Origin of the sequence: Exiguobacterium sp. s145 (genome assembly GCF_018618835.1) — a bacterium.
In the GTDB taxonomy this organism is placed as follows: Bacteria; Bacillota; Bacilli; order Exiguobacteriales; family Exiguobacteriaceae; genus Exiguobacterium_A; species Exiguobacterium_A artemiae.
Genome location: NZ_JACSMV010000004.1, coordinates 1 through 57,671, shown reverse-complemented (window position 1 = coordinate 57,671; position 57,671 = coordinate 1). Strand labels below are relative to the sequence as shown.

The following is a 57,671-nucleotide window of genomic DNA, read 5'->3' as shown; positions in this document are numbered from 1 at the left end:
TCGACACGGCGTGGGTACCGGGAGCGTTCGAGATTCCACTCGTCGCGGAAAAGCTTGCGAAAAGCGGGAACTATGACGCTGTCATCACACTCGGGGCCGTCATCCGCGGCGCGACATCACATTATGATTATGTTTGCAACGAAGTCGCGAAAGGGGTCGCCGGCGCCTCACGGGAAACAGGCGTGCCGATTATCTTTGGTGTTCTGACGACGGATTCGATCGAGCAGGCTGTCGAACGGGCGGGAACAAAAGCCGGTAACAAAGGATATGAAGCGGCGGTTTCTGCGATTGAAATGGCCAACTTACTGCGCACCATTTAATGAGATAACTGAGTCTTGAGACCTGTTTCTTCACGGAACAGGTCTCTTTTTTCTTGATGGCGCAGGACTTCGCTGACATCATCCCTAATCAAAAGAGAAAGACTGTTCGCAAAGGGAGGGAACAATCCATGGGTGGTGTGAATAAATCGTATTATCTGCCTGGAATCGTCGGATTCATTGCGGGATATTATATTTGGCTCCTTGTTTTTAATCAGCAATCAGAATGGGTGTCTTGGGGAAGTAACTTATTCTCGATTTTCGGCTGTCTGTTCGCGACCATCCTGTTGGTTCGGGCGCAACGAGATCCGAATCAGCAGGAAGGGCGGTTTTTTCTGTACCTGGCCTGCGGGATTGGCAGTTATCTGATTGCGGAAATCATCTGGTTGACCTATGAAAACATCCTGCAAGTCGACGTACCGTTTCCCGGTGTATCAGATATTTTTTATGTTTTGCAGTCTGTTTTCTTTTTAATCGCCTTCATTCATTTAATTCACCGGCACGTTACGAAAAATCGGTTGCTCAGCTTTATTTTTGATATTGCCATCGTCATGACGGTGGCGGTCACGTACAGTTGGTATTTCCTGATCCGGCCGTTGTTTGATACACCGTTCGCATCGAACGCCGAGGTGATGTTAGCCTTTGCTTATCCGTTGTGCGACATCGTTTTGTTATTTTGTATGATCAGTATTTATTATCTGTTCGAGAAAAAAGAGTGGTACGAACGGCGGCGCTTGTTTCAGTTTCTATTTGCCGGACTGTTACTTCAGGTTGGAGCGGACACGTTATTTGTCTATATGACGACCGTCAGTGGAGACAATGCGATCCGGTTGATTGACCCGTTATTCATCCTTGGATTACTGATGGTCGGTGTCTCGGGGCATATCGTTAGTCCGGTAGATTCAAAAGAAGACAGACAGTCGAAACAACGGATAAAAGTGCAGGTCGGAAAGTTATTTTTACCGTATTTACTGGTTATTCTGCTGTTTTTGACGATGGCTTTCTATGCGCGTCGGGACGAAGCCTTAAACGGGTTGATGATTGGTTGTGCTGTCACGATTCTTCTGATTTTAGTCCGCCAGATTCTGATGATTTTAAGTCACCAGGAACTGATTCAGGAAATTCATGAAAAGGCGGATGAGCTGGAAGTCAGTGAAGAACGCTACAAGTCGTTGTTCACGTACCATCCGGATGCCGTCTATTCCCTTGATCTGAAAGGACGGATTGAGAGCGCGAATCCGTCTTTTGAAAAATTAACGGAGCAGCATGCGGAAGAGTTAGTCGGTAAAACGTATCGTCAGTTCACGACATGGCAACAGACGTCGACAGACAAGGCGACAGCACAGCAATTTGAAACTATTTTCCAAAAATCCGGCGGTCCGGATGTGTTGCTGAACGTAACCAACATTCCGATTCGCGTCCGGGACCGGTTCGTCGGAATGTACGGGATTGGTCAGGATATCACGACAATTAGGGAAAATGAATTAAAGATTCGCCGGCTTGCCTATTATGATCATTTGACCGGTGCCATCAACCGGACTTACTTTGAAGAAGTGTTGCACCATTTAATCGAAACGGAACAAGCCGATGAGACGATCGTCCTCTGTTTCATTGATCTCGACGACTTTAAACTCGTCAATGATTCGTTTGGTCACCATGTCGGGGATCAGTTACTGATTCAAGTGGCAAAACGCCTCCAAGAAGCCGTCGAACCGGACGATCTCGTTGCCCGGCAAGGAGGAGACGAGTTTACTGTCATCCTGCGGAATGTCACGTCGGATGATCAGGCGAGATGCCGTACGGCCCGTCTGCTGGATGATTTAAAACGAACGTATGCGATTGAAGGAATCGAATTGATTTCCAATCCAAGTATTGGAGCGGTCAGCTGCCGGCGGACGTCGGAAAAACATGTCGTGACGTTATTGAAGCAGGCCGATCTTGCGATGTATCAGGCGAAAACGGGTGGCGGCAAATCTATTATCTTCTTTGAAGATATTGCCGAAAAAGCGTCCTACCGCTTGCGACTCGAGTCGGAGCTGCCGATTGCTATCGAAACCAATCAGTTGATTTTACATTATCAGCCGCAAGTCGATACGGTCACGTACAAGATGGTCGGCGTTGAAGGACTGATCCGCTGGAATCATCCGGAACTCGGAATGATTACACCAAACGATTTTATTCCGATGGCGGAAGAAGCCGGAATGATTATCCGGCTCGGGGAATGGGTCTTGCGCGAAGGATTTTTACAGGCAAAACAGTGGCAGGATGACGGTCTGAACTTAAAAGTCGGACTCAATGTTTCGATGCAACAGTTTCATCATCCGACGTTCGTCCTGACGTTGATTCGGCTGGTCGAAGAAACAAAAGTCGATCCGACCCGGATTGATCTTGAAATCACGGAAGTCTCAGCCGTTGAAGACATCGAAGAGACCGTCTTGACGATGAATCGTCTGAAGGACCTCGGCTTCACGATTTCGATTGATGATTTCGGAACCGGTTACTCGTCCTTATCGCGGTTGGCGGATTTCCCGATCGACACATTAAAGATTCCGCGTGAGTTCGTCGAAAAAATCCAGCCGGCAACGACCGGTTACTCGATGATTTCGTCCATCATTCACTTAGCGAAGTCGCTTCATCTTGAAGTCATCGCCGAAGGTGTCGAAACACTTGAACAGGTCAACGTCCTGAACCGGTTGGAATGCTCGCGGATGCAAGGGTATTACTTTGGCCGGCCGATGCCGGCAGAACAAATCCCGGCTCTTTACTAAAAAAGAAGACGATCCTTTCCGGTAAAACAGGAAGGGATCGTCTTTTGGTCTTTTAGCATTATAAGCGCAAAGAAAGGGACGAACCTTTTCCAAGGACATCACGTTTCGTACTCAGGACGTCACTCGTCAACCAGTCGACGTAGGAGAGCGGTTGTTCGAGGATGAATCCGAAGTTTCCGCTCCGTGTTTCATCCGGAGCATAGGTTGCAGCGAGCGACTCAAGATAGATATCATCCTCGATCGTCTTCTCGATCTTGGTATCGAGTTTAAAGTGAGCGACGGGATTAAATGTGACCGGCTCATTACCCGTATTCGTAATCGTTACCCGTGTCTTGACGAGATCAAAGGATTCGTCATGGGTGAAGCCGTGAAAGAAGTCAATCATCCCGTAACTCGGACGGGCATGGAATACTTTGACTTCTTCGACTTTCATCCTGATCGGTCCGATCGTACGTGTTACATCCGGACGGACAAACTGTTTTAATGTCAATTCACCTTTGTCATCGGCAATTGATGCGTCGACTTTCGTCAGTTTCCGGTCATCCGGTAATTGCGGATTCGGGACGTAAGCGGCTGTTTTTTCAATCGATACCTGCTCCTGTTTTGGAAGGGACACCGGTTGTTTTGCCTCTTGGACCGGATTCCCGCAACCGGAAAGAATCGTTCCGAGCGTCAGGAGAACAACTAATTGTTTCATGAAAGACTCCTTATTTCTTTGACTTCAGCAAGTCGAATATGATTTTGGCGTGATCCGTATTATCGACTTGTCCGGCGAATCGTTCCTTCGCGGGACCGAAGGCATAGACCGGAACATCCTCCCCGGTATGTCCGCCTGTCGTCCAGCCGGTATGTGACCGTTCATTAAAGATCGCTTCGATGGCATTATCGATATCAAGCAGTTTCTGCGACTCCGCTGCACGAATGACGGATCCGATTTCGTCTTCCGTCAAGGCAAGTTTCTTTTGGTCGATATACGTCGTCAACGTCTGACGGACATCCGCTCCGTTGATAATTTTTTCCGCCATGAAGTCCGGTGTCTTTTTCGCCGCTTTGATAGGCTCGGCGAACCAGTTATAAATTCCGTCCGCGCCGATTGAATAACCGCCGGTCGAATGATCGGCCGTCGCGACGACGAGTGTATGCTTGTCTTTTTTCGCGAAAGCAATTGCCGCTTTAAAGGCGCGTTCGAAGTCTTCCATTTCGCTCATCGCTCCGACGATGTCATTGTCATGACCGGCCCAGTCGATCTGACTGCCTTCGACCATCAGGAAAAAGCCTTTTTTGTTGGAATCAAGACGTTTGATGGCGGAGTTCGTCATCTTCTCAAGGGACGGAACCGTGTTTTCACGGTCGATGCGCTTCGGCAGTCCGCCGTCTGCAAACAGACCGAGGACCTGCTTGTTTTGATCTGTCTGCAGTTGATCCAGATTCGTGACGTAACTGTAGCCGTCTTTTTTAAACGACTTCGTCAAGTCGACGTCCGGTCGGACGAAGTTGGATTTTCCGCCACCGAGGAGGACATCAATCTTATGATTACCGTTGACCCGTTCCTTAAAGTAATCGTCGGCAATTGCATTCATATTTTTCCGGTTCTCATCGTGTGCGCCGAACGAAGCCGGCGTTGCGTGCGTGATTTCCGATGTTGCGACGAGACCCGTGGATTTTCCGCGTTCTTTCGCTGCTTCGAGAACCGTCTTAACTTCCGATTTATCATTGTCGACCGCAATCGCCGCATTGTATGTTTTGACGCCGGATGACATCGCCGTCGCGGCAGAAGCGGAGTCCGTGACGTTTTGTTGCGGATCTTCCGGATACGTCATCTGTTGTCCGACGAGATACTGATCGAACGCCGTTTTTTCGGCCAGTGGCGTCGAAGGGTCATTCTTTAAGTAACGATGGGCTGATGTATACGAGACGCCCATCCCGTCTCCGATCAGGAAGATGACGTTCCGGATTTCCGGTGATTTCGCGTGCTTCGTTTTTGCTTCGGCATCGTTCATCGAGACCATCGTGCTTAAGGAAAGGGTCGATAAAGCTAGGACAGGAATGATTCGTTTCAAGGTCATGAATGGTTCCTCCTTCAGGAAAATGAGTACGGTTCAGATCTACAGGACTAACTCTAGCGTTGGAGTGTAAAACGCACATTTGACCGATGTAAAGTTTTGTTAAGAATCATCAAAGAAACTTTACGTTTGGCAAAGGGACGTTCAGTTTGATGAGTAAAAAAGAGTCAGAACGGTAATAGTATAAGAAATGGTTTTGAAACATTTTCCAGTGATAAGTCGTAAATAAAGATAATCAATTTCAAGGAGGAATGACGATGAAGAAGACAAGGTGGATGACAGTCGGTCTCCTCACGGCGACAATTGGGCTGGCAGGATGTAATGACCAGACGATAGAAGATGGTCAAGGAGAGACTGGATCGAAACAGCTTTCGAATACGGAGTTGCTGAAAAAAGCATCCAGTGCCCAAGAGAACATCAAGTCGTTTCATATGGACAGTGACATGACGTCTGAAATTGGCGGAATGCCGATGAGTCAGAAGGTTTCGGCAGACATTATCCAAAAACCAATAACGATGTATCAGAAAATGACGATGAAAAATGCTGAAGATGGCACTGACGTAGACACAGAATTGTATTTAGTCGATGACAAAATGTATATATCACAAGCCGGGCAATGGTTAGTTCAAGATACAGCAGAACTAGGGGATATGTTGAAAAACATGGAGACATCAGCCTCAACTGAACAAAGCCTGAAGTTGCTCAAAAAATATAAAGATAATTGGACGATGAAAAAAGAGGGCGATGTCTATCAAATTGATGTTGATCTAAAGGGCGATCAACTAAAAGCGTTCATGAAGGATTCGCTCGAACAGTCGGGACAACTTGCGCAGATGAAAGATGTCATGGATCAAGTCGATTATAAAAAGATGGAATACTCGATGACGTATGATGCGAAAACGTATTATCCAAAAACATTGGATATGGAAATGGCGTTCGAGATTCAAGAAGGAACAGAGTTTACAATGAAAAACGAATCAACGTTCTCGAAATTCAATGATATTAAATCAATTGAGTTGCCGAAAGAAGCTAAAAATGCACAGGAATTGCCGAACGGTAATCAATAAAAAATCTGATTTACCTAAAGAAGCAATCGTCTCCCGGATTACTCCGGACGGATGATTGCTTTTTAATGAGCAGTAAAAAAATATAAGAATATAAGAGAACAATCGTCTGCACAAAAAATTAATCATTGACAGTTATCTGTAAATTCTGAAAAAATAGAAAAGTACATAATAGATTGAAGGAGGGGATTAGAATGGGAACATCGTTCAGTGATTGGATTGGTGCGGTATCGGATTTCGTCTGGGGTCCGCCGTTGCTCATCTTTTTGGTCGGTACGGGGATTTACTTGACGATACGACTCGGATTCATTCAGATCACCAAACTTCCGTATGCCTTGAAACTGGCATTCTCGAAACATCAGGACGATACGTCGGAAGGGGACATCAGCCATTTTCAAGCTTTAATGACGGCACTCGCAGCGACGGTCGGTACGGGGAATATCGTCGGAGTTGCGACAGCCGTCGTCCTCGGGGGACCGGGCGCGATCGTCTGGATGTGGTTATCCGGATTGTTCGGGATGGCGACGAAATATGCCGAGGCGATTCTTGCCGTCAAGTACCGGGTCGTTGATGAGAAAGGACAGATGGCCGGGGGGCCGATGTACTATCTCGAGCGGGGATTAAAACAAAAATGGCTCGGCGTGTTGTTTGCCGCGTTCGCGTCGCTCGCCGCCTTCGGAATCGGAAACGGTGTTCAGACCAACTCGGTTGCGCTGGCGATGAAATCAACGTTCGACGTGCCGTTGTATGTAACGGGGATTGTCCTGATGGTGGCGACGGGGGTCGTCATTCTCGGTGGGGTCAAATCAATCGGGAGAGTCGTCAGTTACTTTGTACCGTTCATGATTTTCTTTTATGTCGGAAGCGGACTCCTCATCATGGTCATGAACTTTGATCTGATTCCTGGAGCACTCGCGACGATCTTCAGCAGTACGTTCTCGAACGAAGCGATTACGGGTGGTGCCATTGGTGCCGCGATTCGTTACGGGGTCGCCCGCGGAGTCTTCTCGAATGAAGCGGGTCTCGGTTCTGCACCTATTGCCGCCGCTGCTGCGAAAACGGATTTTCCGGGACGGCAGGCACTCGTCTCGATGACACAGGTTTTCCTTGATACACTTGTCGTCTGTTCGATGACCGGATTGACGCTCGTCATGGGTGGTCAACTTGATAAAAAGCTCGAAGGGGTCGAATTGACGACCGCCAGCTTTGAAGTGTTCCTTGGACCGGCCGGGAAGTATATCGTGACAATTGGTCTTGTCATGTTCGCCTTCTCGACCGTCCTCGGATGGTCCTACTACGGAGAAAAATCGATCTATTACCTGTTTGGTCAAAAGTCGATTTTACCGTACCGGGTTCTGTTTGTTCTCGTCGCGGGACTTGGGGCGATGACGACGAACTTAAATATGGTCTGGGCGATTTCCGATGTTTTCAACGGACTGATGGCCATTCCGAACTTGATCGGTTTGATTGGTCTGTCCGGTGTCGTCATTGCGGAAACAAGGCTGTTCCGCGAACAGCTGAAACGGGAGGAAGCTAACCGGCGCGTATCCTAAAGATCACTGCATGTAAGAAAAACCCTGCATTCTCATTGAGAGTGCGGGGTTTTGTGTAGTCAGACCGTCCGGTACAGCATGACGGATTCGTATGGCCGTAAGATAAGCTGTCCGGATTTCTCTGAAACCTCCGGATAGTTCTGAATCAATACCTGATAGTCGAGCCACTCGTCCGGTAACGTGAACGGACGGTCCGTGCCGTAAAAGTTCGACAGGACGAGAAGTTGTTCGTCGTCGGTCGCCCGTTCGTACGCCCAAAGCGAGAGATCGTCCGGTGTCAGAAGCCGGTAACTTCCGTTCGTCAAGACGTCATACTGTTTGCGCAGGTGAATCAGCTGCTTGTAATGATAGAAGACCGAGTCCGGGTCGGCGAGAGCCGCTTCGACATTGATCGAGGTATGGTTTTCAGGAACCGGAATCCACGGTGTCGCCGTCGAGAAACCGGCGTGCGGTGAAGTGTCCCACTGCATCGGTGTCCGGGCATTATCGCGGGATTTCTGACGGATGGCTGCCAAAATGTCTGCTTCCGTCTCCCTAAGCGCCGCTTTTTCGGTATACGCGTTCAGTGTCTCGACATCCCGGTAATCGGTCAGATCCGTGAAGTCCGGATTCGGTGTACCGATTTCCTCGCCCTGATAGATGTACGGTGTTCCTTGCAAACCGTGCAACGTCGTCGCGAGCATCTTCGCACTTTCGACCCGGTAAACCGTATCGTCCCCAAACCGGCTGACGGCACGGGGCTGATCATGATTACACCAGAAAATCGCATTCCAGGCATTTCCCTGCATTCCGACCTGCCAGTCGGAGATAATCCGTTTCAGTTCCAGGAAATCGAACGGCGCCGCCGTCCATTTCTCCCCGTTCGGATAATCGACTTTCAGATGATGGAAGTTGAACGTCATCTTCAGCTCCTGCTCATTCAGATTCGAATAACGGAGGCAATGATCGAGTGTCGTCGACGACATCTCGCCGACGGTCATTAAATCATGACCGGCAAAGACGCGTTGATTCATCTCCTGCAGATAGTCATGGACACGTGGACCGTCCGTGTAGTGTTTCCGTCCGTCACCGGTCGGGTCATTGGCGAAACTGTCGTCTTTTGAAATCAAGTTGATGACATCGAGCCGGAAACCGCGGACACCTTTATCACGCCAGAAGCACATCATCTGATAGACAGCTTCCCGGAGTGCCGGGTTTTCCCAGTTGAGATCGGCCTGAGTTTCGTCAAACAGATGCAGGTAATACTTGCCGGCCACCTCGTCAAACGACCAGGCAGGTCCGCCGAATTTCGATACCCAATCCGTCGGTTCGTCCCGCCAGATGAAGTAGTCGTGGTAGGGGCTGTCCGGATGTCGTCCTTGCCGGAACCACTCGTGATCGGTCGAACAGTGATTGACGACGATATCCATCATGACGGATAACTGGCGTTTACCGGCTTCCGCAATCAATTGATCGAAGTCTGTCATCGTGCCGTAAGACGGATCAATCGCATAATAGTCACTGACGTCATAGCCGTTGTCGCGCTGTGGTGACGCGTAGACCGGCGTCAGCCAAAGATAATCGACGCCGAGCTCCGCCAAGTAATCGAGTTTTGCGGTCACGCCGCGTAAAGTGCCGGTCGGTTTGCCTTCCGGACTGTAAAAACTTTTTGGATAGATTTGATAGACGGCGGATTTACGCCAGTCGGTTGTCGTAAGGGTCATATCAGGTCACACCTTTCTAAAACTTAAGCTGCCTCTTTGAGTGCCGCTTTGCGGGCACGTTTGGTCGAGACATAATGGAACAGGAACGTACAGACGATCGGAACGATGATCGCGATAACCATTCCGATGATGAACGACAGAATCGATCCCGGAACAATCGAGATGAACGCCGGAAGACCACCGACACCGATCGCCGGTGCGAGTACACTGCTGACTGCGATGAACGAGGAAGCAATCGCGGATCCGACAAGTGCCGCATAAAACGGATACTTGAACCGGAGATTGACCCCGAACATGGCAGGTTCCGTAATCCCGAAGTAAGCCGAGATGGCAGAAGTTGATGCCATGTTTTTATCGTTGACGTTTTTCGCAAGGAACAACATCGCAAGTGTCGCTGATCCTTGGGCGATATTCGAAATCGCAATCATCGGCCAGATGAATGTTGTCCCGCTTTGACCGATCAATTGCAGATCGACCGCGATGAACATATGGTGCATCCCCGTAATGACGAGTGGGGCGTAAAGCGCACCAAACAATAGAGCGCCGAGCAATGGAACAGCTTCAAATGTATTAACGACGCCGATCGTAATCCAGTCCCCGATTTGGCGCGTGACAGGACCGATGACGGCAAGGGCAAGAAAACCTGTTAACGTAATCGTCGTAATCGGAACGACAAGGAGTTGAATCGCATTTGGAACACGATTTTTCAACCAACGTTCGATTGTACTTAAGACGTAAGCGGCAGCGAGGACAGGTAAAATCTGTCCTTGATAGCCGACTTTTTCGATTTCGAATAAGCCGAGGATATTGAATGTCGGAATGTCGCCTTTGAGGGCACTTTGTCCATAATTCCAGGCATTGAGAAGATCCGGATGGACGAGCATCAGTCCCATGACAATCCCGAGGATTTCACTGCCACCAAAGCGTTTCGTAGCGGACCAGCCGACCAGGGCCGGCAGGAAGACGAAGGCTGTGTTCGCCATCATGTTGATGAGATCCCATAAGCCCTGCAGGTTCGGATACCGTTCGATCATCGTCTTGCCGCCAAACTCGATGCCGAACAGATTGTTGATTCCCATTAACAGTCCGGCGACGATGATGGCCGGGATGATTGGCATGAAGACATCAGAAAAGACTTTGATCAATTTTTGGAACGGATTCATCTTGGAGGCGCCGGACGATTTAACGTCGGCGATCGTCGTTGCCTGTAAGCCGGTCAATTGAATGAATTCAGCGTACACACGGTCGACGTCACCTGCGCCGATGACGATTTGATAGACACCCGCATTCAGGAAAGCGCCTTTGACGAGCGGGACTTCAAGCAATGCTTCCTGCTCGACGAGACTTTGATCTTTCAGTGTTAAACGAAGGCGGGTGACACAGTGGGCGGCCTGCTCGACGTTATCTTTGCCACCGATTCGTTCGATGATCTGTTCTGCAATTTGCCGATAGTTGGGTTTCATCTCACATTCTCCTTTGGGATTGAACTGAAGACTCATTTTGAAATGAAAACGTTTTCTTATATGCGCACACTCATCTTAACTTATCTATATAAGTTAAGTCAACAACTTATCTATATAAGTTTGGAGGCGCTTGAATTCAATTAAAAAAGACCGACTCGAAAGCCGGTCTTTTTTGATTGTATCGGTTTATATAGTAACAGTCAGATTGTCGGCAACAGTCTATTCAGGAAGATTGCAACGCCTCAAAGACGAAGTGGGACTGCTTCACATCCAAGTACTGACATTCATATTCGATCTGACCGTTATCCAGTTCGATCGCCTGAAGCGGTCGGACGGGAATCGGCTGTTGCTTCAAAATCAAAACGAGTTCAATCCCTTCATGAACAGGCAGATGTAGCGGGGAATAGAAGGAGACACTATGCATGGTCCCTTTGGAGACTGCGATATTTGTTCGACCGACGTGGATATCCTGTCCGTTCAACCGTTGAATCGTAATCGAAGCATCGATTGTCCGGGTGCTGATCGGAGAAGTCATCGCTTCCGTCGCTGCAATTTGCCGCCTACGCATCGCCTGTTCGAAATCTGCTTTTGGCAGGGGTTTACTGAACAGGTAGCCTTGAATAGTTGTACATTCGAGTCCCCGTAGGAAGTGAAGTTGTCCCATCGTCTCGACGCCTTCTGCGACGACATCCATTCCGAATTCCTTGGCCATGAAGAGGACACTCCGGACGACGGATTGCGTTTTTTTATCTTGGACCAACGTCGTCGCGAACTGCCGGTCAATCTTAATCGTGTCGATTGGATACTGTTGCAGGTAAGAAATCGACGAGTATCCTTTTCCGAAGTCATCGAGGGCGATCTTGATCCCCATTTGGCTGAGCATCTGAAGCGACTGTTGAATTTTACTGTTATCAAACAGGACATCGGTCTCGAGAATCTCGATTTCAAGCATGCTTGGGGAAACACCGAAGCGTTGGAGTGTCTCCTGGCAGGTCTCGGCAAAGTTTCCGTGAATCAGACGTTTGGGAGAAACATTGATCGAGACCGGAACGATCGGTAAGTCGGCAAGAATCCATTGGTTGATGTTCCGGCATGTTTCTTCGAGCACCCAGTCGGCGATCAGGATATGCATCTCGCTTTCCTCGGACAACGGGATGAAATCGTTTGGCGGAATCCGGCCCCAGTCCGGATGTTGCCAGCGGATCAATGCCTCGGCTCCGACGATCGTTCCGGACCAGGCGTTAACCTTCGGCTGGTACTCGAGGAACAGTTCATTCCGGCGGATAGCTGTCCGGATACTTTTTTGAAGCTGATGGCGCCGGTAAGTCTCGATATTGAACGTCGAGGAATAGACGCTGTATTCATTCACACGGGCCCGACCGAGAGCGATGCTCGCTGTTTTGACAAGGTCTTCCGCCGAATCCGCATCTTCCGGAAAACGGCTCACACCGATGCCGATTGACGGGTACCATTCATAGGAATCGATGACGATCTTTTGTTTGGACAGTTCAATCAATTGTTCACAAATCTTGTTGATCGAACATTCTTCGACGACGTTCGGGAACAGGACGATGTATTCGTCACCGTACAGATGTCCGAAGTAAGAAGCGCCAGGAAGTTGATGCAAGAGTTGAGTCGCCGTTTTTGACAACCACTTATCCCCGATTGCATAACCGAAATCATGATTGATGTCTTGAAGCGTGTTATAGCTGACCGTCAACACGCTGAATGTCGGATATGTCTTAATCCATTGTCCGATTTTCTCGAGAACCAGTGTCCGGTTCGGCAGCCCCGTCACGCGGTCATGCATGGCCAGCTGAAAGATTTTCTCTTCCTGCTGTTTTAACCGGGTGATGTCCTGAATGACACTTTGAAAGGCGGAAACGATACCTTTTGGGTTGCAGATCGGCGTCCGGTTTTCTAACACCCAGTACAATATTCCATCGTGTTGGATCCGGTACGAGAGTTCGATTTCATGGTTGGCGAGGATACGCTGATGACTCGCTTCGACTTTCGAACGGTCTTCTTCCAAAATCAAATCCGTTTCCCAGGTTCCTTCCGTGCCTTCATAGTGATGAAGGATGCCGGAAAAAATCTTCTCGAAGCCGCGTGTATGAAAAATGATTGTCTTTTCCGTGAAATCGTAACGGTAGATGGCACTGGTCGAGACTTGTTGGAACGTCAGCAACTTTTCCTTTTCATCATGAAGTTGTTTATCAAGCAATTTATGCTCGGACAAGTTATAGATGACGCATGTCAGCTCCGCCTGTTCGTTCGCGCCGGTCCGGCGGAAGGCGCACCGGCAAAAGACATCCTGAAATCCGTGTTGCGGATGGATGACACGGGTTTCGATATCGAGCGAAGGAAGAAGACGGTTGGCTTTCAGCAAATCGAGAAATTCCCGGAATTCCTGCTGATGTGCAGGATCGATCCGTTGAAACAGTTCCTGTTTGGACAACGTCTTAATCTGGTCCGGTGAAACACTAAACAGTTCGGCGAATGAATCGGACGCACGTAACAAACAGCCGTCTTCATTAAAAGCGGCAATGGCGATACCGGGAAGCGTTTCGACCAATTGTTGATCGAACTGAATCGCATCCATCTGTTGTTTCATGACGCGGCTTGTCGTCAAGTCACGAATGATTCCGTAGGCCCCGACAATCAAGTTGTTTGAAAAAATCGGGATGTTGACGATTTGCATCTCAAGATACTGTCCGTTGACATGACGAACGCGGATCGCATAGGTCTCACTGCTCCCGGACATGACTTTCTGAAAATGTTGCAGCGTCGTCTCTTGGTCCTCCGGATGAACAAAAAAACTGAAATGGTTCATTAAATCGCGTCCTGTATATCCGAGCAGCAAAGAGGTTTTATCGTTCAGACGTGTCACACGTCCGGTCGGGTCAAGGGTAAAAATCGCATCTGGATGGTTTTCCATGAAATGTTCGTCGATGACGGAGACATCCTGCCCACGTTTTAGTAAAGTATGTAATCCTTTCTTAAATGGCAAAGGTAAAACCTCCAGTTGAAAAATATATGAAACTGCCTAAAATTTGACTTCTTTTTTCTATAATATAACATTCAAATGAAAGAGTGAATGATTCCTTAAAAAAAGAGAGAACGGAATTTAAATCCGCTCTCCCATAGTTCTGTTTAAATGTGTGTTCGTTTTTTTGCTCAGCGGCGTGCGATATCGGTGAATTGGAACTTATCCAGCCGGTGACGCGACTGCGTCCGTTCGAAATGCTGTCCCTCGTAAAAATACGTGTCATTCGTAATGACGATGACGTGGGAGGTGCCTTCGAGGTCAAGATACTGCTGATCTTCTGCCGTCGCGGATTGGGCTTCGATTTTTCGTTTGGCATAGCTGATCTGCCGTCCGAGAGTCTGTTCGATGTATGCATAGATCGATGCGCCGGCAATTTCTTTCGTCAGACCGGGGACGAGGGATGTCACGAACAGGTTGATATCAAAGATGACCCGTTCCCCGTCAATCGTCCGAACCCGTTTGACCTGTGTTAGTGATGTGCCGGGTGTGACATGAAACAACTGTGCCATTTCCTCGGCCGCTTCGATCAGGTCGCAGGAGATGACCTCCGTCTTGACATCATGTCCAGTCATTTGCCGGTTGGCTTCCGAAAAGCTGACGATGCCGTTGAACTGAAAGGCAATCGCGTCCTGGCTGAGGACGAAGACGCCTTTGCCCTGGTGTTTGCGGACGAAGCCTTTGTCCTGTAAGGCATCAATCGCCTTTCGGACCGTCCCGCGACTGGCACCGAATTCCTGCATTAATTCCGTTTCGGAAGGGAGTTTTGTTTCGGTCGGTAACGTTCCGTCCTGGATCCGGTCGACCAATTGTTGATAAATCTGAAGATATTTGGGCATGATCGATTCCGTCCTTTTTCACAAGTATTGGGGATAGTGTAGCACGGAATTAACGTTTCCACCCAATCATCCGACGATATGAACTGAAAGCGGGCCAAGCGAGAATCGCGACGGCAAGCCAGTAGAGAAATTGATTTTCAGACGAGATGATACCGATGATGGCAGCGAGTAAAACAGTCGTATAGACAGAAAACACGATGATCAACAGCGGATGAATCTTCGGAAAAACCGTGAAACGACCAAGACGTTCGTTTTCGCTTCGGACATAAAGCAGACTGCCGAAGCTGACCACGACGACAAGCAAGACGAAGTTGAATACGAGCGCACTGGTTAACTGTTCTTCTTGGAACAACAAGGTAAACGGAGAAGCTATCGTCGTCAGGAAATCGAATGACGAATCCTGCTCTTCTGCAAGGCCGAAACCAAGCGTCGTGATGGCAACGACCGCAAAAAAGGTCAAGTAGTTTAAAAACAAGAAGAACAGACCGAGCAGCAACTGACCGATGACATCACCGGCAATCGTTCCCGCGAGTAAAAAGATGCTGAAGACGACGAGGTCGAACAGGAAATAGGACACGAAGTCGAGTGCCAGGCCGGACAAGCTGACATAGTCAAAAGGATGAATGCCGCCGAGTCCTTGTAAAATCAGCCAGCTGAAGAAGAAACCGATGATCGGCAGAATCAGCAGGACCGCGACACCAAGACCCCACTTGATCCAGTAGAGCGTTTTTTTATTGACCGGCAGCGCATGGAGCATTAAACTCCGGCCGCTTCCCCGTTCTTTGCCGAGGATTAAAATCGCGAAGACAGCCATCAAAATCGCACCGAACCCGGCAAAACTCGGACTAACGAGTACAGACTGGATGATTTCGGTTTCTGCGCCGCCGTATGTACCGAAGTTATCGATGACCGTATAACTGCCGAAGCCGTAACTGAAGACGGCGAGCAGGAAAAGGGATGCGAGTGGCCAGATGCCTTGCTTGATATGATAACGGATCAGTTGTTTATACATGTTGATCGCCTCCGAACGTTCCTAAAAAGTAATCTTCGAGTTGGACAGGTAATGCATCCTTTAGTAACGGATTCGTGTTATCGACGTAGGCAGCACCAGCTTCTGAGCGGACGATCAGCGTGACGACCCGACCGGTCTGCGATAAGACGTGGACGTCATGATGTTGGAAATCCGGGACCGTCTCGTAGGCGAGCTGCCATTTCTGCATGCTCGATTTTGCATCTTCGAGTGTTTGCGGTTCTTTGACGAGGTGTTGTTCGATCGTCATGATCCGGTCGGCCAGTGAATCGAGTTCCTCCAACTGGTGGGACGCGATCAGGACGGCGGTTTGACGTTCAGCAAGCAACGTCACGAGTTGTTTTAAGTAGTTTCGTTTATTGATCCGGTCCAGTCCGTCCGTCGGTTCATCAAGCAGCAGGACCGGTGCGTTCGTCGCGAACCCCAGCTGCAGTAAAAACAGTTGCGCCTGACCTTTCGAGAGCGATGTGACACGCCGTCCGCGATCGAGATTCAACGTGCGGCAATAGTTTTCAATAAAAGTCCGCTCAAAATTCGGATAAAACGCATTGTAAAAGCCAATCAATTCGCCTAGTGTCATCTGGCGATAGACCCCGAGTGAATCCGGGACTAAAAACAGATGCTGCCGGGCTGCCGGAACGTGATGGATCGACTGCTGGTTCCATTCGACTTTTCCGCGCGACGGTTCAAGTGCTCCGACGAGTGTCTTCATTAATGTCGTCTTTCCGGCACCGTTTCGTCCGATCAATGCCGTGATCGTTCCGGCCGGTAACGTGAACGAGGCGTTTTCATAAATCATTTTGGAATCAATCTGTTTGGTCAGGTGAGACACGGTCAACATGATGAATCCTCCCTTGTTTGAATAAGTAGTTGATACAGATCTGCATTGGATATCGATAATTCATCGGCTACAGCGCACAGTGTCTGCACATGCGGCTGAATCGCCGCCTGTTTGACCCGTTCAATCGGCAGGTCGGAAATGAACGACCCTTTGCCGCGCATCGTGACGATGAAGTTCTGACTTTCGAGTTCCTGATAGGCACGGGAAACGGTATTCGGATTGACGAGTAACGTGCTCGCCAGTTCGCGGACGGACGGCATCTGTTCGCCGGACCGAAGCAATCCACGGGCAATCGCACGGATGATTTGGGCGACCAGCTGCTCATAAATCGGCAACGAACTTTTAGGGTCAACCGTAAACATTCGATGACCTCCTTAAGTGTATTAATTCAATTAGTACACTAATTATAGGGAATTCTATCCAGTCCGTCAATAGGTGAGGAATTAAGAAGGAACACTTCTAAAAGGAAGAAATGTTTCTTCAGCGTAACGTATCTTTAAATATTTGCTATACTGACGACAGAAGAATCATCAGGAAGGATGACCGAAAATGTTAGAGCGATTAAGTGCGTTAGAGGACCGCTACGAAAAATTAAATGACCTGCTGGCGGATCCAGCCATCATTAAAGATACGAATCAATTGCGTGAGGTGTCGAAGGAGCAGTCGCAACTGGCACCGACTGTCGAAGTGTACCGTGTCTACCGCGACAAGATGGAGGCGTATCAGGAAGCGCGTCAGATGCTGACCGACCCGGAGATGCGCGATCTTGCCAAAGAAGAAGTCGCCGTGCTGGAACCGGAGATCAAGGAACTCGAGACGAAGCTGAAAGCACTGCTCCTGCCGAAAGATCCGAACGACGACAAAAACGTCATCGTCGAAATCCGCGGCGCGGCAGGCGGCGACGAAGCGGCGTTATTTGCCGGTGACCTCTTTAAGATGTACTCGAAGTTTGCCGAAAAACAGAACTGGAAAATCGAGATCATCGATGCCAGTTATACGGAGCTCGGCGGCTACAAGGAAATCATCTTCATCGTCAAAGGAACGGGAGCCTACTCGAAACTGAAATACGAGAATGGCGCGCACCGCGTCCAGCGTGTTCCGTCAACGGAGTCAGGCGGACGGATTCATACGTCAACGGCGACCGTCGCCGTCTTGCCGGAAGCGGAAGATGTCGAGGTCGAGATTCATGACAAGGATGTCCGTGTCGATACATTCACATCGAGCGGACCGGGCGGGCAATCGGTCAATACGACCCAGTCGGCGGTTCGCGTAACGCACGTCCCGACCGGCATCGTCGCCAGCTGTCAGGATGAGAAGTCACAAATCAAAAATAAAGAAAAAGCGATGAAGGTATTACGGGCCCGTGTTTACGACAAGATTCAACGCGAGCAGCAGGCCGAGTACGATGAAAAACGGAAATCGGCGGTCGGCACGGGTGACCGGTCGGAACGAATCCGGACGTATAACTTCGCCCAAAACCGTGTCACCGATCACCGGATCGGTCTGACGATTCAAAAACTCGACCGGATTCTCCAGGGCGAGATGGATGAAGTCATCGATACCCTTGTGATGGAGTATCAGGCCCGAGCATCGGAGGCGGCGAACTGATGCGGATCGCAAAACGTCTCAATCAAGCACAAACGATGCTCGTGACGGCAGGACGCGAGGCCTCGAGTGCCGAATGGTTACTTATGCACGTTTTACAGGTCGACCGGACCGGATTATTGATCCGCCTGTCGGACGAACTCGAGCCGGAACAGGACCTGTTGTTCAGTGAATATTTATTGGCGCATTTAAATGGTGTCCCGGTTCAGCATTTGATCGGATATCAACCGTTTTACGGACGAAATTTCCGTGTGTCACCGGCCGTTCTCATTCCGCGCCCGGAGACGGAGGAATTGATTGAATTCGTGACGGGACGCCTGCAGGGCGAAACGTTCCAACCGGGGGAAATCGTCGATATCGGCACCGGCAGCGGCGCAATTTGTCTGACGCTTGCGCTTGAACTCGGACAACCGGTCACGACGGTCGATATTTCACCGGAAGCCATTGCGGTGGCAAAGGAAAATCAACAGACGCTTGGAGGAGAGGTCACCTTTTTGGAAGGTGACTTACTGGCACCGCTTGCTGACCATTCGGTCCGGGTGCTGGTCTCGAATCCCCCTTATATTGAAGAAGATGAATTGCTCAGTGACGTCGTGTTTGATCATGAACCGCACCTTGCTTTATTTGGCGGGAAAGACGGACTTGTATTCTACCGCCGCCTGCTTGAAGATAGCGCACGTGTCTTACGCGATGATTTTCGTCTGATTGCGTTCGAAATCGGACACAATCAGGGACAAGAAGTGCAAATGATGTTAAAAAAACGTTATCCAACTGTAGAAACGGGTATTTTAAAAGATATAAACGGTAAAGACCGTATCGTGTATGCGGAACGAAAGGATTGTCCAGAGTGAAGACGGAAATGATTCAGCAGGAGACATTAGAGGAAGCGGTACGACTATTACAGGAAGGTGAGGTCGTCGCGATTCCGACGGAGACCGTCTATGGTCTTGCGGGAGATGCGACGAGCGAAACGGCCGTTCGGCGAATTTTCGCCGCGAAGGGTCGACCTTCCGACAATCCGTTGATTGTCCATGTCGCATCCGTCGAACAGGCAAAGCAGTTCGTCACTCATATTCCGGATGTCGCGGCGCAATTGATGGATACGTTTTGGCCAGGTGCCTTGACGATCATTTTAGAATCAAACGGGCGTGCATCCTCACTCGTCACCGCAGGACTGGATACGATCGGATTACGGATGCCGGACCATCCGCTGGCGCTTCAGTTGATTGAAGCGACCGGACTGGGTCTAGCAGCACCAAGTGCCAACCGTTCCGGAAAACCCTCACCGACGTCATCTGCGCACGTCGCACATGACCTCTCGGGCCGCATCGCCGCAATCGTCGATGGCGGGGAGACCGGAATTGGTGTGGAATCGACGGTCATCGACTGTACCACGAATCCACCGGTGATTTTACGACCGGGCGGTGTGACGCGGGAACAGATCGAATCTGTCATCGGGAACACGGCACTTGATCCTGCCTTATCGATGAAGGATCAGACACCGAAGGCACCAGGGATGAAGTACACGCATTATGCACCGGAAGCCACTTTATCCGTTGTCGCGGGTGACCTCTCATTCCTGCAGCAACTCATCGATGAAGCACGCCAAAATGGACAAAAGACAGGCGTCATTCTCTTTGACGGAGAAGACATCGAAGCCGATGTCCGTTGTTTCCTAGGAACAACGATGGAAACAGCTGCGCAGCGTCTTTACGATTGTTTACGGCGATTTGATCAGACGACAGTAGATCAGATTTTTGTACGGGACCTATCAGAAGAAGGGGTTGGGCTAGCAGTCCGGAATCGGCTCCACAAGGCAGCAGGTGGTCGGATCATTCGCCCGTAAAGAAGGAGGATACTGAGATGAGCACACGTCGTGTATTGTTTATCTGTACAGGAAACACATGCCGTAGCCCGATGGCAATGGCATTATTACGCTCAAAAGTGGCCGATCAAGAATTCGATGTCCGCTCTGCCGGTCTGCGTTCGATGCAAGGGTTTGATACTTCCGAAAACGCCTTACAGGTCTTACGGGAGCGCGGAATCGAACTCGAGCACTATACGCAAGTCTTTGACGACGTCCTCGGGCGTTGGTCGGATATCATCTTGACGATGACACGCAGTCATAAACAGGAAGTCGGCGAACGGTACCCGGAACTGAAAGACCGGACGTTTACGCTGTACGAGTATGTGACCGGCCTTGAACGGGATATCAATGATCCGTACGGCGGATCGATGAACGTCTACCGGCAGGTCCGAAATGAACTCGAACCCCTCGTCAACCGTCTTGTGTTAAAATTGACGCAGAACGGAAACGGAAGAAAAGCACCGGACAACCGGAAACTTCCGAAAAAACAACCTAAACAAACGGGGGAATAGTAACGATGAAAGTAGCAATTGGAGCAGACCATGGTGGTTTTAAGTTAAAAGCAGAACTGAATGAACTCTTACAGGAGCTCGGAATTGATTATACGGACTTCGGCACGTATTCATCCGAATCAATCGATTATCCGGACGTCGCGATTCCGGTCGCGGAAGCAGTTGCGAACGGTGAATTCGACCGCGGGATTTTAATTTGCGGGACCGGCATCGGAATCGGAATCGCGGCGAACAAAGTCAAAGGCATCCGCGCGGCGCTCGTCCATGATACGTTTAGCGCAAAAGCGACACGTCAGCATAACAACTCGAACATCCTGACGATGGGCGAACGTGTCATCGGACCGGGCCTTGCGCGTGACATCGCGAAAATCTGGCTCGAGACGGAATTCGAAGGTGGACGTCACGAAAACCGTGTCTGCAAAATCTCAGATTATGAGGTGAAGTAAATGGATTTGGAACAAATCAAACAGGATCTCGAAGCCTCGTTGACGGAATTGAATGAACGTTTCCCGTTAAAAGGAAAGTTGCTTGTCATCGGCTGTTCGACAAGTGAAGTCATCGGGAAACAAATCGGGAAAGCGGGTTCACCCGAAGTCGCAGAAGCGTTGTTCGATGTCTTTGATACGTTCCGCCGTTCGCATCAGGTCGATCTGGCGTTTCAAGGCTGTGAGCACATCAACCGTGCTTTGACTTTGGAGCGGCAGATCGTCGAACGGCTCGGTCTCGAAGCCGTGACGGTTGTTCCGGTTCCGGAAGCCGGCGGTTCGATGGCGAGCGTCGCGTATCAGCGTTTTTCGGCACCGGTCGTCGTCGAAGCGATCCAGGCCGATGCCGGCATCGATATCGGCGATACGTTCATCGGGATGCACTTGAAACATGTGGCGATTCCCGTCCGTCTGCCGCACCGCGAAATCGGTGAGGCACATATGACGGCTGCCGTGACGCGACCGAAACTGATTGGTGGCGCGCGCGCTAAATACGAATGATTTGCGCAAGGGGTTGCACTCCCCTTGCTTTTTTAATGGATTTTTAGAGGGTGCCCGCAAGAGATTATTCGTGTTAAGATAGGTTTATCGAAATGAATGGGGGAATTCAGATGGAACAAACACCACTAACGTATCTGAAACAGCAAGATGAGGAACTCTTTTCGGCTATGCGCAAGGAACTAGGACGTCAACGCGATAACATCGAGTTGATTGCGTCAGAAAACTTTGTCTCACAAGCGGTCATGGAAGCTCAAGGCAGCGTGCTGACGAACAAATACGCTGAAGGTTACCCGGGTCGTCGTTATTACGGCGGTTGTGAGTTCGTCGATTTAGCGGAAAACTTGGCACGTGATCGTGCGAAGGCCATTTTTGGAGCAGAACACGTTAATGTTCAGCCGCACTCAGGTGCCCAGGCCAACATGGCAGTCTACTTCACGATTCTCGATCAAGGCGATACGGTCCTCGGGATGAACCTCTCCCATGGTGGTCATCTGACACACGGCAGTCCTGTGAATTTCTCCGGTGTTCAATACAACTTCGTCGAGTACGGCGTCGATCCAGAAACAGAGATGATCGATTACGATGTCGTCGCGAAGCTTGCGGAAGAACACAAACCAAAACTGATCGTTGCGGGAGCATCGGCTTATCCGCGCGTGATTGACTTCAAACGATTCCGTGAAATCGCGGACAGTGTCGGTGCCTACTTGATGGTCGACATGGCCCACATCGCGGGACTCGTTGCAGCAGGTCTGCATCCGAACCCGGTCGAACATGCCCACTTCGTCACGACGACGACGCACAAGACGCTTCGTGGACCGCGCGGTGGAATGATTCTTTGTAAAGAAGAGCATGCGAAAGCCATCGATAAATCGATTTTCCCGGGAATCCAAGGCGGACCGCTCATGCACGTCATCGCAGCGAAAGCCGTTGCCTTTGCGGAAGCATTAGCACCTGACTTCAAGGAGTACATCGAGCAAGTCGTGGCCAACGCAAAAGTCCTCGGCGAAGAGTTGACGGCACGTGGATTACGGATCGTCTCTGGCGGTACGGACAACCACCTGCTGCTCGTTGATCTCCAACCGCTTGGTATCACGGGCAAGCTGGCAGAGCATGCGCTGGACGAAGCCGGTATCACGGTCAACAAAAACACGATTCCGTTTGATCCGGCGAGCCCGTTCGTCACGAGTGGGATCCGGATTGGAACAGCGGCAATGACGTCGCGTGGATTCAAAGAATCCGAGATGAAACAAATTGCAGAACTGATCGAACTTGTTCTGAAAAATCCGGAAGATCAAGAAACACTGACAAGTGCCCACAAGCAGGTCCTGGCCTTGACAGGTCGTTTCCCGCTTTATCCGGAACGCGGTTAAGTTTTAAGCGTACAATCACCACCTCGACCTTTTCGATTGATGAGAAGTGCGGGGTGGTTTTTTGATGACCTTCAGCTAATCGGAAAGGAAGTGAAGGATGATGAAGATTTTAGTCGTAGAAGACGATTTACATATTCAGCGACTGGTTAGGGAGACACTTGAAGCGGACGGCCATCAGATTGTCGCGACGGCGGACGGGAACGAAGCAGCCCGGTGGATGAGTCATCAACTGTTCGAAGCCGCCGTGCTGGATGTGATGGTGCCGGGACGAACCGGTTTTGAACTGTGTACCTTGTTGCGGGAAAGTCAGGAAATTCCGATTTTGATGCTGACGGCTCTCGGAGAACTGACCGATAAACGTGACGGCTTTTCAGCCGGCGCCGATGATTACATCACGAAACCGTTTGATCCGGAAGAACTAGTGTTTCGTCTGCATGCCGTAGCCCGGCGTTATCAAAAAGCCGTCGTCCCGATCATGCAGTTCGGTGAAGTCGTAATCGATAAACAGAGTCAGCAGCTGACGATTGGAACGACCCGGTTGACGATTCCCCGCCGTGAGTTCGAATTGTTGCACCAACTGGCGAGCTTTCCGGGACGGGTCTTCAGCCGCGAAGAACTGATTGAACACGTTTGGGGGCTCGATTTCATGGGAGACGACCGGACGATTGACGTCCATATCAAGCGGTTGCGTGCCCGTTTACAACAGACGGATGCGATCACGATTCAGACAGTCCGTGGTCTCGGATACCGGTTAGAGGTGAAATCATGAAGTCGTTATATGTCAAAATCGTCGGCCTCGTCTGTCTGGTCCTGCTCGTCTCGGCGTTGATTGCCTTATTGATCAGCAATGTCTTGTATTACACGGTTTGGCAAGCTTCTTACAGCCAGAAGGTCGAAGAAGCGGTCGAGACGTCGTTCGCGTATTACGAACAGCATGGGGACCGGCGTGTTGACTCATTTTACGAGATGCTCAGTGCGACCGGCTTTCAACTCTATGTCGTGTCGGAATCCGGACAGGTCAAGCGGTACGGGAATCCGTTCCGTAATGAGACAATCGCACCTGAGATCCTTCGATCGGTGCAGGACGGACAGGTCTATCAGGGGATGCGGGACTACCCGTTCCATTTGTTCCTGCTCGGATTGTTTGATAACGAAGTCATCAATACGTACGGAACGTCCTTACAAACGGCTGCAGGGACAGACGCCGTATTCATCCGTCCGGACTTAAGCCGGCAGATTCGGGAGCTGCATCTGTTCGTCGGTGCGTTCCTGGCATTACTCGTTCTGCTCAGTTTTCTGCTGCTGATTTTCTCAATCCGTTACCTGGTGCGTCCGATCAAACGATTGACGATGGCGACGGAACAGATGACGGCCGGGGATTACTCGATTTCGGTCGCGACGGCCGGACAAGATGAGATTGGAGAGTTATCACGGCGGTTTGACGAGATGGCGCAGGCCGTCGCGAAGTCGGACGCGGAACGTAAAGCATTCGTCGCCAATGTCTCGCACGAATTCCAGTCGCCGCTGACGACAATCAGAGGATACGCGGAGCAGCTCGAACGGTCTGCTGAAACGGAAGAGCGTCTGAAGTTACGGACGATCGGACAGGAAGCGACCCGGATGGCCGAGTTGACCCGTCAATTACTGACTTTGGCCCGGCTCGATGAAGGGCGACCGCTTAAACGACAGCCGATTCAGCTCGTCCAATCCATTCAGGCGACACTGGAGACGCTTCGTTACCAGTTGGATGAACGGGGTATGGCCGTTGCGCTTGAGGCATCGGATGAGCCGGTGATTCTGGCGGATGAGTTGGCGCTAGAACAGATTTTTCAAAATCTGATTCGAAATGCCTTACATGTCTCAGCGGAAGGCGATTTGATTACGATTCAAGTCGATACCCAAGCCGAATCGGTCCTTGTGCGGATCAAGGATCAAGGACCGGGTATGACGGAAGAAATGATCAGCCATGCCTTCGAACGATTTTATCAGGGCGATACGTCACGGGGGACGAGTGGGGCCGGTCTCGGACTGGCGATCGTCAAGGAGACGGTTGATCAATTAAAAGGACAGATTCGGATCGAGTCGATTCCCGGTACAGGGACGACGATTGTCCTGACTTTTTTTAAGTAAGACGGAGTCGTTCATGTTCCGTTCATCTTCGCCCGCTACAATCAAATCTGTAACGTATAAACAGGAGGGATGACAGATGAAGATGGGATGGCGTGAATTGATTCGGATGCGGCAACGGTTCTTCTTGATGGCAATCGTGACGACGTTGATCGTCTTGTTGATTTTGATGATTTCCGGACTGGCCGATGGACTGGCATATGACAATGGAGCAATTGTCCGTAACTTGCCGATCGAGCAGGTTGCCTTGAGTAAGGATGCGGAAGGGCAGCTGACACGATCCTTTTTAGAGCGGACGGATCAACCGGTGGCAACGGAAGCACTAGGTGTACAAAACATGGTGCTCGAAAAAAGGAATGGAACAAAAGACGATGTGACCGTGTTCGCTTCTCCGAGTGATACGCGTTACGGACCGCGTCAACTGGCGGACTTAAAGGACGGACAGGTGTTGGTCGATCAACAGTACGCTGAACAGAGCGGTACGAAAGTCGGTGATTCGGTCACGGACTTCCGGACGAAACAGACGTTCGAAATCGTCGGTACGGTCAACGACGGACGCTACAGCCATGCACCGGTCGTCTGGATGACGCTTTCGACATGGGACGACTGGCAACAGCAGATGGGGACGGATTATGTCTCTGCCTTCATCAGCGGGAAACCGATCAAAACTACGCTTGCGACGTATACGAAACAGCAAATCGTTGAACAGGTACCGGGTTACGCGGCGGAACAAAACTCGTTCCAGATGATGCGGCTCGCTCTGATCGTCATCGGTTCGTTGATTTTGACGGCCTTCTTCTACATCTTGACGATGCAAAAGATGAAACAACTCGGTATCCTGAAAGCAATCGGGATTCGGACGCGGACGATTGGGCAAGGACTCGTCCTGCAGGTATTTTTGCTGACGGTCGTCTCGTTTTCAGTCAGTCTGTTGTTGACTTGGACGGCCGGACAACTGTTACCGGACGATTTACCATTCCGCTTTGAATGGACGACCAGTCTGCTGTACGGTGGATTGATCATCGTGACAGCACTACTCGGTGGTCTGATTCCGTTGCGTGCTTTGAGAAAACTGGAACCGGCGGATGCGATGGGAGGAATGACAGGATGATAAAGCTGACGGAGGTCGAACAAACGTATGGGGCGATGAAAGTGCTGCAACATGTCTCATTTGAAGCAAAAGAAGGAGAGTTGATTGCACTTGTCGGACCAAGCGGCAGCGGGAAAAGTACATTACTCCAGCTGCTTGGTCTTCTGCAGACCCCGTCCGGAGGAAAGATCCAGTTTGATGACCTACTCCTGCAGGACACGTCGGATGAACAAAGACGACAAATGCGACTGCTCGAAATCGGCTTCATCTTTCAGGAATCCCACCTCGTGCCCTTTTTAACCGCAGCGGAACAACTGGAGCTTGTCGCGGAAGAAGCCGGTCACACCATCGATGCGGCGACCCATCTTGAAGTGTTCGGATTACGTGACCGCGCCGACCATCTTCCGCAAGCATTATCCGGCGGAGAACGGCAACGGGTTGCGATTGCCCGGGCGCTTGTCAATGATCCGCGTCTTGTCTTAGCGGACGAACCAACCGCGAGCCTCGACTATACGAATGCTCGACAGGTGATGGAGTTGTTGCAGCGACAGGCACATGAGCACGGCAAGACGGTCATCGTCATCACCCATGACGAACGGATGCTGACGTATTGTGACCGTGTCTTACGGATGGAAGATGGACAGATTCAAGAAATCAATTAAAACAGGATACTGCTCTGACTTTTGTTTTCGCACTAAAAATAAAAGTTAGAGCAGTATTTTTGATATACTTAACTGAATACGAATAATTTAAGGGTGGATTTAAACGATGGACTTATCTAAATTCATACGGTCGGAACTAGAGACGATTAATACGGCACACATTACGAAATGGTTGGAAGATAAAAGTTTATCAAAACGTGACTATAAACGATTGGTTGAAGATTTTAAAGCCATTGTCATCATGGAACAAGCCGGTTTTTATGAACAGGCCGATGCACGGTTCATGCAGTGGAAACCTCTTCCGTTACCGGCGGAGATTTACCGTTACCGATTGGCGATTGCAGGAAAAATCGGTGGGAAACGATTGGCCCGAAAACGTTTTTCGGCATATCCTTCTGTTGTACAAAATCATTCGCAACTGAAGTCATGGAAAAAAATTCTTCGGAGCAATCCGTTGTGGTTAGGTGGATTAGTCGTAGCCGGCCTATTAGCAGTCGGCATTACGCAAGTTGATTTTTCCGAGGAAGCTCCGCCTAAAAAAATTTCCGAACAAACGAGCGTTGAACAAAAGCTTGCAACTTTAGAAAAAGAAGTCGAACAGCTGAAACAAAAAAATGAGAAGCTGACGGCATCTGAAGAAAAAAAGACGGAAACAAAAAAAACTAAAGCCGATCAATCGAAAGAAACGGAACAAGAGGAGCCACAAGCGTCAACGAAGGGTCCTGAGCAGGCCCTTCAGGAGGCAGTTTCTTCCGTTCAGTCCAAAGAGTATGAAACGGCGAACCAATTGTTGACCGGAAAGGTCCTGACGAATAAAGAGACAGCCGGTATGGCACGTTTCTACAAACTGATTGCAGCCGGAAAGCTGAAGGAAACGAAACAAAGTGACTATCTGGCGTATCGGAATGATTTCCCGGAATCCGGTTACATGAGTGATGTCTTATGGATGCAGGCTGTTTACGAACAAAAAAATAAAGTCGGTAATTACAAAACTACATTACAGGAATTAGCGAAACAACCTGACAACGAATGGTCATATGCTGCGAAGGCAATCCTTCAAGGGAAGAGTACGCTGGGAGATTGATTCGAAGAAAACAGTTCCCAAGCAGTCGCTTTTTGGAGTACAATGCGAAAAGAGAATGGAGAGGAGATGCAAAACAATGAGTAAAGTACATGTATTTGATCACCCATTGATTCAGCACAAGATGACGATCATGCGTAAAGTCGAAACAGGAACGAAACAATTCCGGGAGCTTGTCGACGAAGTGGCTTCATTGATGGCATATGAACTCACACGCGACCTACCACTTACTGACGTTGAAATCGAGACACCGGTCACGAAAACGACGCAAAAAATGATCGAGGGCAAGAAACTGGGAATCGTTCCGATTCTTCGTGCAGGTCTTGGGATGGTGGACGGCATGCTTCGCATGATGCCGAACGTCAAAGTAGGACACATCGGTCTTTACCGTGATCCGGAAACACTTGAGCCGACAGAATACTATCTCAAATTACCGACAGACGTCGCAGAACGTGATTTCGTCGTCGTCGATCCAATGCTTGCGACAGGCGGTTCTGCTGCTGACGCAATCTCCTCTTTGAAAAAACAGGGTGCACAAAGCATTAAGCTGGCTTGCCTCTGTGCGGCACCTGAAGGCGTCAAACGCATTCAGGAAGAACATCCGGATGTCGATATCTATCTTGCGGCACTTGATGAGAAATTGAACGACCATGGTTATATCGTTCCCGGACTCGGGGATGCGGGTGACCGTCTGTTTGGTACAAAGTAATAAACAGAATGAAAGGCGCTTCCTGCGAAGGGAGCGTCTTTTTTTGTATGAGTTGCCACAAGTGCGGACTGCGCACGTGACGCGGAATATGTTTTAATGAAAACAGAAGCAAGAAGGAGGAAGTCCGTATGCCCATCAAAGTCATGCCGATTTTCGGCACACGACCGGAAGCCATCAAAATGGCACCGCTCGTCAACGTCTTAAAGAACAACCCTGCGTTTGACGTCCATGTCACGATTACGGCCCAACACCGGGAGATGCTCGATCAAGTCTTGGAGCTGTTCGAGATTACACCGGATCATGACTTGAACATCATGAAAGCGCGGCAGACCCTGGTCGATATCACGACACGCGGTCTCGAGGGACTCGATGCTGTCATGAAGGAAGTCAAACCGGATCTCGTCCTTGTCCACGGTGACACGACGACGACGTTCGTCGGCAGTCTCGCTGCCTACTACAATCAAATCGCTGTGGGACATGTCGAGGCCGGACTTCGTACATACAATAAGTACTCACCGTTCCCGGAAGAAGTGAACCGGCAATTGACCTCGACGCTGGCCGATCTGCATTTTGCACCGACCGAGCAGGCGGCAGCGAATCTGGCGTCTGAAAACAGACACGCGGGTGTTTTCGTGACCGGAAACACAGCGATTGATGCCCTGCAAACGACGGTCCAACCGGATTACGTCCATCCCGTTCTCGAACAAATCGGTTCGAAGCGACTTGTCCTGATGACGGCCCATCGGCGGGAAAATTTAGGTGCGAAGATGCACCAGATGTTCCGGGCGATCCGGCGTCTTGTCGACGACCATCCGGACATTCATATCGTCTATCCGGTTCATTTGAATCCTGTCGTCCAGGAAGCGGCGAGTGACGTATTCGGAGGACACGACCGCATCACCTTGATTCCGCCGCTCGACGTCTTTGACTTCCATAACTTTGCGAGCCGGGCGCACCTTATCTTGACGGATTCCGGCGGCGTCCAGGAAGAAGCTCCGTCACTCGGTGTGCCGGTTCTCGTCTTACGCGATACGACCGAACGTCCGGAAGGCGTTAAAGCGGGAACGCTGAAGCTGGCCGGAACGGATGAAGAAACAATCTATCGTCTCGCGAGTGAGTTGCTCGAAGACGAAGTAGCACATAACAAGATGGCCCAGGCTTCAAATCCTTATGGAGACGGTCATGCTTCTGAACGGATTGCGGCGGCAATTCTGGAACATTTTAATCAGGATGCGGCGTTTGAGCCGTTTAAAGTAGAGAACTGACGAAAGTATAGGCATACAGCAAAAGGACCGATGTCCCCGTCAAAAACGGAGGCCTCGGTCCTTTTTGGAATACAACAGAATTATCTGTTCCAAAGATGGACGTACGAACGATGTGTCAATAGGCGACGTGAACGTCCTCGTTTCATGCGACTCCTGCAGGAAAAAGCGCGTTTTTTTGCGCTGTTAGAGACAAACGAGACCCGGTTTCCTGACCACAGGGGCAGGAAAGCTGGCTTGTGTCTCGCCTGCGGAAAGCGCATGAGGAAGAGGACGGAACGCCTGTTAAGATAGTATGACGGTTATGTTTGGAAAAGAGACACTCCTCTTGTCGGAGAATAGTGAATTACGCCCAGTGTGACGGGCGGAGCAACCGTTCCGGCAGATGTGTCTTCGCGTCGCCTTGTGCCGCATTGACCTGCGCCTGTGTCAAAAACAACGCATCGGTCAAATCGGCACCGGCCAGCTGACAGTCCCGCAAATCGGCACCGAGGAAGTTGACGCCACGCAACCGACTGTTCGATAAGTTCGTCGCGAGTAAAAACTGGCCGCGGACACTAACGCCGGAGAAATCCTGTCCGGCAAGATTTTTTCCGATCCAGTCGCGGGGGAGCGGACGTCTGCTTGTCCCTGAGACCGGCGTTTGAACCAGTTCTTCGATTTGGGCAAGAAGCGGTAGAACGGTTGCCCTTACCTGATCGAGATCGAGTGCCGCCAGTTCTTCCGGAGAAGAGTGGGTCAGGGCATCGAGTTCGGCCAGCTTGTCCTCGAGCAAATGATGAATCGGGCGGGTGGCCGGCCGGATACCGTCTGTCAGGTACCACATCATTTCCTGCAGATGGACCATCTTCGGATAGAGGGCGTACATGACCGGTTTTGTCGTCTCATCGTACACGCCGGAAAATGTCACCTGCGAAATCTGTTGCCCGGCACCGAAGCAGTCATAGACGGTGCATCCTTTATAGCCGCTTGGACGCAGCCGGTCGTGAATCCGGCAGCGGTACTCGTTGTCTAAATTCCGGCAGGGTGTCGCTTCCGGTTTGTCGTGACCAAAATCGCTTGAAGCGGAAAACGCGAGGGCCGTACAACAAAGTCCGAAGCAATCCCCGCACTGAACACGAAAGCGTTCGGTTTCCATGAGGTTCACTTCCTTTTGATTGGTTCATGTCACTTCTTTTTACCATATGTAGCCAATCGTTTTCAAATCAAGGTAGATGAGTAAAAAAACAGTAGCCCACTACTGAAGCGGAAGGACTAAATGTATGATTTTTGTTAAAAAAAGAGCCGTATCATGACCTTGAAAATAGAAAGTCATCCGTGAATTTTTAAGCTGTGACAAGGGACACACGGAACGAATTGGAAACCATGCATCCGCTTTGTTACAAACAGATGTCAGAGGGGGTAAACCGTCCCATAAAGGAAGCGTTTACAAATGTGAACGAAAAATGTTTTTTCACAAAATCGACACAAATCAGATTTAGGTGACTTGTTTCTCATTTCAGAACACGATATAACGTTACTGTTCAAGGATTTTGTTCACCTAGTGAACCATCTCGATAAACGTTGATAATACTACATATTTTCTTCACATCTTCGTGAAAAGAGTGGCACGGGACACCTCTGTGAAAACCTTATCAATTGTTGATATACAATGGTTTTACGGCTCCATTTTAATTGTGAATTCATTTGACTATGAAATGGTTCTCATTGTATTCTTGACTAGTATGAAAATCCGCAAATTGTGGGAAAGAAAAAGAACTCACAACTGGGAAAAGGGGGTCGTCTCTAGTGCGCCAAAAAGGGCTCGCGACGAGTATGGTCATGGCCTCGCAAATTTCGACGGCACTAGCCGCACCGATCGTCATCGGCTTTCTTGTTGGGAACTATGGGGAACAGCAGGATTGGTGGCAAAAGATGGGTGCGACGTTTGCAGTGTTCATCGGGATTTTCATCGGAATTCTTTGCATGATCGCAATGATCAGGCACTTGTTAGGAGACAAGACATGAATATCATCCTTCAAGATGCGTTGTATCGTGCGTACTTACGATGGTTCGGACTCTATTATGGAATCCTTGCCGTCCTGTTACTTGTCGGTTATCCGAGTGATCCGGTGATTTATGGACTGGCACTGGGTGGGGCAGGTAGCTTCATGATCTTGACGCTGCAACGATTAAGCGTCGATCGAATGTATCGTGTAATCGAGCGTGGGCGCAAGCCGATGTCTCGAGGGACCGTATCACGCATGGCGGTCGCGGTACTCTGTGTGATGATCGGCTTGAAGTATGAAGCCGAATTGTCATTAACTGCGGTGGTAATAGGCCTTCTCGCCGGCCACGTCATACAATTTTGTGAGTATTTTACTCACGAACTTAAGCGGGAAAAGAGGTGAATAATCAAATGAACCACGAAATGCCACTTTACGAAATCCCACTCTGGGGCGACTTCGTTCTGTACGGTAGCTGGACAAACTTGATCACAGTGCTGATTGCAGCTGCTCTCGTTTTCCTGATTGCCGTGGCCGGTACGCGACGTCTTGTGATGAAGCCGACCGGTGCTCAAAACGTGATGGAGATGTTCCTCGAGTTCGTTCGCGGAATCATCAGCAGCACGATGGACTGGAAAACAGGGGGTCGCTTCCTAACTTTCGGAATGACACTGTTCCTGTTCATCATCGTGTCCAACTTAATGGGTCTTCCCTTTAACGTTGTGACGGGTCACTACATTTGGTTCAACTCACCAACTGCAGATCCGTATGTGACACTTGCACTTTCATCTATGGTAGTGGTCATGAGCCATTATTACGGTGTGAAAATGCGCGGCTTCGGCTCGTATGCGAAAACGTTTATGACGCCGATGTTTATTATTACCATCATCGAGGAATTCGCAAACACGTTGACTCTCGGTCTTCGTCTTTACGGTAACATCTTCGCGGGTGAAATCATGATTGGTATCATTCTTTCGATCGGTATCGTCTCTGGAACGAACGATTTCCAATTCCTCGGACCAGTCGGTGCTATTCTGTCAGCGATCCCAATGTTGATCTGGCAAGGATTCTCACTCTTCATCGGAGCAATCCAAGCGTATATCTTCCTTATCTTAACGATGGTTTACATCGGGCATAAGGCAGCGCACGACCATTAATTCGAAGGTAAAGCATCTGCTTTTCCGATAATCGCACGACCAAATTTCGAACACAATCTAGGGAGGCAATTCATAATGGAACTTATTGCAACAGCGATCATCATCGGACTCGGCGCACTCGGCGCAGGTATCGGTAACGGTCTTATCGTAAACGGTACAGTATTAGGACAAGCACGTCAGCCAGAACTCAAAAACGAACTTCGTCAAACAATGTTCATCGGTATCGGTCTCGTTGAGGCACTTCCAATCATCGGTGTAGCGGTCGGTTTCCTTCTTCTCAACTCTTAATCCGTATTTAATTTTACGCACGAAGAACTGAGCTACATAGGGCGTTATTCGTTCCATTAGAGTGAACCGTCATGGGGGCTACGGCTCCCTTATGTAGATACTAGAAGTAGGACCAACCACGAGGGGAGTGTAATCGAATGAATCTCACGTATCGTGCGGCTGAAGGAGTTGCAGAAAGCAACCATCTTCTTCTCGCCAATATGATCGTCACGATCGTCGTTTTCCTCTTGCTCCTCATCCTCTTGAAGAAATTCGCATGGGGCCCGCTCGTCAACATGATGAAAGCGCGGGAAGAGCATGTGGCTAGCGAGATCAATTCGGCTGAGAAAAGCCGGAAAGACGCTGAAGTCTACGTAGAACAACAACAAGCAGAACTGAGCAAGGCACGTACGGAAGCACGTGACCTGTTAGAAGCATCACGCCGTCAAGCTGAGGCAGAACAAGCACGTGCGATGGAGCAGGCACGTGTCGAAACAGAATTGAGCAAGGAAGAAGCTCGCCGTGCAATCGAACGTGAACGCGCTGAAGCACAAGCTGCTTTGAAGAACGATGTTGCTCTTCAAGCAATCGCTGCAGCACGCCACGTCATGAAAACACAGCTGGCGACAGACGAAGCGGCACAACGTGCACTCGTCGATCAATTCCTCGCTGATACTAAGGGCACGAACTAATGCGTGACCACGTAGCGGGACGCTACGCAAAAGCGCTCTTCGATCTTGCACTTGAGCATCATGTGCTCGACCAAGCAGAAGCTGATGTGCGAACGCTCGGCGAAGTGCTCCACGCAACACCAGAGCTCGCATCGGTGTTAGAAAACCCATCGATTTCTGCAGAAGAGCTGAAGCAAGTCCTTCAGACGAGCTTCACAGGCTTCAATACGATTGTCTTGAATACAATCCTCGTCATGGTCGAAAACGACCGGGCATCGGAAGTATTGTCATTACCAGAGCATTTCATCGCGTTGTTGAATGAGCACCGTAACGTTGCGACAGCAATCGTCACAAGTGCATACAAACTGTCGGACGAAGAACTCACGAACGTGAAGGAAACGTTTGGCCAAAAATCAGGTAAAACGCTTGAAGTAGAAAATGTTGTTGATACGAACGTAATCGGCGGACTTCGTGTTCAAATCGGTTACACGACATATGATGGCACGATCGAAACGAAACTAACGCGACTTGAGCGTGAGCTGTTAAAAGCGTAAGAAAATAGGGGTGAAACGCATGAGCATTAGAGCTGAAGAAATCAGCGCCCTGCTTAAAGCGCGTATCGCGCAGTACGGTTCTACGATGGAAGTGAACGAGACAGGTACAGTCATCCAAATCGGTGATGGTATCGCTCGTGCACACGGACTCGACAACGTCATGTCGGGAGAGCTCGTAGAATTCGCTAACGGCACAATGGGCTTGGCGCAAAACTTAGAAGAAGGCAACGTCGGTATCATCATTCTCGGTGACTACCTTGAAATCAAAGAAGGCGACTCTGTTCGCCGTACGGGCCGCATCATGGAAGTACCAACTGGAGACGCACTCCTCGGACGTGTCGTTAACCCGCTCGGTATGCCAATCGATGGTCTGGGTCCAATCGAAACAGAACACTATAACCCAATCGAGCGTAAAGCTTCTGGTGTTATGGCACGTAAATCGGTTCACGAACCGCTTCAGACGGGAATCAAGGCAATCGATGCCCTCGTTCCAATCGGCCGCGGACAACGTGAGTTGATCATCGGTGACCGTCAGACGGGTAAAACGTCGATCGCCATCGATACGATCATCAACCAAAAAGAAGAAAACATGATTTGTATCTACGTCGCAATCGGACAAAAAGAATCAACAGTCCGTGGTGTTGTTGAAACACTCCGTAAAAACGGTGCACTCGATTACACAATCGTCGTTTCGGCAGCAGCTTCACAGCCGGCGCCACTTCTTTACCTCGCACCATTCGCTGGTGTAGCGATGGGTGAACACTTCATGGATCTCGGCAAGCACGTTCTTGTCATCTATGATGATCTTTCGAAACAAGCAGCGGCATACCGTGAGCTTTCGCTTCTTCTGAAGCGTCCACCAGGCCGCGAAGCCTACCCGGGTGATGTCTTCTACCTTCACTCACGTCTCCTTGAGCGTGCGGCGAAATTGAACGACGGACTTGGCGCAGGTAGCTTAACAGCACTTCCGTTCATCGAGACACAAGCGTCGGATATCTCGGCTTACATCCCGACAAACGTTATCTCGATCACGGATGGTCAAATCTTCCTTCAATCGGATCTCTTCTTCTCAGGTGTCCGTCCAGCGATCAACCCGGGTCTCTCGGTATCGCGTGTAGGTGGTTCGGCTCAAGTGAAAGCGATGAAGAAGGTTGCGGGTACGCTCCGTCTTGACCTCGCTTCTTACCGTGAGCTCGAAGCCTTTTCACAGTTCGGATCTGACCTTGATAAAGCGACACAATCGAAGCTTAACCGTGGTGAGCGGACAGTAGAGGTTCTGAAACAGGATCTCAACCAACCGTTGACTGTCGATAAGCAAGTCATCATCATCTATGCCTTGACTCGTGGTCACCTTGATGATGTTGCCGTTTCAGATATTCGTCGTTTTGAAAAGGAACTCAACCTCTGGCTCGATCAAAACCGCAAACAACTTTGCGACGAGATCCGTAAAACAGGTAACCTTCCAGCTGACGAAGAAATCGTTACTGCAATCTCAGAATTTAAGAAAACGTTCCAACCGACAGTCTAAGAGATTTCTCTTAGGCTCGGCGGAACACTCTTGATACTAACAAGGTGGTGAATCGAAATGGCATCGTTGCGCGAGATACAAATGCGGATCAACTCGACGAAAAGTACGAAACAGATCACGAAAGCGATGAACATGGTTTCGGCGTCGAAACTGAACCGCGCTCAAGCACATAGCGCGAAGTTCCAGCCTTACATGCTGAAAATGCAGGAAGTGCTCGGAACCATTGCGAATGGCACGACAGGTGCTAGCCATCCGATGCTCGAAAAACGTCCTGTCAAAAAGACAGGCTATATCGTCATCACATCGGATCGCGGCTTAGCTGGTGCATATAACGCCAACGTGCTGCGTGAAGTCTACCGGGAAATCAATGAAAAGCATACTACGGACAGTTACGTCTTGTTCGTGGTCGGTAAAGTCGGTGTCCAGTTCTTCCGTTCACGCGGAATCACGGTCACGGATGCGATCACAGGACTAAACGATTCTCCTTCGTATGTCGATGTCGCAGAAATCGTGAAGCGTACAGTGAGTGCGTTCACGCTCGGCGAAATCGACGAACTCAAGCTGTGCTACAACCACTTCATGTCTGTCATCAGCCAAGAAGTGAAAGTCGAAACCCTTCTCCCGCTCGGAGAAATCGAAGCTTCGTCTTCGACGACTTATGAGTACGAGCCAAGCGAGGAACAAATCCTGGCTGAACTCCTTCCGCGTTATGCGGAGAGCTTGATTTTCGGTGCGCTTCTTGACGCGAAAGTAGCAGAACATGCGTCACGTATGACAGCAATGCAAAGTGCGACAGATAACGCAGATGACTTGATCGGTCGATTGACACTCGTCTACAACCGGGCTCGACAAGCTGCAATCACGCAAGAAATCACAGAGATCGTCAGTGGAGCCGCTGCGCAGCAGTAATCCACTCGGCGTAATGATAGCTAGGAGGAAACACGATGAACGAACTTGGTTTAAAAGGCCGCGTCGTCGCGGTCATGGGACCTGTCATCGACGTTAAGTTCGACGGACACTTGCCGAACATCTACAACGCGCTTCGTATTCAATATACGCCGCAAACAGTAGAAGAAGTGGCTATCGACTTGACGCTTGAGGTCGCCTTGCACCTTGGTGACGACGTCGTCCGTACCATTGCGATGGATTCTACGGATGGTGTACGCCGTGGAGTGGAAGTACTGGACACTGGTGCTCCAATCTCGGTACCTGTCGGAGAAGCAACGCTTGGTCGCGTCTTCAACGTACTGGGTAACCCAATTGATGAAAAAGAACTCGATGCAGGCGTGGAACGTCTTCCGATCCACAAAAAAGCACCGACGTTTGATAACCTTTCAACAAAAGTTGAAATCCTCGAAACAGGAATTAAAGTCGTTGATTTACTCGCCCCTTACATCAAGGGTGGTAAGATCGGTCTCTTCGGTGGTGCCGGTGTAGGTAAGACCGTCCTCATCCAGGAATTGATCAACAACATCGCCCAAGAGCACAGCGGTATCTCGGTATTCGCAGGTGTTGGTGAGCGGACGCGTGAAGGTAATGACTTGTACCACGAGATGACGGATTCAGGCGTTATCAAACAAACAGCGATGGTCTTCGGTCAGATGAACGAGCCGCCGGGCGCACGTCTTCGTGTTGCCTTGACTGGTTTGACAATGGCGGAATACTTCCGTGATGAGCAGGGACAAGACGTTCTTCTCTTCGTTGATAACATCTTCCGTTACACACAAGCAGGTTCAGAGGTATCGGCCCTTCTCGGTCGTATGCCGTCTGCCGTTGGTTACCAGCCGACACTTGCTACAGAGATGGGTATGCTTCAAGAGCGTATCACGTCAACAAACAAAGGTTCGGTTACATCGATCCAAGCGGTTTATGTACCGGCCGATGACTATACTGACCCGGCTCCTGCAACGACGTTTGCCCACTTGGATGCAACGACGAACCTTGAGCGCCGTCTCTCTGAGATGGGTATCTATCCTGCCGTGGATCCACTTGCTTCTACATCACGTGCCCTTTCACCGGAAATCGTCGGCGAAGAGCATTACGGCGTAGCACGTCAAGTTCAGGAAACACTTCAGCGTTACAAAGAACTTCAAGATATCATCGCGATCCTCGGTATGGACGAGTTGTCTGAAGAAGACAAATTGACTGTACACCGTGCGCGTCGTATCCAGTTCTTCTTGTCGCAGAACTTCCACGTAGCTGAGCAGTTCACAGGACAAAAAGGATCGTACGTCCCGGTTAAGGACACGATCCGCGGCTTCAAAGAAATCCTCGGTGGGAAACACGATGATCTGACGGAAGAAGCATTCCGTCTCGTCGGTCCGATCGAAGATGCGATTGAAAAAGCGAAGACGCTTGTCTAAGTGACAAAGCATAAGGGGGACTTGAGATGAACACACTTCATGTCAATATCGTCACCCCGGATGGCGAAGTGTATGATGGCGATGTCCGTATGGTCGTTGCGAAAACGATATCTGGTGAGATCGGGGTTCTCCCTCACCACGTACCGCTCGTAACACCACTCGACATCAGCATCTTGAAGTTGCGCCACGAAGATGGCGGACGCACGTTGATCGCTATCAGCGGTGGCTTTATGGAAGTGCGCCAGGATACAGTGACAGTTCTTGCTGAAACGGCTGAAGCTGCAGACAAGGTCGATTACGACCGGGCTTCTGCTGCGAAAGTCCGGGCAGAACGTCGCCTCCAGGACACGAAATTATCAGATCTTGAGTTCAAACGCGCTGAGCTTTCATTGAAACGCGCAATCAACCGTCTCAACCTAAAAGAATACGGTCGCGATTGATTCAAGTTAAAGACCCGGTTTCCGTCATGGAAGCCGGGTCTTTTTTTGAGGATAGGTCAATGATTTCCTGCAGGACAACCGTTTTCCCAAATCCATTTGGGGATTCAGGTTTAACAACCCTAAAAAAAGTAAAAGTACAATATATGTGTCCTCTTCACACATTTTTCAATCTTATTATGTGGAATTTTCCATAATCATCTTTTCATAATATATTTTATACGATAAAATAAATTATCTTGTGCCTTTTTGTTTGCGCAATCATTCATTGTATGAAATCATGGTAAGGTTGGAAAAACCTTAACAGAAGAGGTGCAGTAGCAGTGACGTCAATCGGTTTAAGTGCACTAATCAGTATGCTTGTTTATTTAACGGCGATTGTCTTCGCCTGGTGGGCACTCCTTCCGGTCAAATGGGAGAAGTTCCTGCGGCATCCGAAAGGACCGCAGGCTGTTGTCTTGCGTGTGTTGCTTGCCGTGGCGCTCGGTTCGCTGATCGCCCGCTTTTTGCTCGACTATTCGGGATTCGCACAGCGTCTCCAGTTCTTAGTCGGGTGAACTTGTAACTTCGTTGTAAACCCTAAATCATCAATCTGATTTAGTATGGAACAGGATAGTATTCTTATAATGAAGAAACGTAACCATTGTGAAGCTGAAAAGTCGTGTTGGATTTGGAATGAGAGATCAACTATAGGGTGTTTCTCTTCTATCATGCGTTGCTTTTCAACTATGATGCACACCAATCGCGAATTGAACATAATAGAACAGAAACGAAAGCAGAGGAGTATGAGTAATGGAAAAAATCGTTGTCCGTGGCGGACGTAAATTAGCTGGAACGGTAAAAGTAGAAGGTGCAAAAAACGCAGTCTTGAAAACATTGGTCGCAACATTGCTTGCTTCAGAAGGTACATCGGTCCTTCAAAACGTTCCCCGTCTGGCAGACGTATACACAATTAACAACGTCTTACGGAACCTGAACGCAGAAGTGACATTTGATGCAGAAGCAAACACGGTCTCGGTCAATGCCGAAGCAGAATTGAAAGACGAAGCACCGCTTGAATACGTCCGCAAGATGCGTGCGTCGATTCTTGTCATGGGACCACTTCTTGCACGTCTCGGTCGTGCGCGTGTCGCCATGCCGGGCGGCTGTGCAATCGGTTCACGTCCAATCGATCTTCACTTAAAAGGATTCGAAGCGATGGGTGCGAAAACAATCATCGGTAACGGATTCGTTGAAGCGCACGTCGACGGTCGTTTGCAAGGTGCGAAAATCTACCTCGACTTCCCGTCAGTCGGTGCGACAGAAAACATCATGATGGCAGCAACACTTGCTGAAGGTACGACAGTCATCGAAAACGTTGCGAAAGAACCTGAAATCGTCGATCTCGCTAACTTCCTCAACGCAATGGGCGCTAAAGTCCGCGGTGCCGGAACAGAGACGATTCGTGTTGAAGGTGTTGAAAAACTTCACGGCGGCAACCACTATGTCATTCCGGACCGGATCGAAGCCGGTACATTCATGATTGCAGCGGCAATCACGGAAGGTGACGTGGAAGTCATCGGTGCCGAGCGTGAACATCTCCGTCCATTGATTTCAAAAATGGAAGAGATGGGTGTTAAAATCTCGGATACAGAAGAAGGCCTCCGTGTCATCGGACCGAAGAAACTCGTTGCGATCGACGTCAAGACGATGCCACACCCTGGTTTCCCGACAGACGTTCAAGCGCAAATGATGGCATTGGTCTTAAAAGCAGAAGGCACATCCGTCATCACGGAAACGGTCTTCGAAAACCGCTTCATGCACGTCGAAGAATTCCGTCGCATGAACGCTGACATCAAGATTGAAGGACGTTCATCGATCATCACGGGCGGTGTTCAACTTCAAGGAGCAGAAGTTCTTTCAACAGACCTTCGTTCAGGAGCAGCACTCGTCACGGCAGGATTGATTGCAGAAGGCGAAACACGTGTTGGTGCACTGCATCACATCGACCGCGGATACGTTGATTTCCACCTCAAATTACAAGCACTCGGCGCAGATGTCGAGCGTGTTACGGAAGAAACAGTTGCCATCGAAGAGACGGCAGCGACGAAGCTTTAAGCTATCATTTCATTCCTTTATATTCTTGACGACTTTCTTTAAAAGAAAGTCGTCTCTTTTTGTTTCCCTGTGCTAGAATTGAAAGGTATGTATACATAAATGGGTTAGACGTCCAAACGACGTGCTATATTTTGGAAGAATAGCCAGTGGATAAAGGAGATCACGCGAGATGTTTTTGACAAAGGATATCGGAATTGACCTGGGGACGGCGAATGTCGTCATTCACGTAAAAGGTAAGGGGATTGTACTCGACGAGCCATCGGTCGTCGCGATTGATAAAGCAACAGGAAAAATCCATGCGGTCGGAACGGAAGCCCACCAGATGGTCGGCCGGACACCGGGAAACATCGTCGCGATTCGTCCGTTACGCGATGGTGTAATCGCTGATTTTGAAATGACGGAAGCGATGTTACGTCACTTCATCGATAAAATTGAAGTGAGAAGTATGTTCGGCGGCGTCCGGATGTTGATTTGTACACCGGCGAGCATCACGACGGTCGAAGCGAAAGCGATTCGTCAAGCTGGTGAAAAATCAGGTGCAAAAACCGTGTTCCTGGAAGTCGAACCAAAAGTAGCAGCTGTCGGAGCGGGGATGGACATCTGGATGCCGGCCGGTCACATGGTCATTGATATCGGTGGCGGAACAACGGATGTCGCCGTCCTGTCGATGGGCGATATCGTCTGCGGTGAAACGATCAAAGTCGCCGGAGACCGGTTTGATCATGATATCATCCGTGCGATCAAGGATAACCATAAACTCATCATCGGAGAACGGACGGCTCAAAACGTCAAGATGACGGTCGCAACTCTCTCCGATGAGGGGCGTCAGGAAGAGATGGACATTCGGGGTCGGAATCTCGTGACAGGACTCCCGGACAACATCACGATTTCATCACAGGAAATGCATGAAGCGTTGGCGGAAGCGGCAATGGAAATCGTTGAAGCGACAAAACGCGTCCTCGAAAAAACACCCCCGGAACTGGCGGCGGATATCATCGACCGCGGCATCATCCTGACAGGCGGCGGAGCACTACTTGACGGCATCGATCAGTTGCTGGCAAAAGAACTGGGACTTCCGGTCTTGATCGCGGAAGATCCAATGTTATGTGTTGCCCGCGGAACGGGAATCATGCTTGATCATTTAGGAAAATAATCCGCATCAATGCCTGTGTTGGACGTCTCCGCCATCCTCGCTTTCCATGGGCGGAAGGTAAGCCGCGGCATCCCGCACTCCGTGCGGTCATGCCGGGTCTTACCTGTTCCTGACGGAAGCGTTAATCACGCTTCCTTTTCCCATAGGAGTCGAGGATGAACGTCTCCGTCCTCCATCAATCAAAAATGGCCGATCATCCTGTCTTTTCACGGGATTATCGGCCATTTCTATGGGGTTTTTTATTTTTTTACGAAGAAAAAGTGGGTGGTTTCTTTTGATACTGATTCAAAAACGATTCGCATTTCCTTGTGCGCGATATCTTGATTATTGCGTACTGCGCATGAAATCCTGATAGGCATCAAAATCATGATAGACGATGGCGCTTGGCGGCAGGGAACTGTTCATCGTTTGATTAACGAGCTGATTGAGCGCAGTCCGTGTCTTTCCGTAAAAGGTGATGCTTGGTGTTTCCGGCAGTTCCGTGAATTCCAGGGCGTACGACAAACGATGTTGATGACTGGCGGCGTAGAGCGCATCAGTCATCGTAATCGCAGCAAGTCCGTTTCCACCGCTGTAGACGGTCCGGTAACTCATCAAGGTGACTTCATCTGCCAACTCCATCGCCCATTCGCTGAGCGGTTGTCCGGAAGCATCCGGCACGGTATGGAACCAAAACGGCAGAAACAGTTGCAACGGAAGACGTTGCGACGTGCTGACATCGTGAAAAGCTGTCAACAGGCGTTGATAAGAGGCGATGACAGACGCTTGATCCGTTTCCCAGGCCGGTAAGGCGTAAGGTTCGAGATCGACGCTGATGGCATCCGGACGTTCCATCGTTTCTTGCAGATAGACATTGATCCAGGCTAGCGGATCTTCGACGTTCGGCCGATTCGTCGTGCCTTCATTTGTAATCCATGCAGGCTGACCGAACAAGAAATAGACTTCGATTCCGGCAAGATGGGCTTTTTCAACGAAGGTGCGGTAGAGAGTTCGGTCACCCTCAACAGCGACATGCAGGTAGACACGTTTCATCTGTCTGTTTGCCAGCTGTGTGACTTTCGTTGAAATTTGTTTCGCTTCAGGAATGGACCACATCACGGTGTGACGCGTGACGGCGACGGCTGCTTCAGTTCTGACAGGTAGAAGCGTCGCAGCCATCGTAAGACAAAGCAAACTGAGGATGAAGCGTTTCATATCGTTCACTCCCTTATTGAGTTACCTTATTATCGGTCGTCCGCCGTGTCTTGGATATAAGCCAATAGGCCGGGAGTCCTGAGAATCAGTTCAAATCCTAGACATTTCACTTTGTGAAGTGTATATTAGAAGTTGTTGAATTGAAACGGAATTACCATTAAAAAGGAAGTGATGCCACAATGCCATTGTGGAAAAGAAATTTAGTCGTTGTTTGGATTGGTAGTTTTTTGACGGCTGCCGCGTTAAGTTTAGTTTTACCGTTTTTGCCCTTATTCATTGAAGAACTTGGTGTCCACGGACGCCAGGAAATTACGACCTGGTCCGGCGTAGCGTTTGGTGCGACCTTCCTCGTCGCAGCGATCGTGTCACCGATTTGGGGACGCTTGGCTGATAAAAAAGGACGGAAGTTGATGTTACTGCGGGCAAGCCTCGGGATGTCGATTGTCATGTTCCTGATCAGCTTCGTACAGGATGTCTATCAGCTCGTCTTCTTACGACTTGTCATGGGTGCCGTCTCCGGATTTATCTCTGCCGGAATCACCATGGTTGCCTCACAAACCCCAAAAGAGAAAAGTGGCTGGGCGCTCGGTACATTATCAACCGGTGGGATTGCCGGTGGATTACTTGGACCTCTGATTGGAGGATTCCTTGCCGATATGATTGGGCTTCGACCCGTTTTTCTCTTTACGAGCATTCCGCTCTTCCTGACGTTCCTTGTCACGTATTTCTTCGTCAAAGAGGACTTTGTTCCGTTACAAACGAAGAAAATGGCGTCAGCTAAAGAAATCATCCAATCGTTACGTCATCCGGAACTGATTTTAAGTCTCTTCCTGACGACGTTCCTGATTCAGTTTGCGGCACAATCGATCAGTCCGATTTTATCCCTGTACGTCCGGGAACTCAGTCCCGGTACGGAACGATTGGCCTTGCTGTCCGGTATCGTCGCGTCAGCTCCAGGGATTGCGGCCTTGATTGCCGCGCAGCGGCTCGGCCGGTTATCGGATAAAATCGGGGCGGAACGCGTTTTGTTCTTCGCCTTGCTGATTTTCGCCGCCTTCCTGATTCCGCAGGCGTTCGTGACGGATACAAGCCAATTGATCATCTTACGGATGGGAATCGGTTTTGCGACCGCCGCACTGATGCCGTCAGTCCAGGCGCTTCTCCGGAAACATACGCCCGCGAATGCATCGGGCCGGATCTTCGGTTATAACCAGTCGGCGCAGTTCATGGGGAATTTCCTCGGACCACTTGCGGGTGGTCAGATTGCCGGTCACTTCGGTTTTGAAGCGTTGTTCCTGTTCACCGGTTTGATTGTCATCACAAACGCGGTGCTCGAACGGACGCAAACGGCAGTCCTCAGTAAAAAACACTCTTGATGCATACGAAAAAGGCGATTCCGATTCTGCATCGGTATCGCCTTTTTGATGTGTCAGGATAACATAAAGAATTCATCGAGCCTAAGTTGCTCGGATGTCTCGAGCGCCTTCATGATTTGTCCCGATTGAGCCCGGACTTTATAGTCGGCCGAATAATGGAACAGCCCGTTATCGAGTTCGGTCACGGCGAGCGGTTCGATCAGTGTTTTCGGATGGACGATGTCCGTCAATTGAAGCGACAGTTCGATTTGATGATCGACCGGTAAGCGGATCGACGCATAAAAATGAACGGAACGGTTCGTACTGCGGGTGATGAGGATCGGTGAAGCCCCAACGTTGACATCTTTTCCGTTTAACCGTGTGATCGAGATGAGTCCGTGCAGAGACGGCAACGGTTTTTTCGGTGACTTCTTCATTGATTCGACGGGGTGCAGGACACCTTGTTTCAACAGCAGACGTAAGGTGTCGATGCCGACCGGACGGCTGAACAGATAGCCTTGAACGGCGTGGCATTCAAAGTCCCGGAATTGATCGAGCTGGTGCAGCGTCTCGATTCCTTCAGCGACGACCGACAACTGAAATTCTTTTGCCAGGTAGACGATGCTTTTGATGAGCGGAACCGGCTGCTCGTCTTCTTCAAGTCGGGCGACGAACGACCGGTCGAGTTTCAGACTGCTGATCGGATATGTTTGAAGACTGCTCAACGAAGAAACACCGCTTCCGTAGCCGTCGAGAATCAGCTGGATCCCCAACTGGTGAAGCTGTTGCAACGTCTCTTTGACGAACTCACTCTCATGCAACAACACACTTTCCTGAAGCTCGAGTTGCAAGTACCGGGCCGGAACTTGATGGCGGTGCAGACACGTCCGGACCGTGTCGACGAAATCCCGGTGCAGCAGCTGCTTCGAAGACAGATTGATTGAAATCGGGACGACTGGACTTTGTTGTTGCAAAAGGGACTGAATCGTCCGGCAGACCGTCTCGAGAACCCATTCACCGATCGGCAGATAACAATGACCTTCCTCTGACAACGGAATGAAGTCTTGCGGCGGAATCCGTCCCCATTCGGGATGATCCCAACGAATCAAAGCCTCGCATGCCAGAATCTGCCCGCTCCAAATGTCGACTTTTGGTTGATATTCGAGAAACAGCTCATCCTGCTGGATCGCATTCCGCAGACTCTGTTCCAGTTGATGACGGCGGTAAATTTCAAGATCAAGCTGGGACGTATAAAATTCGTAAGCGGGCTGTGCTTTCAGTTTGGCACGGGACAAGGCCCGGCTGGCAGTATGCAACAGCTCGGTAGCCGCCATTTCGTCATGTTGGAATGGACTGAGACCAATCGCGAGCTCGGCCGCCAGTTCATAGCCTTCGATTTGAATCCGGGTCGTGTTCAACGCCAGCAAATCGAGACACATCGCTTTGAGGGCGACTTCATCAAACGGTTGTGTCGACAAGGCGGCATAATGATCACCGGTCAGACGGGCGCAATAGAGGTCCGGTAATGTTTCCGTTAAGTAGCGGCTCGTCTGGCGTAACCATTGATCACCAATATCGTAGCCGATCTGTTCATTGATCCGATGCAACTGATTGAAATCAAGCGTTAGAATCGTAAACGGATGGTCGGTCCGGATCAAGTGCTCGACTTCTTCGAGGAATAACGTTCGGTTCGGCAGTCCCGTCACTTGATCATACAAGGACAGTTTCCGGATATCTTCCTCCTGGTCAAGGATGGTTCGATCTGATACGCGTTTGGTATCCGTTTCATCCGTCGCTTTTGTAACGGCCTGAAAGAGAAAACTGAACAGCTCCTCGTAACCGTCTTCGGAGCGGAGTCCCTGACAGGTCACCTCTTGTGTATAGTCGCGTGTTTGATTCATCCGCAAGGTACAGGAGGCAGTTGGTTCTCCTGGCTGAAGGAGCGTCAGTTGTTGTTTAAAGCGTGACCGGTCATCGGGATGGATTTCAAGTAAAAACTCATCGTACTCGAGGGAAGCGAGCCGATGCTGTGAGATATCCAGTAACGAGGCGAAATGAGCCGATAAAGTCAGCCGGTCCCGTGTCGTTTCGTATTCCAAAAAAGCCAGACCCGGGAGCGACGCCGTCAGCTGTTCTTTTGCTGACAACCGGGTGTGCTGAAGCCGCAGCTGAATATGCTGGGTGATGTCCCGGGCGATGCCGTAGACACCGATGATGACGTGATTTTGATAAATCGGAATGTTCGTGACATTCATCGTCAGGCGATGCCCGTCGTGATGGGCGACTTCTGCCGTAAAGTGGACGGTCTCGCCGCTTAAAGCCCGTTGTTTAATCGGAGCAATCCGCTTCGCTTCAGCCGGTGTGATGAACTCACTGAAATGCTGGTGCTGAAGTTTTTTTCCACCGTATCCGAGCAGCAGGGACAGTTTTTGATTGTAGGAAACAATCTGTCCTTCTAAATTTAAGGTATAGACCGCATCGGGATGGTTTTCGAGAAAGTGTGTTGCATCGACCAGTTGCTTAAAATCCAGGGAGCCGTTGATGAAGGATTCTGTGTTCTTCTTTTTGAAGAAGGGCATGATCTCACCTCATTTAGTGTCGTTATAACTTGATTATAACAATTTATGGGATTTAGACATATCATGTCTGTTGAAAAATAAGCAAATGTTTTTGAACGAATGGGGTAGGCCTTTCGATTCATCTACGCGATTCATTCCCTTATTTTGAAAAAAACATCGAATTTCTAAAAAATTGACCGATATACTTAAGGAACAGAATTGAACAATAAGTCAATGAGGAGCCAACACATATGTTACGAGGAATGTATACGGCGTCTGGTGCGATGCAGGCGTTACAACGGCAGCAAGAGATGTTAAGCAATAACCTGGCCAACGCCCGGACGCCGGGCTTCCGGGCCGATCAGGCGTCCCTCCGGACCTTTCCTGAGATGATGATCCAGCAGTCGGGCGTCAATGAACAATCCGGTGTCCGTTCCCGCGGGACAGTCGGGAAACTCGCGACCGGTGTTTTCATGCAGGCGGCGACACCGAACTTCGCTCTCGGCTCGATTACAGAGACGGGTAACGCAACGGATCTTCAAATCAGTTCGCTTGAAGGAGCGGCTCTGTTTACGATCCGGCATGCCGATCCCGCGACCGGCGAAGAAGAGACACTCTATACGACGAACGGTCAATTCGCCGTCGGACAGGACGGTCTCTTGCGGACGACGGAAAATGATCTCGTCCTCGGTGACGACGGTCAGCCGCTGAACGTCGTGAATGAAGATTTCACCGTCAGTGCAGACGGTGCCGTCACGGATGGAAACGGTCAAGCCATCGGCAACCTCGGTCTGGTCGTCACGAATCAGCCGGAAACGCTTGAGCGGACCGGGAACGGTCTATTCCGGTCACCGGATGCGTTAAATGGCGGTGCCATCAAGGTCGATCAAGGGGTACTCGAACTCGGAAATGTCGAAGTTGAACAGACGATGACAGAGATGAACGCCGGTCTCCGCCAGTTCGAAGCCAATCAGAAAGTCATCCAGGCCTATGACCGGACGGCGGAAAAAGCAGTCTCGGAAATCGGACGCGTCCGTTAATCAAGGAGGAAGTTCATGCAATCACTTTATACATCGGCCAGTACGATGGCTCAGCTTCAAAAGCAGCTCGATACGACCGGACATAACTTGGCGAATGCCAATACGAACGGCTACAAACGGCGGGATTCCCAGTTCAATGAACTGCTCGTCCGGAATCTGAACAATCAACCGGCGGGACTGACGCCGGGACCGCTGACGACACCTGCTGGTCTGCGCCTTGGTGTCGGCGGATACGTCGCTAATGAAGCAACGCGTTTCGCAACCGGGACGTTCCAAAATACCGGACGTAAGCTCGACGCGGCGCTCAGCAATCCGCACCATTTCTTTGGTGTGATTGATGCGGACGGCGTGACGAAGTTTACACGTGACGGTAATTTTGAATTGTCTCCGCAGGCAAACGGACAAGTCCTGTTGACAGATGATGCCGGACGATCGGTCATCAATCAGGCGAACGAACCGATTACATTCCCGGACGATGCGACGTCGATCGAACTGAACAAAGATGGCAACATCACCGGCGTCCTGAACGGGGAACGACGTGTCCTCGCCCGGATCGGTGTCGCCGATATTCCGAACCACGGGGAATTGACCGATGTCGGAGGCGGTCTCTATACGACGGCAGGACAATACCAAAATGCGACGGGAAATCCGTTGACGGTCGGAACGCTTGAGACCTCGAATGTCGATATGGCGACGGAGATGACGAACCTGACGCAGATTCAGCGGGCGTACCAGTTTAATTCAAAAGCCCTGACGACATCGGACCAGATGATGGGTATTGTGACGTCACTGAAATAATGTTGAATGGTAATCTATGAACAGGATTTCTAGAAAGAGCGGACAGAAGCGATGAAAATCGGATGCTGTCCGCTCTTTTTGGCGTATGCTGCAGGAGTCAAAAGAAGGGACGAGTTGTTTGATCTTCGATATTAGAAGATCAAACAGGGTAATAGTTATTAAATAGGAATATGCATGTACTAGTTTTTTTTGAATATTCACTATTCGAGTTGGATAAGTGAATGGAAGGGCGGCACATATGATTACTCATGAGAGAGCCTTATTCGTTCGTCAGTGTGTCTTCGATTATTACCAGCGGCTTGAAATCGACTGTCAAGTGACCATCTTTACGGAACAACCATTACAGTTATTATTGCATTTCGATTCAAGAAGAGAAGAATTATTTACGCCCCGGCGCCGAAGTCATTCCTGCCGAGACATTCGTTCGCATCTTTCATCGACCTTCGATGAGTCGTATACGCATATATATATGACGAAAGCTCCATTTTCATCCATGACGCGCTATTGTCTGTTAATCGTTTGATGAATGTGTTGATGATGATTCCATGCTTTCTTAGATGCGTGAGACGAGTCAAACATTGCTTCGTCAGTCGATTTAACGTATAAAAGTGATGGCTTACCCCACCAGGAATAGGCGAGACTACTTCCGTTGTAAGAACCGGGAATAGTCTCGCCTGATTTTGATTGCTCCAGGGTTACCGCTGCTTTAATGATAGATACACAGCGGCCATGTCTTCGTCGCCGTGGCCACTTTCCAAGGCATGCTGATACTGCGTCTGTGCTGTCGCTGCCAGTGGCAGGTCGAGCGTCAATCGTTTCGCTTCTTCCGTGATCAAACCGAGATCCTTTGCCATCAAGCGGAGCGGAAACGCAGGCGGGAACTGTTCGTCCCGGTACATCGTCTGTTTCCCTTGGAAGAGCGGCGTGTTCATTCCGGATGCTCCGATCAGCTGAATCAGCTTCTCTTTGTCGAGTCCGGCCCGTTCGCCGAGCAACAGCGTCTCGGCAACACCTTCCCCGACAAGTGCGAGCAGGAGGTTGATGGCAAGTTTGGCCGAACTCCCTGTTCCGTGGGCACCGAAATGAATGCTTTCCTTACCGAGAATTTCGAAGTAGGGACGACAGGCGGCAATTGTCTGTTCGTCTCCGCCGAGCAGCAGGACGAGTTGACCGGCTTCCGCGACCCCGACGGATCCGGAGACAGGTGCTTCGAGATACGTTGCGCCGGTCTGTTCGATCCGTTTCGCAAAGTCGATTGATTGTTCCGGTGAAATCGTACTCAAGTTGACGAGGGTTTTCCCCGACAGCTTACTTGCCAGCAGCCCGTTTTCCTGTTCGAAGACCGCCGTGATGGCGGGACCATCCGCGAGCATCAGAAAGATGATGTCCGATTGTTCGACGACGGCGCGGGGCGATTCGAGCGCGACAGCCCCTTCTTTGACGAGAGACTCCGTCTTCTCGACCGTCCGGTTATACACGTTGACCGGATGCCCGGCTCGTCTTAGACGTAACGCCATCGGCACTCCCATATGACCTAATCCAATCCAACCTAATGCCATGTCTAAAACTCCCTTCGTTTTTCAGCTCTTCTCCTAATACCCGTCCTGCCGTAGTCCGTAACCTGACAAAAAAACGTGCCCTTGTCGAATGACAAAGGCACGTCAGTTTATTCTTCATACGTGAGGATGGTCGAGATGACCGCAATCGGGAAGCGGATCGTAAACGTTGATCCGGCACCGATCGTCGACTCGACATCAATCGTCCCGTTATGGTGCTTGACGATTTCCTTACAAATCGACAGGCCAAGTCCGGTTCCGCCGATTTTCCGCGTCTCCGAATTGTCGACCCGGTAAAACTTATCGAACAACTTCGACATCGCTTCTTGGGGAATCCCGATTCCCTGGTCACGAATCGTGATTTCCGCAAAGCCGTCGTGGTTTTCGATACGAATCGCGACGTTGCCGCCATCCGGTGAATATTTGATTGCATTGCTGAGCAGGTTGTTCAGCAACTGTTTGATTTTTTCCGCATCGGCATCAATCATGATCGGTCCGACAGCTTCAAACGACAATTCGTGTGTCGTATGGGAAGCATCATGGAAGTCGATCAATTCTGCTGCCAGCTGAACGAGGTCAAACGTCGCCATCTGATAACGTTGTTCGCTTGATTCCATCCGCTGGACATCGAGGAAATCATTGACGAGTGTCGTCAGGCGTCCCGTTTCCGAGTGGATCGTCGTCAAGTACTTGCGTTGTTTCGGCGGATCGATTTCCCGGTTCAGCATCAGTTCCGTAAAACCGTAAATCGAGGACAACGGTGTCCGCAGTTCATGCGAGACCGTCGAGACGAACTCTTCTTTCATCCGGTCCGCTTCCGTCTCTTTCGTGACGTCGCGTAAGACAAGCATCGTGCCGACCCAGACCTGATTGATCTGGATTTTTTCCGCATAAATCTGGATGTAGGCACTGTGTGAACGGATCGAGACGAGAAGACTGTCTTTCGGCAGATTCTGTTCCACGATTTGTTCGATATACTGCTCGAACGGTTCCGGTTCATCGATGATGGCGGAGAGTGCCGACATCGCCTGGCGGAACGAGGACAGATTACTGTCGTCCTGGTATTCCGTCTGGACTTCCGGGAACAGTTTCATCAACGGTTCGTTGACAAGAAGTTCGTCGGATTCGTGTTCGATGTAGACGACGGCTTCCCGGATCGAGTTCAGGAGTTGGCCGGTCTTATTTTTCTCGTGCATCATCTTCTCATAAATTCCCATCCGCATCAGTGAAAGGGACAACTGGTGCGAGAACGACAGGATGTCACCCATCTGTTCCGGTGTGAACGCATCCCGGTACCGGACGAGGTAGACGCAGGCGATGATCTGTTCTTCGTTCGGATCAAGGATCGGCACGGCAACCTCATACATATAGTACGGATACGGCAACGGACTGTCATGAGCAACTTGTTTTGACGAATGGACCGGTCGTTTTAAGACGCGGGCCCGGTGGAACAACGATTGATCGTCCTTGACGAGCTGACCGACCATCTCTTCCGTCATCCCGTACTCAATCGTCGAGCGGACGTCATGCTGATCGAGGAACAGCAGGGCACCGATTTCTGAGTGGGTGATGGCGACAAGTTTTTCGATGATTTCCGGATACGCCGTCAACGTCTCGCGTGACGCGAGGGTCTCCGTCAGTTCATTGCGGTATTTCAGATGCTGTTCGCTGCGTAACGTGATTTCGAGTGCTTCTTCGAGCTCTTCCTGTTGTGCCTGCAACTCTTCCTGCTGGGCGACAAGCTCTTCCTGTTGCGCTTGTAACTCTTCGTTTTTCGCCAGCATATGGACTTTATTGTCGGCGATCGACGTCGCCATCCGGTTAAAGGATGTCGTTAAGATATACAGCTCATCCTGACGTTTTGGTAATGGAATCGTGTTGATGTCCTCTCCGCTTGCGAGCAGGGCACTGTCACGGGATAACGTGTTGACCTGCTTCGTCACCCGGCTGATGAACGGTCGCACGAGCAGTAACAGGATGATGATCAGGACGACGAGATTCGACAGCCAGATGAACTGAGCGACCCGCATCTCACCGAGCAGGTTCGTTTTCGCTTCCGTCTCTTTGTTTTGAATCAACGTCAAGTAGTCCGTGAGTAACGTATCGATGCCGGCTGCATCCGTATCTGTCGTCAATTGACTGTTTGAGCCTTTTAACGTGCCGTTTTCATTAAATAAATTTTCACCGTTCGACAAGGAAGCAAGGGTTTTCGGATCAAGGAATGTTTCGTCGATCGATCCGTCTGTCTTACCGGCGACGTATTCTGTCAACAATGGAAGGGCGGTCCCGAAGTAATCATCATAAAGTGTCCGGGTGGCGACCGCATATTCCTTTCCTTGTTCGTAAATGGCATTTTTTTCGAACCAGGTCGTCAAACGATTGATTTCCCGCTGATTCGCTTTGATCGTATCGAGTATTTCTGGTGTACCGAACAGCACATACGATTTCACATTGCTCTGCACAAGTGTCCATTCGTTGGCTAATGTATTGGCATTCGTTCGGCGTTCCCGTAAATCATCGAACGTGGCATTCGTCTGGTCGATCTTTCGTTCCGTATAAGTATAGACGATCGCTGACGTCAGACTGAGCGCGATGAAAACCATATAAAAGGCAAACATCAATTGGCGACCAATTTTTTGATTAATCCATTTCACTTGTTTATCCTCCGTATTCTGTTTTGTAGGTTCAAAAAATTAATCCAATATTTTTATATTACTTAATCAAATAGGTATCCATCAAACTTTAACACGCAAAGATGCAAAAAAGATATTTTAATTACTAGATTTATCACCGGAACGAATGGGAAGCAACTTCACAAACACTTTTGAATGAATGCTTCTTCAACTATTTTTTGAAAATAAGGATTAGAAGCGTCGGGATAAAGGGAATCTAATGAAGGAGAAGTCCTCATTTTAATCATAAGGAAGTGACAAGGTGCAAAAGATGTTCGAAAACAAATGGTACCGCGGTGCCTGGTGGATCATGACGCTGCTGATTATCGTCTGGATTGGTAATCATGTGACGTTCTTGTTCCGGCCGATTGCGATTTTACTGCAGATGGTCGTTCCGCCGCTCGCAATTGCCGGTATTCTGTATTATGTCCTGCTACCGATTGTCGAGCTGCTCGAGAAGAAGATGAAACGGCGCCCGGCCGTCATTCTCGTTTTGCTCGGACTCGTCAGTATTTTGACGGCGCTCGGGTTCATCTTCGGTCCGATGCTATCGGATCAGATTACGGAATTCGTCAATTCGATTCCGACACTCGCTTCCCAGTTCCAGCGTCAGCTGATTGATGTCCGGGATCAACTTGAAAACAGTGCTTTCTTCTCCCGGTTCCTCAGCGGACAGGATGATCTGTTTAATAAGTTTTCCGGAAATGTTTCGGAGTATGCCTCGACCTTCCTGAAAAACATCGGAACCGGTGTCGGCGGGTTCGTCAGTGTCATCACGACAACGGTCGTGACAATCGTCATCATCCCAATCATGTTGATCTACATGTTGCTTGACGGGGATAAGCTGAAAGGCAATCTCGTTAAGATGATGCCGTTTGAGTACCATAAAGAAACAAAAAAGATTTTGCATGACGTCCATTTGACGATCATGAGTTACATCCGCGGCCAGGTCATCGTCAGTATCGGGGTCGGAATCATCGCTTATATCGGTTACTTGATCATCGGTATCGATTACGCGCTGTTACTCGCTTTGTTTGCGACGTTGACGAACATCATTCCGTTCCTTGGACCGGTCATCGGCGTTGTTCCGGCACTGATCGTCGGATTCATCCAGGATCCGATTCTTGCCGTCTACGCCGTCATCGTCATGACGGTCGCACAACAGATTGATTCGCACATTATGTCGCCGCTCGTTCAAGGGAAGACGCTGGATGTCCACCCGTTGACGATCATCATCGTCCTGCTCGTTGCCGGAAACATTGCTGGATTCTTTGGTGTCCTGCTCGGTGTTCCGTTCTACGCCGTCATGAAGGTCGTCATCCTGAACATCCGTCGTCTGTATCACCTGCGGTCGCAAAAGAAGATGGTCATCGCAGAAGACGAGAAGACGTTTAATACGATCGTGACGACAAAAGACTGACTTTTGAATTTTGCTGGCAATTCCGTCATACTGAGAACGTAGTCGATTGTGTCACGAAAGGGGTATGTGTCAGATGGATCAACGTCACGTGGAAGAACAGGCTGATTTATTGGCCCTCCAAAAGTTTCAGCACAATTTCGAAAATAGTCTCAAGTCGAGTGTCATCTATATACTGCGGGATGGAGCGTTGACGATCGGGGAGATTGAACAGCGTCTCGATCAGTCACATGGTCAGATCCTTGAGCAGTTGCAGGAACTGATTGAAGACGGACTCGTCTTACAGCAGATGTCGGAAAAAGTCCACGGACTCGCGTATTCCTTGACGGGACCGGCGGAAGAACTCGTTCGTCAGTTCAAGGAATCGATTGCCTGGAGTAAACAACATATTACGTATTAAGGAAGTCCGCCCTCGAGCAGTTGCTCGGGGGTTTTTCGTTATTATAATTGTGAAAAAATGTATAATTATTGAATCGAAAACGACATAATGAAAGCAAGAGTAATGACGTCAGAGTGGGAGAGAAGGAATCGGAGTGAAAAAAACAATCCTATTGTATGTCCTGATACCGGTATGCATCATTTTTGTCATCGTCAAGTGGATTATTCCCGTCGTCGGGTGGGGAGCAGACTCTGAACCGGTCAAGGCGAATCCGATTCCCATCATGCAAAAATGGGATGAAGGTCAATTGAAACAATTTGATCGGGAAAACCGGGTCGGGACCCGGTATACACTCGGTGGACTGGAAGTCGAGACGTTAGCGATGCAACGGCGGGAGACAGTCCGGACGACACCATTGTTGCGGGTGCTGGTCTCAAAAGAAAAACTGGTTCAGGTCGGAACCGGAACAAATCGGTTACTGGCTTTGACCGTCACGATTCAAAATCAATCGGACGATCCGATTGAAATATCGAACAAACTCGGAGAGTATGAAACGAATGGTAAAAGAACTGCCGTTTTACATGAGAAACATCCGCTTGTCGGCACGTACCGGGCAGGAGAAGAACGGACAGGCGTTTTATTCATCAAAACAGAGCAGAAAGAACTGACGGCAGGACATCTTGATTTACTGTACCAAACACAATCAGGTGAAAAACAACTGCGTGTTTCGTTGAATCAACAAAAAAACTGACCGGCTCCTATGTATTGGAGTCGGTCAGTCGGATTATTTTTGAACGGCACTGAACGCTTCTTCGGATTCAATTCCGGCTTTGTTGACAGCCGTGATGATGAAACGTCCGGTTGTATCTTGCGGTAACGGGAAGGCTTTTCGTTCGATTGATTCCGTCGAACCAAGTTTTTTCCGTTTTCCGTCTTGTTCCTGATAGATGTTATACGTGACGACCTCATCATCAGTCGAGGCATACCAGTTCACGAATCCACCTGAGACACGGACATTTGTCGCTGGTTTTGGCGGCGTTTTGACCGGGTCAGATGCCTTTTGATCCAGTTCCGTGAAGACGACGAGACGGTTGTCGTATGTGCCTTCATTTTCATCATACGTCCCGATACACGTGATCAAGTTCAGGTTTCGCTGATCAGAAGCACCAAAGATTTTTTCTAGCGGTGCATCGAGGTGACCATATTCGACCAGTTTTTTGACACGGAAGACAAGATTACGTCCCGATTCATCCTTGATTTTGATGGTATCGCCTTTTTTGAGTTCGTGCAGCTGGTAAAAGACGGCCGGACCGGTTTTGGTGTCCGTATGACCGTCTATGACGGCATTTCCGACGTCACCGGGACGGGGTCCGAACTTATACCACCCGACTTGTTGTTCATTTTTCGGCGTTCCCATGGCACCTTTTTTATCGAGACCGACTTGTTCAATATTCGTTTTGACCTTGAGCGAATCGATTGTCAACGTTTTCGGCAATTCGACCTGGTTCGTCGACAGACTCTTGAATTCTTTTTTAAAGATTTCAGATGGTTTGAGTGGATCTTCCTTTGTCTCGGAAGATGCCGCAGATTCAGTTTTTGTATCGCCTTGCGTAATATTTGTTTCCGGTTCCTTCGTGTTTCCGATCAGTAGAAAAATTAACGTACCGATTGAAACGAGCATCAACAGGATGCTGACCGGTAATAACCATTTTTTCAAGACACGTCACTCCTTTCCGAGACAAAGCCTCTTACACAGAAAAAGGATAGTGCCGAGGCGCTATCCTTTTTAGTATACCCGAAATCTTATGCGTTTTGACGTTTGCGTGCGAGGACGATTCCGGCTGCACCGAGTGCAAGACCGAAGAGCGCGATCGCACCTGTTGTACCTGCTGTATTGTTGTCGCTCATGCCGCCGTTACCTGTGTTCGGCATTGAACCTGGTGTACCATCCATGAATTTCTCAGGTGATTGTTTGACGATCGCTTCACCGAGGTTTTCACCGACGCCGTACATGTAAGCATACGACTCACGGAACGTGTCAGCTGATCCTTTGTAGTCGCCTTCGACGTACTGCATGAACGTATCTTGGACGTATGTTTCATGACCAGAGACCGCTTCTTGTGCTGCTTTTGTCGGAAGGTTTTCTTCCGTTGCTGCACCAAGGAACGCACCGAAGTCATTCGAGAACATTTTGAGCATGTCTTGCGCGTCACCCATCAATTTCTTGTCGTCGTTGATCGCTGCTGTGACGAGGTTCGCTTGCGCTTCGATGTGGTTTTTTGTCCAGACTTGCTCGAACTGATCCGCACCCGCTTGACCGTAAACGGATTTCATTGCCGCTTTGAAGTCAGCTGTGTGCATGTCTTCTGCCCAGTTCGCTGCATCATAGTCTTTCGCTTGATCGACGCCTGCTGTCATGCTGATGTTGGCAAGTGCCACGTGTTCAGCTGCGAGGCTGTTGAGTGTTGACCGGAGGTCAGCGGCTTTTGTGTCCGCTTTCGTGTTGTCGAACTTCTCAGGCATCTGTGTTGT

Annotated in this window: 52 protein-coding genes and 1 pseudogene (1 of these 53 running past the window's edge); 37 read left to right on the top strand and 16 right to left on the bottom strand. The window is 49.8% G+C overall.

The features are described 5' to 3' along the window. On the top strand, positions 1–320 hold the 3' portion of the coding sequence (ribH, locus tag KNQ07_RS06070) for a 6,7-dimethyl-8-ribityllumazine synthase (protein WP_012371577.1). 139 nt of this gene lie to the left of the window's left edge; the window shows 320 of its 459 coding nt (coding positions 140–459); the start codon falls outside the window, past its left edge; its stop codon occupies positions 318–320. 128 nt (positions 321–448) lie between these two features. Then, complete coding sequence (locus KNQ07_RS06065; RefSeq protein ID WP_214765421.1) at positions 449–3,085, top strand: putative bifunctional diguanylate cyclase/phosphodiesterase; 2,637 nt, start codon at positions 449–451, stop codon at positions 3,083–3,085. Positions 3,086–3,143: 58 nt separating this feature from the next. Here KNQ07_RS06065 and KNQ07_RS06060 read toward each other — a convergent pair whose 3' ends face one another. Together KNQ07_RS06060 and KNQ07_RS06055 are read right to left on the bottom strand one after the other, a co-directional pair. Continuing rightward, complete coding sequence (locus tag KNQ07_RS06060; protein ID WP_012371575.1) at positions 3,144–3,782, bottom strand: DUF4352 domain-containing protein; 639 nt, start codon at positions 3,780–3,782, stop codon at positions 3,144–3,146. A 10-nt stretch (positions 3,783–3,792) separates the two neighbouring features. Beyond that, a complete protein-coding gene (locus KNQ07_RS06055; protein ID WP_376778101.1) occupies positions 3,793–5,094 on the bottom strand; it encodes an alkaline phosphatase in 1,302 nt (433 codons plus the stop codon). A 311-nt stretch (positions 5,095–5,405) separates the two neighbouring features. On the opposite strand from KNQ07_RS06055, the gene KNQ07_RS06050 reads away from it, so the two are divergent. Both KNQ07_RS06050 and KNQ07_RS06045 read left to right on the top strand, forming a co-directional pair. After that, the gene (locus KNQ07_RS06050) at positions 5,406–6,215 is read left to right on the top strand and encodes a DUF6612 family protein (RefSeq protein WP_012371573.1); all 810 of its coding nucleotides are present in this window, start codon (positions 5,406–5,408) and stop codon (positions 6,213–6,215) included. Between the two features lie 191 nt (positions 6,216–6,406). Beyond that, complete coding sequence (locus KNQ07_RS06045) at positions 6,407–7,765, top strand: alanine/glycine:cation symporter family protein (protein WP_012371572.1); 1,359 nt, start codon at positions 6,407–6,409, stop codon at positions 7,763–7,765. A 59-nt stretch (positions 7,766–7,824) separates the two neighbouring features. Here KNQ07_RS06045 and treC read toward each other — a convergent pair whose 3' ends face one another. From treC to KNQ07_RS06010, 7 genes are all read right to left on the bottom strand, one after another. Beyond that, positions 7,825–9,468 (bottom strand): alpha,alpha-phosphotrehalase, encoded by a 1,644-nt coding sequence (treC, locus tag KNQ07_RS06040; protein WP_214765419.1) that lies wholly within the window; start codon positions 9,466–9,468, stop codon positions 7,825–7,827. 23 nt (positions 9,469–9,491) lie between these two features. Then, on the bottom strand, positions 9,492–10,931 hold the full coding sequence (gene treP, locus KNQ07_RS06035; RefSeq protein ID WP_214765417.1) for a PTS system trehalose-specific EIIBC component: 1,440 nt from the start codon (positions 10,929–10,931) through the stop codon (positions 9,492–9,494). 223 nt (positions 10,932–11,154) lie between these two features. Next, positions 11,155–13,941 carry a sensor domain-containing protein gene (locus KNQ07_RS06030; RefSeq protein ID WP_214765415.1) on the bottom strand — a complete coding sequence of 929 codons (2,787 nt, stop codon included), beginning with the start codon at positions 13,939–13,941 and terminating at the stop codon, positions 11,155–11,157. A gap of 167 nt (positions 13,942–14,108) precedes the next feature. After that, entirely contained in the window at positions 14,109–14,819 is a 711-nt protein-coding gene (gene treR / locus KNQ07_RS06025) for a trehalose operon repressor (RefSeq protein WP_376778100.1), read from the bottom strand. 46 nt (positions 14,820–14,865) lie between these two features. Further along, positions 14,866–15,828 carry a hypothetical protein gene (locus KNQ07_RS06020; protein WP_214765412.1) on the bottom strand — a complete coding sequence of 321 codons (963 nt, stop codon included), beginning with the start codon at positions 15,826–15,828 and terminating at the stop codon, positions 14,866–14,868. Next, entirely contained in the window at positions 15,821–16,687 is an 867-nt protein-coding gene (locus KNQ07_RS06015; RefSeq protein WP_214765410.1) for an ABC transporter ATP-binding protein, read from the bottom strand. Before KNQ07_RS06015 ends, KNQ07_RS06020 begins: the two co-directional genes overlap by 8 nt. Next, positions 16,681–17,049, bottom strand: a complete 369-nt coding sequence (locus KNQ07_RS06010; RefSeq protein WP_214765408.1) for a GntR family transcriptional regulator — start codon at positions 17,047–17,049, stop codon at positions 16,681–16,683. The genes KNQ07_RS06015 and KNQ07_RS06010 overlap by 7 nt, the downstream gene beginning before the upstream one ends. Before the next feature lie 187 nt (positions 17,050–17,236). On the opposite strand from KNQ07_RS06010, the gene prfA reads away from it, so the two are divergent. The 14 genes from prfA (at position 17,237) to wecB (ending at position 29,961) form a co-directional block, all read left to right on the top strand. Then, positions 17,237–18,295: a peptide chain release factor 1 gene (gene prfA, locus KNQ07_RS06005; protein WP_214765406.1), complete on the top strand. Its 1,059-nt coding sequence runs from the start codon at positions 17,237–17,239 to the stop codon at positions 18,293–18,295. Beyond that, entirely contained in the window at positions 18,295–19,143 is an 849-nt protein-coding gene (gene prmC / locus KNQ07_RS06000; protein WP_214765404.1) for a peptide chain release factor N(5)-glutamine methyltransferase, read from the top strand. The genes prfA and prmC overlap by 1 nt, the downstream gene beginning before the upstream one ends. Further along, positions 19,140–20,138, top strand: a complete 999-nt coding sequence (locus KNQ07_RS05995) for an L-threonylcarbamoyladenylate synthase (protein WP_214765402.1) — start codon at positions 19,140–19,142, stop codon at positions 20,136–20,138. Before prmC ends, KNQ07_RS05995 begins: the two co-directional genes overlap by 4 nt. A 17-nt stretch (positions 20,139–20,155) precedes the next feature. Continuing rightward, entirely contained in the window at positions 20,156–20,671 is a 516-nt protein-coding gene (locus tag KNQ07_RS05990) for a low molecular weight protein arginine phosphatase (protein ID WP_214765400.1), read from the top strand. Between the two features lie 5 nt (positions 20,672–20,676). Beyond that, positions 20,677–21,117: a ribose 5-phosphate isomerase B gene (rpiB, locus tag KNQ07_RS05985; RefSeq protein WP_012371559.1), complete on the top strand. Its 441-nt coding sequence runs from the start codon at positions 20,677–20,679 to the stop codon at positions 21,115–21,117. Then, the gene (locus tag KNQ07_RS05980; RefSeq protein ID WP_214765398.1) at positions 21,118–21,657 is read left to right on the top strand and encodes a TIGR01440 family protein; all 540 of its coding nucleotides are present in this window, start codon (positions 21,118–21,120) and stop codon (positions 21,655–21,657) included. A gap of 110 nt (positions 21,658–21,767) precedes the next feature. After that, positions 21,768–23,027, top strand: a complete 1,260-nt coding sequence (glyA, locus tag KNQ07_RS05975) for a serine hydroxymethyltransferase (RefSeq protein ID WP_214765396.1) — start codon at positions 21,768–21,770, stop codon at positions 23,025–23,027. A 97-nt stretch (positions 23,028–23,124) separates the two neighbouring features. Next, positions 23,125–23,796, top strand: coding sequence for a response regulator transcription factor (locus KNQ07_RS05970; RefSeq protein WP_251135972.1), 672 nt, complete (start codon positions 23,125–23,127; stop codon positions 23,794–23,796). Beyond that, positions 23,793–25,157 carry a HAMP domain-containing sensor histidine kinase gene (locus KNQ07_RS05965; RefSeq protein WP_214765393.1) on the top strand — a complete coding sequence of 455 codons (1,365 nt, stop codon included), beginning with the start codon at positions 23,793–23,795 and terminating at the stop codon, positions 25,155–25,157. The genes KNQ07_RS05970 and KNQ07_RS05965 overlap by 4 nt, the downstream gene beginning before the upstream one ends. Positions 25,158–25,233: 76 nt before the next feature. Then, positions 25,234–26,265, top strand: a complete 1,032-nt coding sequence (locus tag KNQ07_RS05960; RefSeq protein ID WP_214765392.1) for an ABC transporter permease — start codon at positions 25,234–25,236, stop codon at positions 26,263–26,265. Continuing rightward, positions 26,262–26,906, top strand: a complete 645-nt coding sequence (locus KNQ07_RS05955) for an ABC transporter ATP-binding protein (protein ID WP_214765390.1) — start codon at positions 26,262–26,264, stop codon at positions 26,904–26,906. The genes KNQ07_RS05960 and KNQ07_RS05955 overlap by 4 nt, the downstream gene beginning before the upstream one ends. A 106-nt stretch (positions 26,907–27,012) precedes the next feature. After that, positions 27,013–27,990, top strand: a complete 978-nt coding sequence (locus KNQ07_RS05950; RefSeq protein WP_214765388.1) for a hypothetical protein — start codon at positions 27,013–27,015, stop codon at positions 27,988–27,990. 76 nt (positions 27,991–28,066) lie between these two features. After that, a complete protein-coding gene (gene upp / locus KNQ07_RS05945; RefSeq protein ID WP_012371551.1) occupies positions 28,067–28,696 on the top strand; it encodes a uracil phosphoribosyltransferase in 630 nt (209 codons plus the stop codon). Between the two features lie 128 nt (positions 28,697–28,824). Continuing rightward, positions 28,825–29,961, top strand: a complete 1,137-nt coding sequence (gene wecB / locus KNQ07_RS05940; RefSeq protein ID WP_214765386.1) for a non-hydrolyzing UDP-N-acetylglucosamine 2-epimerase — start codon at positions 28,825–28,827, stop codon at positions 29,959–29,961. A gap of 343 nt (positions 29,962–30,304) precedes the next feature. Here wecB and KNQ07_RS05935 read toward each other — a convergent pair whose 3' ends face one another. Further along, on the bottom strand, positions 30,305–31,096 hold the full coding sequence (locus tag KNQ07_RS05935; RefSeq protein ID WP_214765384.1) for a pentapeptide repeat-containing protein: 792 nt from the start codon (positions 31,094–31,096) through the stop codon (positions 30,305–30,307). 650 nt (positions 31,097–31,746) lie between these two features. Between KNQ07_RS05935 and KNQ07_RS05930 the strand changes: the two genes are divergently transcribed. From KNQ07_RS05930 to mreB, 13 genes are all read left to right on the top strand, one after another. Next, positions 31,747–31,965 carry an AtpZ/AtpI family protein gene (locus KNQ07_RS05930; protein ID WP_012371548.1) on the top strand — a complete coding sequence of 73 codons (219 nt, stop codon included), beginning with the start codon at positions 31,747–31,749 and terminating at the stop codon, positions 31,963–31,965. After that, the gene (locus KNQ07_RS05925) at positions 31,962–32,348 is read left to right on the top strand and encodes an ATP synthase subunit I (protein WP_012371547.1); all 387 of its coding nucleotides are present in this window, start codon (positions 31,962–31,964) and stop codon (positions 32,346–32,348) included. The genes KNQ07_RS05930 and KNQ07_RS05925 overlap by 4 nt, the downstream gene beginning before the upstream one ends. A gap of 8 nt (positions 32,349–32,356) precedes the next feature. Next, on the top strand, positions 32,357–33,100 hold the full coding sequence (atpB, locus tag KNQ07_RS05920; protein WP_012371546.1) for a F0F1 ATP synthase subunit A: 744 nt from the start codon (positions 32,357–32,359) through the stop codon (positions 33,098–33,100). A 75-nt stretch (positions 33,101–33,175) separates the two neighbouring features. Then, positions 33,176–33,388 (top strand): F0F1 ATP synthase subunit C, encoded by a 213-nt coding sequence (gene atpE, locus KNQ07_RS05915; protein WP_012371545.1) that lies wholly within the window; start codon positions 33,176–33,178, stop codon positions 33,386–33,388. A gap of 137 nt (positions 33,389–33,525) precedes the next feature. After that, positions 33,526–34,059, top strand: a complete 534-nt coding sequence (gene atpF, locus KNQ07_RS05910) for a F0F1 ATP synthase subunit B (protein WP_214765382.1) — start codon at positions 33,526–33,528, stop codon at positions 34,057–34,059. Next, entirely contained in the window at positions 34,059–34,592 is a 534-nt protein-coding gene (locus KNQ07_RS05905; RefSeq protein WP_012371543.1) for a F0F1 ATP synthase subunit delta, read from the top strand. The genes atpF and KNQ07_RS05905 overlap by 1 nt, the downstream gene beginning before the upstream one ends. 19 nt (positions 34,593–34,611) lie before the next feature. Further along, positions 34,612–36,120 carry a F0F1 ATP synthase subunit alpha gene (atpA, locus tag KNQ07_RS05900; RefSeq protein WP_012371542.1) on the top strand — a complete coding sequence of 503 codons (1,509 nt, stop codon included), beginning with the start codon at positions 34,612–34,614 and terminating at the stop codon, positions 36,118–36,120. Between the two features lie 57 nt (positions 36,121–36,177). Beyond that, positions 36,178–37,029 (top strand): ATP synthase F1 subunit gamma, encoded by an 852-nt coding sequence (gene atpG, locus KNQ07_RS05895; protein ID WP_012371541.1) that lies wholly within the window; start codon positions 36,178–36,180, stop codon positions 37,027–37,029. 35 nt (positions 37,030–37,064) lie between these two features. Next, on the top strand, positions 37,065–38,483 hold the full coding sequence (gene atpD, locus KNQ07_RS05890; protein WP_214765380.1) for a F0F1 ATP synthase subunit beta: 1,419 nt from the start codon (positions 37,065–37,067) through the stop codon (positions 38,481–38,483). A gap of 26 nt (positions 38,484–38,509) precedes the next feature. Beyond that, positions 38,510–38,923, top strand: coding sequence for a F0F1 ATP synthase subunit epsilon (locus KNQ07_RS05885; RefSeq protein WP_012371539.1), 414 nt, complete (start codon positions 38,510–38,512; stop codon positions 38,921–38,923). 320 nt (positions 38,924–39,243) lie between these two features. After that, positions 39,244–39,477: a DUF1146 family protein gene (locus tag KNQ07_RS05880; RefSeq protein WP_214765378.1), complete on the top strand. Its 234-nt coding sequence runs from the start codon at positions 39,244–39,246 to the stop codon at positions 39,475–39,477. 235 nt (positions 39,478–39,712) lie between these two features. After that, positions 39,713–41,017, top strand: a complete 1,305-nt coding sequence (gene murA / locus KNQ07_RS05875) for a UDP-N-acetylglucosamine 1-carboxyvinyltransferase (protein ID WP_214765376.1) — start codon at positions 39,713–39,715, stop codon at positions 41,015–41,017. A 169-nt stretch (positions 41,018–41,186) separates the two neighbouring features. Then, positions 41,187–42,170 (top strand): rod shape-determining protein MreB, encoded by a 984-nt coding sequence (gene mreB, locus KNQ07_RS05870; RefSeq protein WP_214765374.1) that lies wholly within the window; start codon positions 41,187–41,189, stop codon positions 42,168–42,170. Positions 42,171–42,494: 324 nt separating this feature from the next. Here mreB and KNQ07_RS05865 read toward each other — a convergent pair whose 3' ends face one another. Continuing rightward, positions 42,495–43,364, bottom strand: coding sequence for a hypothetical protein (locus KNQ07_RS05865; RefSeq protein ID WP_214765373.1), 870 nt, complete (start codon positions 43,362–43,364; stop codon positions 42,495–42,497). A 179-nt stretch (positions 43,365–43,543) separates the two neighbouring features. On the opposite strand from KNQ07_RS05865, the gene KNQ07_RS05860 reads away from it, so the two are divergent. Continuing rightward, entirely contained in the window at positions 43,544–44,740 is a 1,197-nt protein-coding gene (locus KNQ07_RS05860; protein WP_214765371.1) for a multidrug efflux MFS transporter, read from the top strand. 53 nt (positions 44,741–44,793) lie between these two features. On the opposite strand, the gene KNQ07_RS05855 is transcribed toward KNQ07_RS05860, so the two are convergent. Further along, positions 44,794–47,298, bottom strand: coding sequence for a sensor domain-containing protein (locus tag KNQ07_RS05855; protein ID WP_214765369.1), 2,505 nt, complete (start codon positions 47,296–47,298; stop codon positions 44,794–44,796). A 230-nt stretch (positions 47,299–47,528) separates the two neighbouring features. On the opposite strand from KNQ07_RS05855, the gene KNQ07_RS05850 reads away from it, so the two are divergent. Both KNQ07_RS05850 and KNQ07_RS05845 read left to right on the top strand, forming a co-directional pair. Continuing rightward, on the top strand, positions 47,529–48,317 hold the full coding sequence (locus KNQ07_RS05850; protein WP_214765367.1) for a flagellar hook-basal body protein: 789 nt from the start codon (positions 47,529–47,531) through the stop codon (positions 48,315–48,317). 15 nt (positions 48,318–48,332) lie between these two features. Continuing rightward, positions 48,333–49,115 (top strand): flagellar hook-basal body protein, encoded by a 783-nt coding sequence (locus KNQ07_RS05845; RefSeq protein WP_214765365.1) that lies wholly within the window; start codon positions 48,333–48,335, stop codon positions 49,113–49,115. 695 nt (positions 49,116–49,810) lie between these two features. On the opposite strand, the gene KNQ07_RS05840 is transcribed toward KNQ07_RS05845, so the two are convergent. Next, on the bottom strand, positions 49,811–50,674 hold the full coding sequence (locus KNQ07_RS05840; RefSeq protein ID WP_214765363.1) for an NAD(P)-dependent oxidoreductase: 864 nt from the start codon (positions 50,672–50,674) through the stop codon (positions 49,811–49,813). A gap of 107 nt (positions 50,675–50,781) precedes the next feature. Beyond that, positions 50,782–53,325 carry a HAMP domain-containing sensor histidine kinase gene (locus KNQ07_RS05835; protein ID WP_012371529.1) on the bottom strand — a complete coding sequence of 848 codons (2,544 nt, stop codon included), beginning with the start codon at positions 53,323–53,325 and terminating at the stop codon, positions 50,782–50,784. A gap of 289 nt (positions 53,326–53,614) precedes the next feature. Between KNQ07_RS05835 and KNQ07_RS05830 the strand changes: the two genes are divergently transcribed. The 3 genes from KNQ07_RS05830 (at position 53,615) to KNQ07_RS05820 (ending at position 55,890) form a co-directional block, all read left to right on the top strand. Further along, on the top strand, positions 53,615–54,763 hold the full coding sequence (locus KNQ07_RS05830) for an AI-2E family transporter (protein WP_251135998.1): 1,149 nt from the start codon (positions 53,615–53,617) through the stop codon (positions 54,761–54,763). Between the two features lie 73 nt (positions 54,764–54,836). Continuing rightward, the gene (locus KNQ07_RS05825) at positions 54,837–55,160 is read left to right on the top strand and encodes a winged helix-turn-helix transcriptional regulator (RefSeq protein ID WP_214765361.1); all 324 of its coding nucleotides are present in this window, start codon (positions 54,837–54,839) and stop codon (positions 55,158–55,160) included. Between the two features lie 133 nt (positions 55,161–55,293). Continuing rightward, positions 55,294–55,890 (top strand): hypothetical protein, encoded by a 597-nt coding sequence (locus tag KNQ07_RS05820; protein WP_214765359.1) that lies wholly within the window; start codon positions 55,294–55,296, stop codon positions 55,888–55,890. 33 nt (positions 55,891–55,923) lie between these two features. Here KNQ07_RS05820 and KNQ07_RS05815 read toward each other — a convergent pair whose 3' ends face one another. Further along, positions 55,924–56,856, bottom strand: a complete 933-nt coding sequence (locus KNQ07_RS05815) for a class F sortase (RefSeq protein WP_214765357.1) — start codon at positions 56,854–56,856, stop codon at positions 55,924–55,926. An 86-nt stretch (positions 56,857–56,942) separates the two neighbouring features. Further along, positions 56,943–57,671, bottom strand: a pseudogene (locus KNQ07_RS05810) (copper amine oxidase); the annotation flags it as partial.

What these genes read in the sequence shown, in the direction of transcription:
- KNQ07_RS05840 (WP_214765363.1), bottom strand. Translation starts at nt 50,674, where the DNA reads ATGGCATTAGGTTGGATTGGATTAGGTCATATGGGAGTGCCGATGGCG.
- KNQ07_RS05860 (WP_214765371.1), top strand. Translation starts at nt 43,544, where the DNA reads ATGCCATTGTGGAAAAGAAATTTAGTCGTTGTTTGGATTGGTAGTTTT.
- KNQ07_RS05980 (WP_214765398.1), top strand. Translation starts at nt 21,118, where the DNA reads ATGGATTTGGAACAAATCAAACAGGATCTCGAAGCCTCGTTGACGGAA.
- KNQ07_RS05905 (WP_012371543.1), top strand. Translation starts at nt 34,059, where the DNA reads ATGCGTGACCACGTAGCGGGACGCTACGCAAAAGCGCTCTTCGATCTT.
- KNQ07_RS05925 (WP_012371547.1), top strand. Translation starts at nt 31,962, where the DNA reads ATGAATATCATCCTTCAAGATGCGTTGTATCGTGCGTACTTACGATGG.
- KNQ07_RS05950 (WP_214765388.1), top strand. Translation starts at nt 27,013, where the DNA reads ATGGACTTATCTAAATTCATACGGTCGGAACTAGAGACGATTAATACG.
- KNQ07_RS05885 (WP_012371539.1), top strand. Translation starts at nt 38,510, where the DNA reads ATGAACACACTTCATGTCAATATCGTCACCCCGGATGGCGAAGTGTAT.
- treP (WP_214765417.1), bottom strand. Translation starts at nt 10,931, where the DNA reads ATGAAACCCAACTATCGGCAAATTGCAGAACAGATCATCGAACGAATC.
- treC (WP_214765419.1), bottom strand. Translation starts at nt 9,468, where the DNA reads ATGACCCTTACGACAACCGACTGGCGTAAATCCGCCGTCTATCAAATC.
- KNQ07_RS05865 (WP_214765373.1), bottom strand. Translation starts at nt 43,364, where the DNA reads ATGAAACGCTTCATCCTCAGTTTGCTTTGTCTTACGATGGCTGCGACG.
- atpG (WP_012371541.1), top strand. Translation starts at nt 36,178, where the DNA reads ATGGCATCGTTGCGCGAGATACAAATGCGGATCAACTCGACGAAAAGT.
- KNQ07_RS05965 (WP_214765393.1), top strand. Translation starts at nt 23,793, where the DNA reads ATGAAGTCGTTATATGTCAAAATCGTCGGCCTCGTCTGTCTGGTCCTG.
- rpiB (WP_012371559.1), top strand. Translation starts at nt 20,677, where the DNA reads ATGAAAGTAGCAATTGGAGCAGACCATGGTGGTTTTAAGTTAAAAGCA.
- atpF (WP_214765382.1), top strand. Translation starts at nt 33,526, where the DNA reads ATGAATCTCACGTATCGTGCGGCTGAAGGAGTTGCAGAAAGCAACCAT.
- KNQ07_RS06060 (WP_012371575.1), bottom strand. Translation starts at nt 3,782, where the DNA reads ATGAAACAATTAGTTGTTCTCCTGACGCTCGGAACGATTCTTTCCGGT.
- KNQ07_RS05850 (WP_214765367.1), top strand. Translation starts at nt 47,529, where the DNA reads ATGTTACGAGGAATGTATACGGCGTCTGGTGCGATGCAGGCGTTACAA.
- KNQ07_RS05855 (WP_214765369.1), bottom strand. Translation starts at nt 47,298, where the DNA reads ATGCCCTTCTTCAAAAAGAAGAACACAGAATCCTTCATCAACGGCTCC.
- KNQ07_RS06055 (WP_376778101.1), bottom strand. Translation starts at nt 5,094, where the DNA reads ATGGTCTCGATGAACGATGCCGAAGCAAAAACGAAGCACGCGAAATCA.
- KNQ07_RS05845 (WP_214765365.1), top strand. Translation starts at nt 48,333, where the DNA reads ATGCAATCACTTTATACATCGGCCAGTACGATGGCTCAGCTTCAAAAG.
- KNQ07_RS05825 (WP_214765361.1), top strand. Translation starts at nt 54,837, where the DNA reads ATGGATCAACGTCACGTGGAAGAACAGGCTGATTTATTGGCCCTCCAA.
- KNQ07_RS06050 (WP_012371573.1), top strand. Translation starts at nt 5,406, where the DNA reads ATGAAGAAGACAAGGTGGATGACAGTCGGTCTCCTCACGGCGACAATT.
- KNQ07_RS05960 (WP_214765392.1), top strand. Translation starts at nt 25,234, where the DNA reads ATGAAGATGGGATGGCGTGAATTGATTCGGATGCGGCAACGGTTCTTC.
- atpE (WP_012371545.1), top strand. Translation starts at nt 33,176, where the DNA reads ATGGAACTTATTGCAACAGCGATCATCATCGGACTCGGCGCACTCGGC.
- KNQ07_RS05990 (WP_214765400.1), top strand. Translation starts at nt 20,156, where the DNA reads ATGAGCACACGTCGTGTATTGTTTATCTGTACAGGAAACACATGCCGT.
- KNQ07_RS06010 (WP_214765408.1), bottom strand. Translation starts at nt 17,049, where the DNA reads ATGTTTACGGTTGACCCTAAAAGTTCGTTGCCGATTTATGAGCAGCTG.
- KNQ07_RS05935 (WP_214765384.1), bottom strand. Translation starts at nt 31,096, where the DNA reads ATGGAAACCGAACGCTTTCGTGTTCAGTGCGGGGATTGCTTCGGACTT.
- upp (WP_012371551.1), top strand. Translation starts at nt 28,067, where the DNA reads ATGAGTAAAGTACATGTATTTGATCACCCATTGATTCAGCACAAGATG.
- prfA (WP_214765406.1), top strand. Translation starts at nt 17,237, where the DNA reads ATGTTAGAGCGATTAAGTGCGTTAGAGGACCGCTACGAAAAATTAAAT.
- KNQ07_RS05830 (WP_251135998.1), top strand. Translation starts at nt 53,615, where the DNA reads ATGTTCGAAAACAAATGGTACCGCGGTGCCTGGTGGATCATGACGCTG.
- wecB (WP_214765386.1), top strand. Translation starts at nt 28,825, where the DNA reads ATGCCCATCAAAGTCATGCCGATTTTCGGCACACGACCGGAAGCCATC.
- glyA (WP_214765396.1), top strand. Translation starts at nt 21,768, where the DNA reads ATGGAACAAACACCACTAACGTATCTGAAACAGCAAGATGAGGAACTC.
- mreB (WP_214765374.1), top strand. Translation starts at nt 41,187, where the DNA reads ATGTTTTTGACAAAGGATATCGGAATTGACCTGGGGACGGCGAATGTC.
- murA (WP_214765376.1), top strand. Translation starts at nt 39,713, where the DNA reads ATGGAAAAAATCGTTGTCCGTGGCGGACGTAAATTAGCTGGAACGGTA.
- atpD (WP_214765380.1), top strand. Translation starts at nt 37,065, where the DNA reads ATGAACGAACTTGGTTTAAAAGGCCGCGTCGTCGCGGTCATGGGACCT.
- atpB (WP_012371546.1), top strand. Translation starts at nt 32,357, where the DNA reads ATGAACCACGAAATGCCACTTTACGAAATCCCACTCTGGGGCGACTTC.
- KNQ07_RS05955 (WP_214765390.1), top strand. Translation starts at nt 26,262, where the DNA reads ATGATAAAGCTGACGGAGGTCGAACAAACGTATGGGGCGATGAAAGTG.
- KNQ07_RS05970 (WP_251135972.1), top strand. Translation starts at nt 23,125, where the DNA reads ATGATGAAGATTTTAGTCGTAGAAGACGATTTACATATTCAGCGACTG.
- KNQ07_RS06020 (WP_214765412.1), bottom strand. Translation starts at nt 15,828, where the DNA reads ATGTATAAACAACTGATCCGTTATCATATCAAGCAAGGCATCTGGCCA.
- prmC (WP_214765404.1), top strand. Translation starts at nt 18,295, where the DNA reads ATGCGGATCGCAAAACGTCTCAATCAAGCACAAACGATGCTCGTGACG.
- KNQ07_RS06045 (WP_012371572.1), top strand. Translation starts at nt 6,407, where the DNA reads ATGGGAACATCGTTCAGTGATTGGATTGGTGCGGTATCGGATTTCGTC.
- atpA (WP_012371542.1), top strand. Translation starts at nt 34,612, where the DNA reads ATGAGCATTAGAGCTGAAGAAATCAGCGCCCTGCTTAAAGCGCGTATC.
- KNQ07_RS06015 (WP_214765410.1), bottom strand. Translation starts at nt 16,687, where the DNA reads ATGTTGACCGTGTCTCACCTGACCAAACAGATTGATTCCAAAATGATT.
- KNQ07_RS06065 (WP_214765421.1), top strand. Translation starts at nt 449, where the DNA reads ATGGGTGGTGTGAATAAATCGTATTATCTGCCTGGAATCGTCGGATTC.